This is a genomic window from Pseudomonas onubensis, from assembly GCF_965653655.1.
GTDB lineage: Bacteria > Pseudomonadota > Gammaproteobacteria > Pseudomonadales > Pseudomonadaceae > Aquipseudomonas.
Genome location: NZ_CBFHAZ010000037.1, coordinates 1 through 52,044, shown reverse-complemented (window position 1 = coordinate 52,044; position 52,044 = coordinate 1). Strand labels below are relative to the sequence as shown.

The following is a 52,044-nucleotide window of genomic DNA, read 5'->3' as shown; positions in this document are numbered from 1 at the left end:
AATGCAGTGTGTCAGTCAATGCATCTTTAACTGATACACCGCATTCGCGAGCAAGCCCGCTCCCACATCTGATCTGCGTCGCCTGATAGACTCTCCCCACCTCCCCCGACCGCGAGCCGCGCCCATGCTCCACGTGTTATTCAGCGTCTACCTGAAAATGCTGGTGCTCTACAGCCCGTTCTTCGTGCTGTCCTGCTTTATCAGCCTGACCCGTGGTTACTCCAGCAAAGAGCGGCGGCGCCTGGCCTGGAAAGTCGCGTTGGCCACGCTGGTGTCGAGCGTGTTGCTCTACCTGTTCGGACGGGTGATTTTCAGCGTGTTCGGCATCACCGTAGATGCTTTCCGCATTGGCGCAGGGAGCGTGCTGTTTATCTCGGCCCTGGGCATGGCCCAGGGCAAGTCAGCGGTGCAGACCGACAATGTGCAGCAGGACGTCACCATCGTACCGTTGACCATCCCGCTCACGGTCGGCCCCGGCACCATCGGTGCGCTGTTGGTGATGGGCGTGAGCCAGCCCCACTGGGATGACAAGTTCATGGCGATCGTCAGCATTGCCCTGGCCAGCTTCACAGTCGGTGTGGTGCTGTATTTGTCCAACCGTATCGAACGCATACTGGGTGACCAGGGCTTGCAGATTGTCAGTCGGTTGATGGGTTTGTTCGTGTGTGCGTTGGCCGCGCAGATCATCTTTACCGGTGTGCGCGGTTATCTGGTGCCTTAAATCCGGTATTTCGCGATCGCCAGTTGCACCTTGTCACCGGCACTCTCGCGCATCAGTTGAAGGGTTTTTTCGTTGACCATCGAGGTATTCAGCACCAGGCAAGTCTGGCCGCTGAAAGCCTCGACCGAAGAGCTGTCCCATTCCAGAAATGGCAGGCCCAGCTGTTTGCTCACACCGTGGCTGCTGTAAGTCGCCAGCACCATCATCAGCTCTCCTGCCGTTTCAGCACAGGACGCCAAGCCAAAATCGCCGCCCTGGTGCACCGTGCTATTGCGTTTGAACAACTCAAACAACGCAGGTTGATGTTTCAAGGCATCCAGCGCATCGGCGGCCAGTTTCGGCAATGCCGCCAGCAACGGCCCGGCCAGCGAAGTCGCTGCCAGCGCCGCGATGATACTCAGTGCCGCCACCTGCACCGTCAGCCCCTTGTCGGAGCTTGAGACCCGTTCAAAGCGGCTGCGCACCGGCAACCAGCCCAGGCTGACCATCACCTTGATAAACTCGTCGTACCACGCCTCGCTCCCTCGTTGCACCTTCAACACATCACTCACATAACTGCTGGCCAACAGGTAGCTTTTACGAATGTATTCACGGTTCAACGCCGACATGCCCTCGATAAACGAGATCACGCCGTTGTTGACGACGGCTGCATTGCTATCATCTTCCGCGTCCAGGGGCGCCGAGCGCTTGGCGCCCGGCGCCCCTGGCAGCTTGTAGGCGGCAATCAACTTGCGCCTTTTCGCACTGATGATCCTTTTATGACGTCGCTCCATTTTCAGTTCTCCACAAGCACCCCACATGGGGCTTGTCTCCACACTAGTCCAGCGGCCAGCGCGCTTTCCAGGCTACAAACATCGCTTGACGCACCCGCCGAAAAAACACCACCCAGCAATAACGCGGCGTACCGGTAGACCTTCGCTCTTTCATCGACAAAAAAAGAAAAAGCCCCGAACAACGGCAGGTTTTCACCCAGCATTACTCGGAGCCTTCTTACCTGCCGCGGGCTGTTTTCAGGACGCGGGTTTCTCGCCATACCAGCGCGGCGTGTACACCCATTCGCCGCCACCGGCGCGGGGGAATACGCAGGTGGTGGACGAGCCGATCAGCACCATGGTGCGCATATCCACTTGCTCAGGCGTCAACTGCCCCAACGTGGTGACGCGCAAAGTCTGGCCAGGGCGGCCAATATCACGGCCCAGCACCACCGGTGTTTCGGCAGTGCGGTGCAACGCGACGATTTCCAGGGCGCGCCCCAATTGCCACGGCCGCGAACGCGAGATCGGGTTGTAGAACGCCAGCGCCAGGTCGGCCTGGGACGCAAGGTCCAGACGTTTTTCGATGATCGACCAGGGTTTGAGGTTGTCCGACAGCGACATCACGCAGAAGTCATGCCCCAACGGCGCACCTGCCTGGGCCGCAGTGGCCAGCGAGGCTGAGACGCCCGGCAGGATCTCCAGTTCGACCTGATGCCAGGCCGGGTCGCTGGATGCGTGCAACGCCTCGAGCACCGCCGCCGCCATGGCAAATACGCCAGGGTCGCCGGACGACACCACCACCACCGAACGGCCTTGAGCGGCCAATTCGAAGGCATGGCGAGCGCGTTGCATTTCTTCGCGGTTGTCAGTGCAGTGTTGCACTTGATCGTCGCGGAACGGCCCGGCCATGCGCACATAGGTTTCGTAGCCCAGCACATCGGTGCAACGCGCCAGCTCGGCCTTCACCGCCGGCACCATCAACTCGGCTGCGCCAGGGCCAAGGCCGATCACGGCCAGGCGGCCACGGGCACGGCCAACGTGCGACAGGTCCAGCGGTTGCTCTGCCACGGTGATCACGATGTCCGTGTCTTGCGCCACCGGCGCAAAACGCAACGGCACACCCAGCGCCAATGCGGCTTGCTGCAACGAGGCGTCGGCCATCTGTGTGTCGCTGGCCAGCAGGCAGGCCAGGGATTGCACGGCGATGCCCGCGTCATGCAAAGCCGCTCGCACCCGCTCAGCCAAATCCACCCCTGGCTTACAGGTGACACACACCGTCTTCGGATAAATCAGCAACTCATTGGCAGCCGGCACGCGCTCGGCACTGCCCACGTGAATCGCCAGACGTGCGTGCTGATCCTGCGGCAAATTCGCCTGGTCCAGCCACGGCGCCACGCCTTCGATGCGCACACTTTCGCCGCCCAGCAGGTCCGAGACAAACCGTTTGCCCAGCTCCAGGTCGGCCAACGCATAACCCGCTGGCGGGTTGAGCAGGCAAGTGCCAAAACGCAGCTCGCCGCTGGTGGTGATCGCCGCAGCGACACCCAGTGCCGCGCCAATCTCTCGCGCCATCACGTTCACACCGCCCAGGCCACCGAGCAACGGCACTACGGCGCTGCCGTCTTCAGCGACGGCGAGCACAGCCGGCTCTTCGCCTTTTTCCAGCAGCAGCGGCGCCAGCGTGCGGATCACAATGCCGGCAGCACATAAAGCAATCAGCGGCGTGCCTTGCTGGTACAGCTGGCGCAGGGTCGTGCCGAATTCACTGTAAGCCTGGTCCGCACCTTCAACCCGCCCGGCCAAGCCGTGGATCAGCGCGCCAGGGTAAACCTGCGCGATCTTGCGCGCCGTCGCCAGGCTGGCCTGGCCGAGAATGACAATCGCCGGGCGCATCAACCTTGCCACCTTTCACCTGGCACGATGATCAGCGAGAAGTACGGCGAAGACGCCGGGTCGACTTGATCCAGCGGCACTATTTTCTGATTAGCCATGGTCGCACGCTCAACGTAGAGCGCACGCTCGGCCAAGCCGAGTTCTTGCAGCACCTGACGCACTTTGGGGAAATTACGCCCCAGCTTCATGATCACCGCAGCGTCGGCATCCGCCAACCGACGTTTGAGGTCGTCGTGGGGCAGCACGCCGGAGAGCACCGACAAACTCTGATTGCGATACACCAACGGCGCGCCGAGCACCGAAGCGCCACCGAGCATTGAGCAGACACCGGGGATAACCTCGGCTTCATAGCGCTCGGCCAAACGGTCGTGCAGGTACATGTAGGAGCCGTAGAAGAACGGATCGCCTTCGCAGATCACCGCCACATCGCGGCCAGCGTCCAGGTGCGCGGCCACGTCGAGGCTGGCGTTATCGTAGAAGTCGCTGATGATCTGCTCGTAAGACATCGGTGCCGGCAGCACTTCGGTGGTCACCGGGTACACCAGCGGCATCAAGGTCTGCTGTGCCACCAAGTGGTCTTCGATAATGCCGAAAGCATTGCCTTTCTTGCCCTTGGCCACGAAATACGCCACCACCGGCGACTCGCGCAGCAGGCGCAGCGCCTTGAGGGTGATCAGTTCGGGGTCACCGGGGCCAACGCCCAGGCCAATCAAACGTCCGCGTGCCGGCATTATTCGACCTCCGTGGCCAAGGCGTTGACCGCCGCGGCAGCCATCGCACTGCCGCCCAAGCGGCCTTGCATGATCACAAACGGCACGCCACGGCTGTCGGCCGCCAGCATCGCCTTGGATTCGGCGGCACCAACAAAGCCCACCGGGAAGCCCAGGATCAATGCCGGTTTCGGCGCGCCGGCGTCGAGCATTTCCAACAGGTAGAACAGCGCCGTCGGTGCGTTGCCGATCACCACCACGCTGCCTTCCAGGTGCGGACGCCACAGTTCCAGCGCAGCGGCTGAACGGGTGTTGCCCAGCTCCCGCGCCAGCTCCGGCACGCTGTCATCGCGCAAGGTGCAGATCACCTGGTTATTGGCCGGCAGGCGCGCGCGGGTCACGCCTTCGGAGACCATGCGCGCATCACACAAAATCGGCGCGCCGGCCGCCAGAGCATCGCGCCCGGCCTTGCCTGCGCCTTCGGAGAACTGCAGGCCGTCAATGGCATCGACCATGCCGCAGGCATGAATCACCCGCACCGCGAGTTTTTCCAGGTCGGCAGGAATGCGCTCCAACCTGGCTTCCGCGCGAATAATGGCAAAGGAGTTGCGATAGATCTCCTGACCGTCGCGGATGTAATCAATCATCGGTGTTGCTCCGTGTGCGGCCGCGTAACAGGGCGCCCGCCGCTTCAATGGAAAGAGTGCGTGCGTGCAGCCGGCCGAAACCGGGTTGGGCTGCCTCGCGAAAATAGACGTCGTAGTGGCCGGGGCTTACCGCCAGCAGGGTGACCGGCGCGGTGTGTGCGGCAGCGCAGGAGCGTGGGCAGCCGGACAGGTGTACGTCGTGGCCGGGTTGCAGCGCCGCCAGTTGCAGGGCATCGGCCTTGGTGTCGGCCAGGCCTTTGCCACAGCCGCTTGAGCCGGTGCAGGCGATCATGCGTGCCAGGGGTTGGTCGACTGAGCAGAGAAAGCCCGATCGCTCCAAGCCTGCAGTCACGGCGCCGTGGTTTTCAAGGTTGGGCAGCAGTACGCCCTGCCACGGCGTGAAACGCAACGTGCCGTCGCCAAACTCACTGGCCAGTTGCGCGGCGCCTTTAAGCATGTTCGAGTCCAGACGCCCCAGCGGCGCAACGGCGGCGACGTAGAACAGGTTTTTTTGCCGCTGTGGATAAGTGCCCAGATGCAACAGAGCCCTACCGACCGGGCGCTTGAACCCATCCACCGGCAATAACGGCAGGCTCAGGTGGGCCAGTAAGTTATCCACAGCCAAATGACGCATGCGGGTTTGCGTCGGTGTCGCCAGGTCGAGAAACGCTTCCAGCACGGCCACGACCAAGGCACGGCCTTGCTCCAGCGGCACAGCGCCCAAGGGTGCATCCAGCCCCGGACAACCGGCCAGACCAAAAGCCAAGAGTGTCTCGCTCGACTGTTCAAACGCCGACAGCCACAGATCATGGTGATGCTCGAGCATCGCCAAGGCTTCACCGCCGTCGAGTTGCACGGCGAATTTGGCCGACAATTCATGAAACCGTGGATGATTTTGCAGGGTGGCGAGGACCTGATCCGCCAGTGGGCGGGTGTCGAACAGCATCTGCGGGTCGATACCGGCGCTGGGGCTGAGCATCAGGTTGCGCACGTCGTCGCCGGCGGCGTTGCTGGGTCCAAGCCCTGCGGCCAGCAGCAGGGCGATCAATGCATCCTGCTCGGCGCCTATGCCGCGAATCTGTAGGTTGGCGCGGTTGGTGGCTTCGATCACCCCACCCGCATAGGTCTGCGCCGCGTCCGCCACGGCAACTGCCTGGGCGGCAGTGATAGAACCGCCGGCCAGTTTTATCCGGCAAATCCCGCCATCCAGCGCCTGGACGATACGCAGCAACCCCGGACAAGCCGAGGGGCGCAAGGTATTCAGAGCAGGCGTTGGGTTCACGGGGCTACCGGTTGACGGGTAAAGGCGCGGTATTATGCCTGCTTTGTCCGGCGGCATGAAAAGCCTGCCCGTCGGATGTCGTTCAAGGAATTCATATGTCGCCCTGGCTGACGGTTGTAGGCATCGGTGAAGACGGCTTCAAGGGGCTGGGCAGAAACGCCCGGCACGCCCTGTTGCGCGCCACTCGGATTATAGGCGGCCAACGCCAGTTGGACCTGCTGCCCGTGTGTATTCGTGGCGAACGCGAGTTGTGGCCAAGCCCGTTTTCCCTGGAACCGGTGCTGGCGCGACGTGGCGAGCCGGTGTGCGTGCTGGCCAGCGGCGACCCGATGTTCTATGGCGTAGGCGCCAGTCTGGCGCGCCAGGTGGCGGCTGAAGAACTGCTGATTTTACCGGCGCCGTCCTCCGTGTCATTGGCGGCGGCGCGCTTGGGCTGGCCATTGCAGGAGGTGGTGACGTTATCCGTGGTGGCGCGGCCATTGGCGGCGATTAATGCGCACCTGGCCACTGGCGTGCGGTTGCTGGTGTTGAGTAATGATGGGCGCAGCCCTGCCGCGATCGCCGCGCTGTTAGCCGAGTCCGGTTTCGGGCTCAGCCGGTTGAGCGTGTTTGAACACTTGGGCGGCGCAGATGAACAGCGCATCGACGGGCTGGCTGCTGATTGGCAACACGCTTCGGTTGCGGATCTGAATCTCGTCGCCATCGACTGCCTGACCGACGCCAACACCCCGTGCCTGTCACGCCTCGCCGGGCTGCCGGATTCGGCCTTCAAACATGACGGCCAACTGACCAAGCGCGATGTACGCGCCATGACCCTCGCCCGCCTCGCGCCAATGCCGGGCGAATTGCTCTGGGACGTGGGCGCGGGCAGCGGCTCCATCGGCATCGAGTGGATGCGCGCGCACCCGAGTTGTCGCGCACTGGCGATTGAAGCCGACGCAGGCCGCCAAAGCCTGATCGAACATAACCGCGATGCCCTCGGCGTGCCCGGCCTGCAACTGGTGCGCGGCAAGGCGCCTGAGGCGTTGCTCGGCCTCGAAGTACCGGACGCGATCTTTATCGGCGGTGGCGTCACCCGCGACGGCGTGCTCGACACTTGCTGGCAGCACCTGCGCCCTGGTGGGCGTTTGGTCGCCAATGCGGTGACCCTGCAAAGCGAAATGACCTTGATGGCGTGGCGCGCCCAACACGGCGGCGAGCTGACGCGCATCCATGTGGCCCAGGCCCAGCCGCTGGGTGAGTTCGACACCTGGCGCCAGGCGCTGCCGATTACCTTGCTGGAAGTGATCAAGCCGCTATGAAACGCATCCTGTTATTGGGCGGCGTGACCGAAGCATTGGCCATCGCCCGCACGTTGGGGCCTGAGCATATCTATAGCTTGGCTGGCGTGGGCCGCGTGCCTACAGACCTCACCTGCCAGGTACGCGTCGGCGGTTATGGTGGTTTTGAAGGTTTGGCGCAGTTTGTTCGCGATGAGCAGATTAGCCTGATCCTCGATGCGACCCACCCATATGCTGCGCAGATCAGCCAAAACGCTGCCCAGGCGGCGCGGTTGTGCGGCATTCCCTGCTGGGCGTTGCGGCGTCCGGCGTGGCAGCCGCAGGCGGGAGACGACTGGCGCGAGGTGGGAGATTGGGCGCAGTTGATTGAAGCACTCAAACCCTTCAAGCGCCCGCTGTTCACCTTGGGGCGCGAGCCATTGCAGCACCTGGAGGAAATCCCCGCCGATCAATTCTGGACGCTGCGCGCACTGGATGTGTATCCGGGCAATAAGCGCTGTGAAGTCATCGGCGCGCGTGGGCCGTTTCTGATTGAGGACGAGCGCGCGTTGTTTGAGCGGCGCGGGATTGATGTGTTGATCAGCAAGAACAGCGGCAGTGCGGCGACCGAACCGAAGCTGGAAGTGGCACGCGAGCGTGGGGTGCCGGTATTGGTGTTGAAGCGGCCGGTGTTGGCGGGGGTGGATAGAGAGCTTTTGACGCCCGCAGAAACAATCGATTCATTGGCAGATTTCATTCGATAGATCAGGATCATTCGCAGCCTCTGGCAATTCTATTTGTTACCTCAAGGGACGGCGATGAACCAACAACACGAAGTGCTACACTCCAAGAATAATTCAAGCCAGACTCAATTATATTCAGGAGCTGACATGATAGAAGTTAAAGAGGCCGTACAAGTCGCCAAGGCTGCAGCAAACGACTTCCTCGGGCAAGAAACGGAATTGCAAGACCTCATGCTTGAGGAAGTCGAGCTAAATTCGAGCGGTAAAACATGGGCAATCACGTTGGGTTTTAATGTTCCAGCCCCTGATAAGTATGAAAGGTTAGGCGCGTCCTTAGCCGGACGAATGCAGACAAGGAAATACAAAACATTCATCATTGACGCGGAGACAGGTGAGTTTCGCTCCATGAAGATCCGCGAAGTATGATAGATGCCTATATCAAGCAGTACCGAAGAAAGGGAATCATAGTCGACACAAACTTGCTACTCCTGGCACTGATAGGTGGAACGCCCAGCGTTGTAGAGTTCAAGAGAACCCGGGGCTATACCAATGAAGACTACCGCCTTTTGCTCACAATGATTGATCAGTTCGAAAAACTTGTTTCCACGCCTCACATTCTCGCAGAAGTCAGCAACCTGACAAATGGATTGTACGGGAGAAAGTTGCACGATGTTTACGCGACATTAAAAAGTTCACTTTCAACAATTATTGAAATTCACACCCCAGCCTTGGACATAAGTCGCGATTATGAGCTGTCGCCATACGGCCTTACTGACGTCGGAATTATCGCACTCGCTAAAGATAACTATCTAGTTTTGACTGATGACCTTAGAGTCGCCGGCTTTGCTCACCAACAGTGCGTCGATGTTGTGAATTTCAACCATATACGGGAAGCAAGTTGGGAGTTCTAAACCAATAGACGATCAGTCCCACGCACGAGCGCAGGAACGATCGGTCATAGGACTGTTAACTACTCGCGACTGTCGGCCGTCTTGCACCTTCCTGCACCCTGTCAGCCAGCAATCGCGCCAGCTCAATCAACTGCGCAACGCCCAGCAACTCCTCTCGCTTCGGGCCATCCAGGTCAAACGCAAGGTCGCAACTCAGCGCATTGGCCGAGGCGAGTGTTTCGCTGAGGTTGACCAGCAGGTCTTCGGTGCTGATTCCGTCGGCTACGGTGAATAGGCAAATGGGGGGATTGGGGGTGGGCTTAATCATTGTGAAGCTCCGGAGAAGTAAAAAGGAGCTGCCACTGATCGCCGCGACGCGATGGGGGTGGCAGCTGTACGCAGGTTCGCGGACCGATTCTCCAGAACAACCGGCATACCCGAAGGTATCCCGCGCACAGCCGCCATAGCGCCGCACAGTAGACGATAAAAAAGCGTCAACTGAAAGGAGACGATGACGCTTTTGCGTCTGGAGAAATCCGGGCCGCGACGCCCGACCGCTGCGTGTGCAGCGGTGTACGCAGACTAGAGATCTACCTTCCTAGGGACAACCTTAAATCCCTGTCGGACGTTTCCGTAGACGACCACTACACTTAGGTTATGTAGAGGCTCAACTAGAAGCGGCCTACATGAGCAGGGCATTGCTCGTGCAACCAGCAAGCTCAACACCAAGCCATAGCCAAACACACACCAAACTGTGGGAGCTGGCTTGCCTGCGATAGCATCGCCTCGGTACTGCAGGAAAACCGAGTTGTCTGCATCGCAGGCAAGCCAGCTCCCACAGGGCTCAGCGTCACGCTGGAGATCGCGAACCGTCGGTAAAATTGGCAATCTGCGGTTCCCGGCTATGATGAAGGCAACCACTGCGACACCAAACCACACCGCCACTTTTTACTTATGCCCCCCGATCAGGCTAAATACCCACCTGATCGCTTAACCCTACGGATTGTCCGCCATGGCCCGTCAACGCTTTGCAATTGTGTGGATCGCCTGCTTTGCAGTGCTGTTCAACGCCTTTGCCATGCCGCTGGCCAGCGCGATGCAACAGTCGCAAGACCCCGTGCAACAATTGCTGTGGGGCAGTTTCTGCTCCTCCAATGGCGCCAGTCTCAAGACCATTGCCTTGGGCACGTTGGACATTCCATCGCCGCCCCAGGAAGATCATTCCGCCATGCAGCATTGCTGGTGTTGCTCGGGCTCACCGCCGCTGGTGGCGTTGCCGGGGCATGTGCCGCAGTTGTATGTCACGCGTTTTGATCCGGTGCCGGGCCTTTCACCGCCGGCACTGCAAGCCCCTACCCCGCGCCAGCAATGGCCGAGTCTTAACCCCCGCGCCTCTCCAACGGTTTGATTCGTTCGCAAGTGAACTGCGTTTAGAACCGTTCTGGAGAACTGCCATGCTTAAATCTTCCCTGCTGCTGGCTGCATTGTTGCTGCCGGTGTTCAGTGCTGCCAATGCCGATGACTACAAGGCCGGCGACTTGTTGGTGAGCGATCCCTGGTCCCAGGAATTGCCGCCGAATGCGCCGACTGTCGCCGCCTATTTTGTGATTCATAACCAAGGCGACAGCGCGGATCGCCTGGTTAGCGTCGATACGCCTGTGGCTGCCGAAGCCCAGCTGCATGAGCATGTGATGCAGGGTGACTTGATGAAGATGCAACAAGTGCCCAGCGTTGCCGTACCGGCCAAGGGTGATCTGACCTTCGCACCAATGGCCTACCACGTAATGCTGCTGGGCCTGAAAGACCGCAGCCAACTGCGCGACGGCCAACACTTCCCACTCACCCTGAACTTCGAAAAAGCCGGCCCGGTGCAGGTTGAAGTCTCGGTACAAAAAGCGCCGCCGATGGCCGGCCACGAGCATATGCACGCCCAATAGGCCAACGTAAATGGGCGCCCGTAGCGCCAGGTTGTCGCCACACCGCCGCAGGCCCATGAGCCTGGCGCGCGGCAGTTGGATCAGCCTGTTCGCCATGCTGATGATCTTTATCGGTCCGCTGATCTCCCAAGCGATGCCGATGGACCATCACGCCGGTATGTCGATGGAAATGTCCATGGACATGCCCATGCAGGCCAGCCATGGCGAACACCAGCAAGCCCCCAGCGAACACCACGCCCTTTGGGCAAAGTGCGGTTATTGCGACCTGCTCTTCAGTTGCCCGGCCCTGCCCGGCAGCGTGTCCTATGTCAGCCTCGGCACACCGCCACCGGCTAATGCCCTGACGCCCGACACTCGCCTTGGCCACGCCCGGCAGAGCATCTTCCCCGGCGCCCGCAGCCGCGCGCCGCCCATCGCTTCGTAAGCACTTCACAGCATCACTTCACACCGGCCGACTTCAGACAGACAGCCACAGGCTGCTGGCCGTGTTGTTTACGATTGATTGATGGAATTTGTCATGTCCAGGTTTTCTGCTGACTCCCGATTGGGATGTACCCCCGTTTTCGCTGTTATGTGCGGCGCACTGCTAGTGCCACTGGCCCACGCCGATGAGCATGAGTTGAGCCCCACGGTGATCACTGCGATCGCCCCCAGCTCACCGCTGACCGTTGTCACCAACCCTAAAGACCCACGCCAACCGGTGCCGGCCAGCGACGGCGGCGACTACCTCAAGACCATCCCCGGCTTCGCGCTGGTGCGCAACGGCGGCACCAATGGCGACCCGGTGCTGCGTGGCATGTTCGGTTCGCGCCTGAATATCCTCACCAATGGCGGCATGATGCTCGGCGCCTGCCCTGGGCGGATGGACGCGCCCACCTCGTATATCTCGCCGGAAACCTACGACAAGCTCACCGTGATCAAAGGCCCGCAGACCGTGCTATGGGGGCCTGGCGCGTCCGCCGGCACCATTCTGTTCGAGCGCGAGCCCGAGCAGTTCGGTGAACTAGGTACACGGGTCAATGCCAGTGTGCTGGCCGGCTCCAACGGGCGTTTCGACAAGGTGGTCGATGCCGCCGCCGGAGGGCCTTTGGGCTATGTGCGGGTGATCGGCAACCAGGCCCACGCCGATGACTACAAAGACGGCAACAACCACACCGTCGCTTCGCGCTACGACAAGTGGAATGGCGATGTCGCCGTCGGTTTTACCCCCGACGCCGACACCCTGCTGGAACTCACCGCCGGCCGTGGCGATGGCGAAGCGCGCTACGCCGGGCGCGGCATGGACGGCTCGCAGTTTCTGCGCGAAAGCCTGGGGCTGCGCTTTGAAAAATCCAATATCGGTGAGGTACTGGATAAGGTCGAAGCGCAGGTCTACTACAACTACGCCGACCATGTGATGGACAACTACAGCCTGCGCACGCCGTCCGGCACCGGCATGATGGCCGGGCCGATGGCTTCCAACGTCGACCGCCGCACCCTCGGCGCACGCATCAAGGCAACCTGGCGCTGGGCCGATGTGCAACTGATCAGCGGCCTGGACGCGCAGACCAATGAGCATCGCCAGCGCAGCAGCATGGGCATCGACACCTACAAGGATCTGCCACGGGAAAAGGACGCGAATTTCCACAACTACGGCGTGTTCAGCGAACTGACCTGGTACGCCGCCGAGCGTGATCGGCTGATCACCGGCGCACGCCTGGACCGCGCCTCGGCCAAGGATTTTCGTCAGACCACTGTTTCAGGAATGATGTCGCGCCCCAACCCGACCGCCAACGACACGCGCGCCGACACTTTGCCATCGGGCTTTGTGCGCTATGAGCACGACCTGGCCGACACACCCACCACCGTCTACGCAGGGCTCGGCCATTCGGAGCGTTTCCCGGATTACTGGGAGCTGTTTTCGCCCAACACCGGCGCGGTCGGTTCAGTGAATGCCTTCGACGGCGTGAGGCCGGAGAAAACTACCCAACTCGACTTCGGCGCGCAGTACAAAACCGCCGACCTGGAAGCCTGGGCCTCGGGTTATATCGGCCGGGTGCAGGACTTCATTCTCTTCGACTACAAGCCTGGGATGATGGGCACCACCTCCCAGGCGCGTAACGTTGACGCGCGCATCATGGGCGGTGAACTGGGCGCGGCGTACAAGCTGACTCAGCACTGGAAAGCCGACGCCAGCCTCGCCTACGCCTGGGGCAAGAACACCAGCGACGGCAAGGCACTGCCGCAAATGCCACCGCTGGACGCGCGTTTGGGCCTCACCTACAGCCAGGACGACTGGAGCGCCGGCGCCTTGTGGCGTGTGGTCGCGGCGCAAAATCGCATCGACCAGAACAAGGGCAACGTGGTCGGCAAGGACTTCGACAAAAGCAGCGGTTTTGGCGTGTTCTCGCTGAACGCGGCGTACCGCATCAATAAAAACTTCAAGGTCAGCACGGGCGTCGACAACCTGTTCGGCAAAGCCTATGCCGAGCATCTGAACCTGGCCGGTAACGCAGGCTTCGGTTACCCGGCCAGCGACCCGCAAGCCATCAAGGAGCCGGGGCGCACACTCTGGACCAAGGTGGACATGAGTTTCTAAGAGCATCGCGGGCAAGCCAGCTCCCACAGGGGAATGCATTCCAAATGTGGGAGCTGGCTTGTCGGGCCGCCGCATCGCTGCGATAGCGCCCTGACAGACAAAAAATACCTAAAGCCTTGCGGAGCCTAATGATGACCACCCCAAAAATTTCCTTCTACAACCTGGCCTGGCGCTGGCACTTCTACGCCGGCCTCTTCGTCGCCCCGTTCATGGTGCTGCTGGCCCTCACCGGCATCATCTACCTGTTCAAACCCCAGCTCGACCCGCTGATGTACGGCAACCTGCTCAAGGTGCAAAGCGCCGAGCACGCCCTCAGCGCCGACGAACAACTGCAACGCGCCCAGGCAGCTTTTCCCCAAGGCAAAATCAGCAAATACCTGCCACCCGCCGACGCCACCAGCAGCGCGCAATTCGTGATGCACAACGATGGCCGTGAAGTGACGGTATTCGTTGACCCGTATCGCGGCACTGTGCTCGGTGAACAGGACGCCAAATACAACCTGCAAGCCATCGCCCGCGCACTGCATGGCGAACTGATGATCGGCACCGTCGGCGACCGTCTGGTGGAACTCGCCGCCGGTTGGGGCGTGATGCTGGTGGTGTCTGGCGTGTACCTGTGGTGGCCACGCGGCAAGTCTTCGGCGGGCGTGTTGTGGCCACGGCTCAACAGCCGTGGCCGAGTGTTCTGGCGCGATATGCACGCGGTCGCCGGTTTCTGGGGCGCGGCATTTTTGCTGGTGATGCTGCTCAGCGGCATGACCTGGACCGGCTTCTGGGGCAAACAATACGCCGAGCTGTGGAATAAGTTTCCCGCAGCAATGTGGAACAACGTGCCGCAGTCCGACCAGCAAGCGCGCAGCCTCAATACGGCCAGCCAGCAGACCGTGCCGTGGGCCATGGAAAACACGCCGATGCCGATGTCCGGCGACCACGCCGAGCATATGAATCACGGCGCCATGCATTCGGGTCCTGCCGCGCCGACTGTGCGCCTGCAACAAGTGGTCGACCTGGCCAACGCGCGCAAAGTCGAACCCGGCTACAGCATCACGTTCCCCACCACCGCCGAAGGCGTGTTTACCGTCGCAGTGTTCGCCAACGACCCGCGCAATGACGCGACCCTGCATGTGGACCAGTACACCGGCAAAGTGCTGGCCGAGGTGCGCTGGGAGCACTACAACCTCGTCGCACGCGCCACCGAAACCGGCGTGATGCTGCATGAAGGCAAAATGTTCGGCTGGGTCAATCAGCTGATCGTATTGGTGATCTGCCTGATGATTTTGCTTAGCGCGGTGAGTGGTGTGGTGATCTGGTGGAAGCGTCGCCCACAAGGAGCGCTGGGGGTGCCGCCGTTGCGCCATGACCTGCCGAAGTGGAAAACCGCGCTGGTGATCATGTTCGCACTGGCGATTATTTTTCCATTGGTGGGTGCATCGCTGATCCTGGTGTGGGCGTTGGATCGCCTGGTGCTGGCGCGCCTTTTCAATCAACGTGAATCTGCCTCAGGTTCTGCATGAAGCAGGCGAGATGCCCACGGCAGAGGCCTTCTGTAGCCTTGCGCGACTTTTGTCGCGCAGCCAATAAGTGTTAACTTATAACACTTTCTGCGTTATCGTTGCTCGCCGCGCCCTGCGGCGAGCACACCCTTTCAAGAAGCGATTGATCGACCGATGAACAAGTTCCTAGCGTGCGGCGTATGCCTGCTCGCCCTGCACAACAATGTCCAGGCGCTGACCCTGCCCGCCAGCCCCGTGACCGCGCCCGCCGTGGATGACGAACGTGTCGACCTGAACTCGCCGACCACTGCTGGTTCGCGCCTGAACCTCACGGCCTTGCAAACGCCTGGCAGCGTCGAGAGCCAGACCGGCGAAAAAATCCGCGAACGCGGCGACGCCAGCGTGCAGGACGCTATCTCCCGCGCCACTGGCATCAGCCGCACCGGCTCGCCGGGCGACGGCGGCACGTCGTTGCAGGCCCGTGGGTTTACCGGGCAGAGTTCGGTGCTGCAACTGTACGACGGGCAGCGCATGTTCGATGGCGCAGGCACGTCCACCTTCCCGGTGGATACCTGGTCGGTTGAGCGCGTGGATGTGCTGCGCGGCCCGGCTTCAGTCATGTACGGCCAGGGCGCCATCGGTGCGGTGATCAATACCATTGCGAAAAAACCGTTCAGCGGCGAGATCGAAAACCACATGCGCCTGGGCTACGGCTCCGATGACCGCCAACAGCAAGCCCTGGACAGCGGTGGCTCGCTGACCGACACACTGAGCTACCGCCTGAACGTCAACCGCCTGCGCAGCAACGGCTTTATCGCGCGCGGCGACTCCGCCAGCGACTTCGTCAGCGGCGCCCTGCGCTGGCAGCCGGCCGACAACCTGAGCTTCACCCTGGCCCACGACTACGGTGACCAGAGCCCGCAGAACTACTACGGCACGCCGCTGATCAACGGCCAGTTGCACAAAGGCCTGCGCGACAAGAACTACAACGTCAGCAACGACAAACAGCACTACAACGACCAGTGGACGCGCCTGACCAGCGAGTGGCAGATCAACGACAACGTCACCGCCACCAACGAGCTGTCGTACCTGAAAAACCAGCGCCGCTGGCAGAACGCCGAAAGCTACAACTATGTGAATGGCGGCCTGGTGCGCCAGGACTACCTGGGCATCAAGCACAACCAGGAACAGGTCGGTGACCGCCAGACCTTCACTTTCAAACACACGCTGTTGGGCCTCGACAGCCAAACGGTGACGGGCGTCGAGTACAACCGCATTCGCTTCCGCCTGGCCAGCAACGCGCCGTTTAACGACGTGCCGGGCGGCGGCCAGCCGGTGGATATTCAGCACCCGGTGCCGCAGCCGTTTGAAAGCAGCAGCCCATTCATCCCTCAAGCGGTCACCACCACCAAACAGCTCGCGGCCTTCGCCGAAAACCGCCTGCAATTGACCGACAAACTCTCGCTGATCACTGGCGCGCGCCGCGACTACCTGCACATCGACAGCCATGACCTGACAACCGCGAACCAGGACGCCGACAGGACCCTGACCGGCAACAACTGGAAAGCCGGCCTGGTTTACGCGATCACACCGAGCACCTCGGTTTACGGCCAGTACGCCACCAGCACCGACGGTGTCGGCAGCCTGATCAGCCTGAGCCCGAGCCAGCAGCAGTTTGGGTTGTCCACCGCCAAACAGGCCGAAATCGGCTTCAAGCAGGCGTTCTGGGACGCGCGTGGTGAATGGACCCTGGCGGCCTATCACATCGTCAAAAAGAAACTGCTGGTGAGCATCCCCGGCACCACCCTCAAGGAGCAAGTCGGCCAGCAATCCTCCAACGGCCTGGAAGCCAGCCTCGACCTGCAACTGCCCAACGCCTGGCAGTTGCAAGCCAACGCGGCGATTGTGCGGGCGCAGTACGACGACTTCTCCGAAGTGGTTAACGGCCAGGCCGTTTCCCGCGACGGCAACCGCCCGGTGGACGTGCCTAACCGTACCGCCAACCTGTGGTTGAGCAAGGCGGTGACCGATGACATTCGCGCCGGTGCCGGTGTGCGCTACGTCAGCGCCCGTTATGCCGACACCGCCAACAGCAGCGAAGTGCCGAGCTACACCGTGGCCGACGCGACCGTGTCGTGGAAAGCCATGCGCAATACCACCCTGGGCCTTGAGCTGAACAACCTGTTCAACCGCACCTACGCCGTCAGCCAGTACAACAACGGCCAACAGTGGATACTCGGGGAGCCGCGCTCGTTCTTCGTCACGGCGGACTACACCTTCTAACCGAAACAGCACGGACTAATGTGGGAGCGGGCTTGCTCGCGAATGCGGTGTGTCAGGCAATGGAAATTTCACTGATCCACCGTATTCGCGAGCAAGCCCGCTCCCACATTTTCGATTTGCGTTGACCTTGAGAATATTGATGGCCTCACTCACCCTCACCGACCTTGGCTGGACCCCACCCGGCCACGACCACTGCAATCACCGCTTCCAGTTGCGTGATGCCAGCGTGCAGGTCGGTGCGGGAGAGTTTGTCGGGTTAATCGGGCCCAACGGCAGCGGCAAGACCAGCCTGCTGCGCTGCGCTTATCGCTTCAGCAAACCTGAACGCGGTGACGTGCTGCTCGAACACCAGAATGTGTGGAAGCAAAGCGCCAAATGGTGCGCACAACGCATCGCGGTGGTGCTGCAGGAATTCCCCGACACCTTCGGCCTGCGCGTGGACGAAGTGGTCGCCATGGGCCGCACGCCCCACAAGGGCTTGTTCGATGGCGACACACTGCACGACCAGCACCTCATCCGGCAGGCGCTGGAATCGGTCGGCATGCACGGCTTCGACGACCACGCGTTCGCCACGCTCTCGGGCGGTGAAAAACAACGGGTGATCCTTGCCCGCGCCTTGGCCCAGCAGCCGCAATTGTTGGTCCTCGACGAACCCACCAACCACCTCGACCCACGCTACCAGCTGGAGCTGCTGAGGCTGGTCAAGCGCTTGAACATCGGCACCCTGGCCAGCATCCATGACCTGAACCTGGCCGCGGCTTTCTGTGATCGTTTGTACGTGATCAACCATGGACGCATTGTCGCCAGCGGCACACCCCATGAAGTACTGACGGCCGAACTGCTGCGTGACGTCTTCGGCGTCGAAGCCCTGATCGACACTCACCCTTTGTCCGGCTACCCCCGACTCACCTGGATAACCCAACCATGATCCTGCGCTCCCTGTTGTTTCTCGCGTTGTTGTCCGGCACTGCCCAAGCGTTTGCCGAAGCGACCCATTACCCGGTGACCGTCAAAAGCTGCAACCGCGACGTGACCTTTCAGGAAGCGCCGAAACATGCCGTCAGCCACGACATCAACATGACCCAGATGATGCTCGCCCTGGGCCTCAAGGATCACATGGCCGGCTACAGCGGCGTCACCGGTTGGAAGTCGGTCACGCCGCAACTGGCCGAAATCCTCGACGGCCTGCCGGAACTGGCGAGCAAGTACCCGTCGGTGGAAACCCTGCTCAACGCCAATGTGGACTTCTTCTTCGCCGGCTGGGATTACGGCATGCGCGTAGGCGGCGACCTGACGCCGCAAACCTTGCAGCCACTGGGCATCAACGTCTACGAACTGACCGAGTCCTGCGCCTTCGTCATGAAGCGCCCGGCCGCCACTCTGGACGACACCTACAACGACCTGCGCAACCTGGGCAAGATCTTCAACGTGCAAGACCGCGCCACCGCCTTGATCGCGCAGATGCAGGCACAAGTGGCCGAGGTGCAACAGCACCTGCCCGCCGACAAACCCAGGGTGTTCCTCTATGACAGCGGCGAAGACCGCGCCATGACCTCCGGCCGCCTGGGCATGCCGCAAGCACTGATCACCGCCGCTGGCGGGCGCAATATCCTCGATGACATTAACGCCAGCTGGACCCGCGTCAATTGGGAAACCGTGGTGGAGCGCAACCCGCAGGTGATCGTGATCGTCGACTACAGCGAAATCACCGCCATACAGAAAGAGCAATTTCTGCTGGATAACCCGGCGTTGCAGTCGGTGGACGCGATCAAGAACCAGCGTTTTATCGTGATCCCGTATGTGCAGGCCACACCGGGCATCGACAACGTGCTGGCGGTGGAAACCCTGGCCAAAGGGTTCCACGGCGAATGATCACGCGCCGTTATGCCCTGCTGCTGAGTGCCCTTGGCGCGTTGTTGCTGGTCTCATGCGTAATCTCGCTGGGGTTCGGCTCGGCGCAGGTGCCGGTGGAGGTGGTGTGGCGGATTTTGCTCAACAAGGCTTTCGGCCTCGGTGACGCTGACTGGAGCACCGGCCAGGAACATATCGTGTGGCTGATTCGCGTGCCACGCATGCTGCTCGGCGCGCTGGTCGGCGCCGGGCTGGCGTTGATCGGCGCGGTGTTGCAGGCCGTCACGCGTAACCCGTTGGCTGACCCACACCTTCTGGGCGTGACCTCCGGCGCCACCCTGGGTGCGGTGATTGTGGTGTTGCATGTGGGGGAAGTCGTCGGCCTGCTCACCCTGCCCATCGCCGCGTTTATCGGTGCACTGTTGAGCATGCTGGTGGTGCTGGCCGTGGCCAGCCGTCACGGCCGCCTGGAGAGTGATCGCCTGCTGCTGTGCGGCGTGGCCGTGTCATTTGTGATGATGGCGGTGGCCAACCTGCTGCTGTTTATGGGCGACCATCGCGCCGCCTCGGCGGTGATGTTCTGGATGCTCGGCGGCCTGGGGTTGGCGCGCTGGGAGTTGCTGGCGATTCCGGCCGTGACCGTGGCGCTGGGGCTGCTGTTGCTGCTGGGCATGGCACGCCCGCTGAATGCGCTGATGGCAGGCGAGCAGACCGCCGTGACCCTGGGCCTCAACGCGCGCACTGTGCGCCTGAAAGTGTTTTTGGTGGCCTCGCTGATGACCGGTGTGCTGGTATCCATCAGCGGCTCCATCGGTTTTGTCGGGCTGATGGTGCCGCACATTGCACGGCGCCTGGTGGGCGCTGAGCATCGCCGACTGCTGCCGGTGTGCACACTGCTGGGCAGCCTGTTTCTGGTCTGGGTCGATGTGGCCGCCCGTACCCTGATCGCCCCCGAAGACCTGCCGATTGGCGTGGCGACGGCGGCGATTGGTGGGTTGTTTTTTATCGGCTTGATGCGCCGGCGCTGACGTCAGAGTTCATCGCGGTCATACCAGAACGTCGGCTCCTCCCGCACCACGTCCCAATCTTCATCCAGCACGCCTTCGCGCGTCCAGAAAGTGTCGGCAACCAGCACCGATAGCCCGCCCCGCGCCCTCAGTTGACTGACCAGCACACTGGGGTCAGGTGCATCGCCAGGGCTGAGCAAGCTGGTTTCAGCCGGATTGAACACCGGCATGTACTTGAGCAACGCCCCGCCGCGGCAGGACAGGTAGCAACTCTGGGCATGAGGCGCGTTGCTTTTGATCACCTGCAGATAGTCGTGCAAGTCGTCTTTGGAGACGAAATGGTTCAGCAGCTCCTGATCTTTCTGAGCATGGCTGGAGGTCGAAGCAATCGCCTTGTAGAACGCGTGTACGGCGGCAATTTTGTAGGTTTTCAGCACATTGCTTTCGGGCACATCGAACCCGGCATTGTCGAGCCAGAACAACAGCTGCAAGGTACTTGCAGTGCCGGTGCCCTGATCTTGCACCGGGTCAATCGCGACAAAGCCGGAAGTTTCGCCGGGGACCAGGACCGCGCCCAGGTATTGCGTGTCCTTGAAAGGAGCGACCAGCCCCTGAGCGTAGCGCGCCGCATCATCGGGATAGAAAAACAGCGGCCCGCAGAACGAGTGAAAATACGGGTCATCGGCAAACGCATGGGGCGCCTTTTTCGGCGACCATTGCGCGCTGAGCCGCTCTTTCCTGCCCCAGATGGCACTGGTCACCCTGATCTGCAGTTCCCCCGCACCCGCCAGGCGACGTACATAGTCACGCACCTTGAGCGAACCTTCGAGCAACTGCGCACGGTCCAGGTGTGCGTTGTTCGTCCATGGGTACAGGGGCGCGGTCTTGGCAAATACATACCTGAGCAGCGCTCCGTCGGCACACAGAAGGTACAGCGGCACCGCACTGCCGTTGCGGGCCTGGGTGATGAAGTTCAGCCCTTTGCCGATGTGCTGGGGCGCGAAAAAGCTTTGCGCCATTTCATCGCTCGTCAGCGCGATTGCCTCAGTGGAGGCGCAGAGGTACAAGCCCTCGAGCACATACCCTTGGGGCAACTGGCCGTCGACAAAAACCTGTTTGAAATCTGCGAAGTTCTCTCTCACCAGTGCCAGGGTCGTCATGTACAGCGGCTTGTTCACTGACTTGAGTACGTAACCGAAGGCCAAGTCGGCTTGCGGCTTCGACAGGCGCTGGGCGTAGCGCACAGCATCGAACGCCCGTGTAAAGATCGGGCTGCACGGTGGGTCGAGGAAGACCTGGCGGATATCCCCGGGGTTGGGAATAAACTGATTGGCAACAAAATCCTGCGTGATTTGCCTCGGCGGCCCCCATAACTTGCTGCTCTCTATCACCCGCAGCTCACCCGCCTTCGCGACCTGCGTGATGAACGCCTGCGGCGTGAGTGCCCCGCTGCGAATTTGCTGCTCGATGAGGTTGTCGCCGTAGTCGCCCTTGACCGGATTAAGCGCCGCCAGGCTACTTTTCAAAGACAGCTCCTCAGTGGAGTTCGACAGTTGGTAGCTCAGGATAGAACCCTCGAACCCGAACACATATTCACGCTTGAGATGCACATCACGACTCAACAGGCGCGCGAGTACCGCGCTCGGAATCATGCTTTTGTAAAGGGCCTTATCAGCGGAGGCCAGCAACAGCGGTACTTCGCGGTCCACCAGCGACCGATAGAGCGCCACGATGGTGCTGCCGCCCGGATAAAGCCCCTGCTCTACAGCCCGGTCCGGATAAATCCAGTTCAGCGTCAGCCCTTGGGGCGGCAGCGGCAGAGGTTCCGTCGACACAAACAGCCCACTGACCAACCGTAGAATCACCCCGCCATACACGCGGCGATGACCATTGCCCACCAACGCCGCCGCATGCCGGGCCGCATCATCGGGGTTGGCAAACGCGGGGCTCAGACGCCGTGGCCTCAAGGTGGCGTAGCCGACCCAGGCGGAGCCGACCACGCCTTTTTTATCCCAGCACTGGCTGGTGCTTATCACCGAAAGCGCGCCTTTGAGTGCCCACTCTCGAACGAAACCGGCGGGTTGCTTCTGACCGGAGTTCAGCGCGGTCTGCGCCTGAGTCAGCAGGTTATCGGCATCGCCACCGGCTTTTACGTCAATTGGCAAAGGCACGTAGCGCAACAGCGCGCCATCCTGGGTTGAGAAGTAAACCGGCAGGTTCTTTACGTCGCCTCGATTGGCTTCATACAGAGCAAGGTACAACACGTCCGGCGTGACGAAGAACAAGGTCAGCCAGGCATTCGATGTATTCAGCCCCGTCGGCGACCATTGCTGTGAGCGGAACAGCCCGTGCAGAAGGAACCCTTCGGGGAGCTGGTAGCCGCCTTCGGCCATGCGCTTGAACACACTGTTGAGAGAGAAGAGCTTGCTCTGGGAGGTGACACCCACCACCTGCGTGGCGACGTATTGTTCTTTGTCGCGGTGCTTGAGGATGAACGCGAAACAGGACGACTCATTGAGATTGCGCCCATGCACACGCCCATGCAGGTTGCGGGCGGCCTCATCGGCCGTGGCAAACACGGCGCCGTAGGTGACGTAGTCGAGCGGGCCGGATCGGGGGGCGTACGTGAAGTTGGGCGTCCAGTCGTTATAGACCACCGAGCGCGGCCCCCAGAAGGGGTTACCCTCGACCACCCTGAAATCCCCCGCCTCGGCCAGTCGCCATGCCCAGTCAGCGGGCTTGATCTGGCCTTTGTCCAGGCGCCGCTGGAGGCTGTTGTCGCCGGCCTGGGGAGAAACGTTGGCCAGCAGCAGGGCTTCTGCCGGAGACGTGTTTGGGGTGTATTCCAATAAACAGTTCGACGCCGCGGACAGCCATGCCACACGCCCGGCCGGGATGATCGAATACAGCTCATCACAGCTGAACACCTGCTGGTTGAGCAGCGCTTCGTCTCGCGTCCAGCCACGCTGCGTGACCGCCTCCGGGTCGGCCATGGACAGCTCCGTATGGGAGCCGTAACGCCCAAGCAACAGATAAGGTTCCGGCGGGATCAACGGCCCGTGGTTACCCAAGGGGAAAAACAGCGTAAAGGCAAAGGGGTTGGCCGCGCTTTCCATCGGTTCGGTGGCCACAAAACGACCGTCCTCGCCCTTGAGCACATAGCCGCCATAGTGGCGATCGCGCCGGTCGCCAATTTGCTCATGGGCATACACCGCTGCATCGCGCGCCGTCAGAAACGAGCGGCTCAAGGAGGCCTTGTAGAAAGGCGTCAGCAGGTCGGAACGGTTATCCAGCATGCCCACCTTGCGCCACAGACTACCGGGCTGAACCACCGACAAATCGGTCGCCGCAATCGCCCGGCGCACATAATCGCGTGGCCGCAGGGTGCCGGCCACCATGGCCGCTCGTGCGCCGTTATCGTTCAGTTCGCCCGCACTGTTTTCCCTGACCAGCTCGGTGGTGGTCGTGGCGTCGGGCACCTTGAGTTTGAGCAGCGACAAGTCCGAGGCCTGCATATACAACGACAACCCACGAGCGGAATCCTGGATCGCCACGCTCGCCCGTGCCTGGCGGGTGGCGGCGACTATCTGCGCCGGGGTAAAGAACGCGCTGGCCAGCCAGGTCTCGCGGGCGGTAATTTCATCGGCCTCGTACCAACTGCTGAAATAGATCGCCTCCAGCCGATACTGGGAAGGCAATCGCGGCTTGCCGTCGGAGCGTTTTGGAAACACGCCACCGGGCGAAAACACGGGTTCACGTTTGGGCACTGCCAAGGTGGCCACATAGGCATCGTCACGGGTGTGCTTGAGTACGAACCCAAACCTGCCAGCCTGGCCCTGGCCGTGGCCGTCAGACAGCAACAGCGCACGCGCCACGGCATGTTCAGGGCGCGGGAACACCTGGGTAAAAAAGGGCTGATGCTCCATGGCGGTCGCGGCCGCCCTGACACGCCACGCCTTGGATATACGCCCGCGAACACCACCCCACACCGGGTTGGCGACCAGCACCGTGAGTTCACCGGCTTCGGCCAACAGGCGAATGGGGTGCTCGAAATCAGTGCTGGTTTCGCCCGGCCCGCCACGCAGAAACAGGTCCAGTTTTTTTTCGATGGCCGAGCCACTGCTGACATATTTGAGCAGCACGTTGTCCGGCCCGGACAGGTAGTGGACCTTGGCAAAGGTTCTTCTTTCGAAGCTGAAGAGTTGATCGGCGCCGGAATAGAAGTTGTTGAACACCTGCACCTGGTCGTCGGTGAAGTGGGGCAGGTGAGCCTTGATACCTTCGGCATCGGCGGGATGGGAGTGATAGAAAGCCTCGGCCATGTAGTCATCGGGGGCGATGAACTTGCCCTCGCTGTCTTTGGCCAGCATGTGCCCATGATCGAACTGCACGCGCTGCCCCATGACCGGATGCGTGGCGTAAAAACGATTGTCGCGCTTGAGAATGACACCGCCATATTCGACGTTACGGCGCTGGCCGATCATCTCGTGCGCCCAGCGGGCCGCATCGTCGGCGGTGAGGAAAGCCGGGCTATACGTGGGCACGGGAATCTGCGCGAACAGGCGCCAGTCGCTGCCAAGCCTTGCAGTCACAGGCCACACTTGGGTGCCCTTGCCGGCCTTGCTGGTCTTGAGCACATCCAATTGGCCTGCGTTGATCAGCCTTCGCACCCAGTCACTGGGTTTAAGCTTGCCGGCAATCAAGTCCGAATCAATGGCGTTATCCACAATCGCCCCATCGGGCTCGACCCGATAAAGCTGGGCTTCAGCATCCGAAAACGAGCAGGTATAACGCAGCAGGGCGCCATCTTCGGTGCCATGCAATACCGACCATCCGCCTTGCTTGAGCAGCTCCGGCGCCAGCCGCCCCTGGTACAGCTGGCGGGCCAGTTCCGGCGGCGAAAAGAAATTACGGTACAACCACGGCTGCCGTGTCTTGGTCAGCGCTGCATGACCGCCTTTGCCCAGGTAAACCGCCAGCAGATGAAAGTGTTCAGGCAGGCGATGCTTGCCGTCCGGCCCGGTGGGAAACAACTGCTGGGCCGACAGCAAAAGGGCAGTCGGCTCGGTCACGGCATACAGGTGCTTATCGTCATGCTTGAGCACAAACACCTGTTGAGCCGCCGTGGGTTCAGCGGCCAGACGCTTCTGGGCATAGCTGATCGCATCGTCAAGGCTTGCCTGCACAGGCCCGCATGCCGGCAGCTCCTGGGTTTTGGCCACAAAGGGTTGATAGGGCGTCCAGTTGTCGGGGACCTCGCCCGTTGACCCGCCCCACACCATATTGGACACCAGAATCGACAGCCGGCTGACGCTGGCGACTTTCTTGAACAGGTTTTCCACCACGCCGTCATAGCCCTCGGGCCTGCCGAAGGGTTGTTTGGTCTCCAGCCACACACCGAAACGGCGCTCGGCCTCCGTTCGGGTGGCGACCTGCTTGAACAGCGAGCCTTCGGGGCCGGATAAATACGCCGCAGTGAAAAACGCCGGTTCCAGGATATTGGCCGCCAAGTCCGCTTCTGAATAAAAGCTGTTGAGTGCCTTGATCTGCTGATCCGAAAGTTCGGGATTGTTGTCCTTGTACTGAGAAAACAGATCCGGGTGCGAGTGATACTCCGCCACACAGCGATAACCGTCGGGATGCAAGTACTGCTTGTTGCTGTCTCGATTCAATACGGCAGTAAGGTCGAAAAAATTCTCGCCGCCTTCGATGGGGTCAGTCGCATAAAAAAGCTCATCGGCCAGGCTTTGCACAATCACCCCGCCGTACTCCTGATCATGCATGCCAGCCATCTGCCCGTGGGCATAACGCGCCGCATCATCCATGCTCACAAACCCCGGCCCTACCGGGGGTAACTCAACCTGTGGCGCTGGGTCCTGCCCAAACCAGCCACGTTTGATTCGCTCCATTTCATCACCTTTCAATACACGTACCGCAGCGCCAGGGATTGGCGACTACGCACTTATATTCAGCAGTGATGGGCAGTACGAGGTGTCAAATAGGCACCCCAACGGCAACAGCCGCACTCCACGCCCTCTTTTGAGGCTTCCCGCGCACCGGCACGTCGTTGCGGCGCCACACTGGTGCGCGATGCGGGTGCCAGGCCCATGATCCGGCCCTCAAACCAAGGGGGCACGGCGCAGGCACAGCCTTTGCAAAGCACTGCGTATCTGCCCCACAAAACTATGGTTTACGGAGATCGCACCATGAAGCGTCGTAGCTTGATCAAGGCTTTCACCTTGTCGGCATCCATTGCCGCGATGGGTTTGACCTGGACCGTCCAGGCCGCCGAGACCATCAAAGTCGGCATCCTGCACTCGCTGTCCGGGACCATGGCCATCTCCGAAACCTCGCTTAAAGACATGGCGTTGATGACCATCGACGAGATCAACGCCAAGGGCGGCGTGAACGGCAAGATGTTGGAGCCGGTGGTGGTGGACCCGGCGTCGAACTGGCCGCTGTTCGCCGAGAAAGGCCGGCAGTTGCTGACCCAGGACAAAGTTGCCGTGGTGTTCGGCTGCTGGACCTCGGTGTCGCGCAAATCGGTATTGCCGGTGTTCGAGGAACTCAACGGGCTGCTGTTCTACCCGGTGCAGTACGAAGGCGAAGAGATGTCGCCCAACGTGTTCTATACCGGTGCAGCGCCTAACCAACAGGCGATCCCGGCAGTGGAGTACCTGATGAGCGAAGAAGGTGGCGGCGCCAAGCGCTTCTTCCTGCTCGGCACCGACTACGTGTACCCGCGCACCACCAACAAGATTCTGCGTTCGTTCCTGCACTCCAAAGGCGTAGCCGATAAAGATATCGAAGAGGTCTACACCCCGTTCGGCCACAGCGATTACCAGACTATCGTTGCCAACATCAAAAAGTTCTCAGCCGGCGGCAAGACCGCAGTGATCTCCACCGTGAATGGCGACTCCAACGTACCGTTCTACAAAGAGCTGGCCAACCAGGGCTTGAAAGCCACCGACGTGCCAGTGGTGGCGTTCTCCGTGGGTGAAGAAGAACTGCGCGGCATCGACACCAAGCCGCTGGTGGGCAACCTCGCGGCCTGGAACTACTTCCAGTCGGTGGAGAACCCGGTGAACAAGAAATTCGTGGCGGACTGGAAGGCTTACGCCAAAGCCCACAACCTGCCGGGTGCGGACAAAGCCGTGACCAATGACCCGATGGAAGCCACCTACGTGGGCATCCATATGTGGGCACAGGCGGTTGAGAAGGCCAAGTCCACCGATGTCGACAAAGTGCGCGAAGCCATGGCCGGCCAGACCTTCGCCGCGCCGTCGGGCTTCACCCTGACCATGGATGCGACCAACCACCACCTGCACAAGCCGGTGATGATCGGCGAGATCCAGGCCGACGGGCAGTTCTCGGTGGTGTGGCAGACCGAAAAACCGATCCGCGCCCAGCCGTGGAGCCCGTACATTCCGGGTAACGACAAGAAGCCGGACTATGCCGTGAAGAGCAACTAAAGCCCCATGCGGTCAAACATGTGGGAGCGGGCTTGCTCGCGAATGCGGTGGATCAGTCACAAATACATTAACTGACACACCGTATTCGCGAGCAAGCCCGCTCCCACACTGTCCGCGAATGATCAGGACACTTTGTTATGCCCACTGCCCTCCATCGCTACTTTCTGGCCTTGCTGCTGTGGCTGCCCTTTGCCGCACACGCCAGCGACGCCGAAGACTTCATCAACGCCAACCCGATGCAACAAGCCAAGCTGCTCCAGGACTGGGCCGCCCAGCCCGACCCGGCGCGCATCGAGCTGGTGGACGCGTTGCAACAAGGCCAACTTAACGTCAACGGCGAAACCAAGACCGTGCGCCTGAACAACCGTCTGCGCGGCCTGATCGACAACGTACAAGCCAGCCAGCAACTGCTTGCCGCCGACCCCAAAGTGCGCCTCGCCGCGGCGCAAACCCTGCAGAAAAGCGCACAACCTGCGCAGCTCAAATTCCTCGACCAGCAAGTAGCCGCCGAGACCAACGAGGCCGTGCACACCGCACTGAGCCTGGCCCTGGCCAACCTGCAACTGGTCGACCCCGACCCGCTCATTCGTCTCGCCGCCGTGCGCCTGTTGGGCGGCACCGGCGATCCGCTGGCGCGCACACGCCTTGAGGCGCTGCTGGCGCCCGGCGTCGAAACCGATGCCGCCGTGCACACCGCCGCCGAGACCAGCCTGGCCCAGGTCAAACGCAAATTGATGTTTGGCGAGATTCTCGGCCAGGCCTTCAGCGGCATGTCTTTGGGATCGATCCTGCTGCTCGCGGCCTTGGGCCTGGCGATCACCTTCGGCCTGCTCGGCGTGATCAACATGGCCCACGGCGAGATGCTGATGCTCGGCGCTTACTCCACTTATGTGGTGCAACTGATGATGCAGCGCTACGTGCCGGCGGCCATCGAGTTCTATCCGCTGGTTGCGCTGCCGGTGGCGTTTTTTGTCACGGCGGCCATCGGCATGGCACTGGAGCGCACGGTGATTCGCCACCTCTACGGGCGGCCGCTGGAAACCCTGCTGGCCACCTGGGGCATCAGCTTGATGCTGATCCAGCTGGTGCGCCTGGTGTTCGGTGCGCAGAACGTTGAAGTGGCCAACCCCGAATGGTTGTCCGGCGGCATTCAAGTGCTGCCCAACCTGGTGCTGCCATACAACCGCATCGTGATCATCGCCTTCGCGCTGTGCGTGGTGGTACTGACCTGGCTGCTGCTGAACAAGACGCGCCTGGGCCTCAACGTGCGCGCCGTCACCCAGAACCGCAACATGGCCGCGTGCTGCGGCGTGCCCACCGGGCGTGTGGACATGCTCGCCTTTGGCCTTGGCTCCGGCATCGCAGGTCTTGGTGGTGTAGCGCTGAGCCAGATCGGCAACGTCGGCCCGGACCTGGGCCAGAGCTACATCATCGACTCGTTCCTGGTGGTGGTGCTCGGCGGCGTCGGCCAGTTGGCCGGCAGCGTGATGGCGGCTTTCGGGCTGGGCATCGCCAATAAAATCCTCGAGCCGCAGATCGGCGCCGTACTCGGCAAGATCCTGATCCTCGCGCTGATCATTCTGTTTATCCAGAAACGCCCGCAAGGACTCTTCGCACTGAAAGGACGGGTGATCGATTGATGAACCAGCCATTGATGCTTACAGCCGCGCAAAAGGTCGGCCCAAAAGTCACGATAGCGGTGGGCGCGGTCATTTTGATCCTGCTGCTGGCGCTGCCGTTATGCTCGCTGTTGTCGCCGGAAAATCCGTTTTATGTCTCGGCCTACACCCTGACGCTGGTGGGCAAGATCCTCTGCTACGCCATCGTCGCTCTCGCGCTGGATCTGGTGTGGGGTTACGCAGGGATGTTGTCCCTCGGCCATGGATTGTTCTTTGCCCTCGGCGGTTACGCGATGGGCATGTACCTGATGCGCCAGGCCTCCGGCGATGAATTGCCGGCGTTCATGACCTTTTTGTCGTGGACCGAATTGCCGTGGTATTGGGTCGGCACCGAGCACTTCCTCTGGGCCATGTGCCTGGTGGTGCTGGCACCAGGTTTACTGGCGCTGGTATTCGGGTTCTTCGCCTTTCGTTCACGGATCAAGGGCGTGTATTTCTCGATCATGACCCAGGCGCTGACCTTTGCCGGGATGCTGCTGTTTTTCCGCAACGAAACCGGGTTTGGCGGCAACAACGGCTTCACTAACTTTCGCAGCATTCTGGGCTTTGGCATCACTGAGCCGGGCACGCGGGCGGTGCTGTTTGTCGCCACCGTACTGTTGCTGGTCGCCAGCTTGTACACCGGCTGGCGCCTTGCACAGAGCAAGTTCGGCCGCGTGCTCACAGCGTTGCGTGACGCCGAGAACCGCTTGATGTTCTGCGGCTACGACCCGCGTGGCTTCAAGCTGTTTGTGTGGGTGTTGAGTGCGGTGCTGTGTGGTTTGGCCGGCGCGTTATATGTACCGCAAGTGGGCATCATCAATCCCAGCGAAATGTCGCCGACCAACTCCATCGAAGCCGCCGTGTGGGTAGCCCTGGGCGGGCGCGGCACCTTGATCGGGCCGTTGCTGGGCGCGGGGGTGGTCAATGGCATGAAGAGCTGGTTCACCGTAGCCTTCCCGGAATACTGGCTGTTCTTCCTTGGGGCGCTGTTCATCATCGTCACGCTGTACCTGCCCAAGGGCATCATCGGCCTGCTGAAGAAATGAGGAACGTCATGCTGGAACCTATTTTCGATGCGGGCAGCGGCCGCGATGCCATCGGTATCGGCCAGGCCGCCGGCAAGGGCCTGAACACCCGCCACGGCACCATCCTGACCCTGGAAGACATCAGCGTCAGCTTCGATGGCTTCAAGGCGCTCAATGACTTGAACCTGTACATCGGCGTCGGCGAACTGCGCTGCATCATCGGCCCCAACGGCGCGGGTAAAACCACGCTGATGGACGTGATCACCGGCAAGACCCGCCCCAGCCATGGCAAGGCCTGGTTCGGCGAAACCCTGGACTTGACCAGCATGAGCGAAGTGCAGATCGCCCAGGCCGGCATTGGCCGCAAGTTCCAGAAGCCCACGGTATTCGAAGCCCTGAGCGTGTTCGAAAACCTGGAGCTGGCGCAAAAGACTGACAAGTCGGTATGGGCCAGCCTGCGCGCACGCTTGAGCGGTGAGCAGAAAGACCGCATCGAGGAAGTGCTCGATACCATCCGCCTGACCGCCTCGGCACAGCGCCCGGCGGGGTTGTTGTCCCACGGGCAGAAGCAGTTCCTGGAAATCGGCATGCTGCTGATGCAAGACCCGCAACTGCTGCTATTGGACGAACCGGTGGCGGGCATGACCGACGCCGAAACCGAGTTCACCGCCGAACTGTTCAAGCGCCTGGCGGGCAAGCATTCGCTGATGGTGGTGGAACACGACATGGGGTTTGTCGGCGCGATTGCCGATCACGTGACTGTGTTGCACCAGGGCAGCGTGCTGGCCGAAGGGTCGCTTGCGCAGGTGCAGGAAAACGAGCGTGTTATCGAGGTTTACCTCGGTCGCTAAACCGGACACGGGCTGCTTTATGTGGGAGCGGGCGTGCTCGCGAATGCGGTGGATCAGTCACAAATGCATTAACTGACACACCGTATTCGCGAGCAAGCCCGCTCCCACAGGGGATTTGAGGAGTATTCGAGAATGCTGCAAGTCGACAAGCTGCACCAGTACTACGGCGGTAGCCACATCCTGCGCGGGCTCTCATTCGACGTGAAGATTGGCGAAGTCACCTGTCTGCTTGGCCGTAACGGCGTGGGCAAGACCACCTTGCTCAAATGCCTGATGGGTCTGTTACCGGCCAAAGAAGGTGCGGTGAACTGGGAAGGCAAGGCCATCACCGGGTTCAAACCGCACCAGCGCGTACACGCCGGTATCGCCTATGTGCCCCAGGGCCGGGAGATTTTCGGACGGCTGACGGTGGAAGAAAACCTGCTGATGGGCCTCTCGCGCTTCCCTGGCTCTGAAGCCAAGGAAGTCCCGGCGTTTATCTATGAACTGTTCCCGGTGCTGCTGCAGATGAAGCACCGGCGCGGCGGCGATTTGTCCGGTGGCCAACAGCAGCAATTGGCGATAGGCCGCGCGCTGGCCAGCCGCCCGCGCCTGTTGATTCTCGATGAGCCCACCGAGGGCATCCAGCCGTCGGTAATCAAGGAGATTGGTGCGGTGATCAAGAAGCTCGCGGCACGCGGCGATATGGCGATCCTTTTGGTCGAGCAGTTCTACGACTTTGCCGCCGAGCTGGCCGACCAATACCTGGTGATGTCACGCGGTGAAATCGTGCAGCAGGGCCGCGGTGAAAATATGGACAGCGAGGGTGTGCGCGGGCTGGTTACGATTTAATCTGTAGCGTCCTGACGATAAGCCTGAACATATGAACCTGCCCGTTACCCCTGCCCTGTTCACCCCCCGCTGGCATGCCGAGCTGGAGCTTGGCTATGCGCGTTTCGGCGACACCACGCGCCCGGTAATGCGCCGCCACCTCGGCCCGCTGCGGGTGCAAAAACACCTGTACGCCGAAGGCCCCGAGGTGTGCCAGCACATCATCGTGCACCCGCCGGGCGGGATTGCCGGCGGCGACCGCCTGGACATCAGCGCCCACGTCGGCGCAGGCGCCTGGGCGCAATTGACCAGCCCCGGTGCGGCCAAGTGGTATCGCGCCAGCGGCCCGGCCTATCAAACACTCGACCTCAGCGTAGAAGCCGGTGCGACTCTGGAATGGCTGCCGCAGGAAACCATCGTGTTCAGCGCCGCCCAGGCCGAACTCAGCACGCGCATTGATCTACAAGGCGATGCCCGGCTGTTTTACTGGGACGTGATCGCCCTGGGCCGCCCGGCCAGTGGCGAGCGTTTCGACCTGGGCCACTTTCAATCGCGCCTGGATATTCGCCGCGACGGCCAGTTGCTCTGGCACGAGCGCCAGCGCATTGTAGGCGCCGACGGTTTGCTCGACTCGCCCATCGGGCTGGACGGGCAACCGGTGTTTGCGACGTTGCTGCTGACCGGCGATATAGACCCTGAATTGCTTGAACAATGCCGCTCACTGCCCCACGCGGTGCGCGGCGATTTGACCCAGTTGCCTGGGCTGCTGGTGGCGCGTTGTTTGGCCAGTGAAGCACTGCTGGCGCGAGGATGGTTGGTTGATCTATGGCGATTGCTGCGCCCGGCGGTACTGGGCCGGGAAGCGGTATCACCGAGAATCTGGAGCACATGAAGATCAAAATGTGGGAGCGGGCTTGCTCGCGAAGGCGGCTTGTCAGTCAATGCATCTTTAACTGATCCACCGCATTCGCGAGCAAGCCCGCTCCCACAGGGGATCTGCAGTGTTTTTACGAATGTATTTCACGACGGACTGAACCATGGATTTGACCCCACGGGAAAAAGACAAGCTGTTGATCTTCACCGCCGGCCTGGTGGCCGAGCGCCGCTTGGCGCGTGGCGTGAAGCTTAACTATCCGGAAACCATCGCCTATATCTCCGCAGCGCTGATGGAAGGCGCCCGCGATGGCCGCACCGTGGCCGAGCTGATGCACTTGGGCACCACCTTGCTCAGCCGCGAGCAAGTGATGGAAGGCATCCCGGAAATGATCCCGGATATCCAGGTGGAAGCCACCTTCCCCGATGGCACCAAGCTGGTGACTGTCCACCAGCCAATCGCGTGAGGCCCGGCCATGATTCGTGATGCTACCGAGCAAGACCTGCCGGCGATCCGCGACATCTACAACGATGCGGTGCTCAACACCACGGCAATCTGGAACGAGCAACCGGTGGACCTGGCCAACCGCCAGGCCTGGTTCAGTGCACGCCAGGTGCAGCAGTACCCGATTCTGGTGGCGGTGGAAAACGATGAAGTCACCGGCTACGCCTCGTTCGGCGACTGGCGCCCGTTCGAAGGTTTTCGCTACAGCGTTGAGCACTCGGTTTACGTGCGCAATGACCAACGCGGCAAAGGCCTCGGCCCGCGCCTGATGCAAGCTTTGATCGAGCGCGCCAAAACCTGTGGCAAGCATGTGATGGTCGCGGCCATTGAAAGCGGCAACCAGGCGTCTATCCGCCTGCATGAGCGCCTGGGTTTCATCAGCACCGGGCACATGCCGCAAGTGGGCATCAAGTTCGGCCGCTGGCTGGACCTGACCTTTATGCAACTGACATTGAACCCGGGCGCCGAACCGCCCAAGGAGTGAGATCGATGAGCGCTACGCAACTGCGTCGAGTCAATGCTGAAAGTTTTGCCCATTACCGCCTGGGTTTGATTGAGCTGTTGCTGGACGCGGTGAAGCACGGCGCTTCAGTCGGTTTTATGGCCGACTTCGATGACGCCCAGGCCCGCACCTATTTGAGCGGCGTGCAGGCGAGTATCGAAGAAGGCAGCCTGCTGCTGTGGGTGGTGGTGCGCGACGAACAAGTCATTGCCAGCGTGCAACTGGCGCTGTGCCTGAAAACCAACGGCCTGAACCGCGCCGAAGTGCAAAAGCTGCTGGTACACAGCAGCGCGCGGCGTCATGGCCTGGGCCAACAGTTGATGAACACCCTGGAACTCGCCGCACGCCAGCACAAGCGCGGCCTGCTGTACCTGGACACCGAGGCCGGCTCCGGTGCCGAAGCCTTCTACCAGTCGCTGCGCTACACCAAGATCGGTGAGCTGCCCAACTACTGCCAAAGCCCGGACGGGCGCTACACCCCGACCGCCATCTACTTCAAGACCCTGGGGCAACCTGCATGATTCCTGGTGAATATCAGATCCAGCCTGGCGACATCGAACTCAACGTCGGCCGGCGCACCGTCACCCTCAGCGTGGCCAACAGCGGCGACCGGCCGATCCAGGTGGGCTCGCATTACCATTTTTTTGAAACCAATGACGCGCTGACCTTTGACCGCGCTGCCAGCCGTGGCATGCGCCTGAATATTCCGGCGGGCACGGCAGTGCGGTTTGAGCCGGGGCAGAGCCGCGAAATCGAATTGGTGGATTTGAGTGGCAGGCGGCGGGTGTTCGGGTTTGCCGGACGGATCATGGGCGACCTCGACTGATCGTTCCCACGCTCCGCGTGGGAACGCCGCCTGGGACGCTCCGCGTCCCGCCCTTAAAGTCGTGACGCAGAGCGTCACCGGATGCAGTCCCACGCAGAGCGTGGGAACGATCAAGGAATACGCACATGAAGATTTCCAGACAAGCCTACGCCGACATGTACGGCCCCACCGTCGGTGACAAGGTCCGCCTGGCCGACACCGACCTGTTCGTCGAAGTCGAACAGGACTTCACCGTCTACGGCGAAGAAGTCAAATTCGGCGGTGGCAAGGTGATCCGCGACGGCCAGGGCCAAAGCCAATTGCTCGCCCATGAAGTGGTCGACACCTTGATCACCAACGCGCTGATCATCGACCACTGGGGCATCGTCAAGGCCGACGTCGGCCTTAAAAACGGCCGCATTCACGCGATCGGCAAGGCCGGCAACCCGGATATCCAGCCCGGCGTAACCATGGCCATCGGCGCCAGCACCGAAGTGATCGCCGGTGAAGGCATGATCCTCACCGCCGGCGGCATCGACAGCCACGTGCATTTCATTTGCCCGCAGCAGATCGAAGAGGCGCTGACCAGCGGCGTCACCACCATGATCGGCGGTGGCACCGGCCCGGCCACCGGCACCAACGCCACCACCTGCACCTCCGGCCCGTGGCACTTGGCGCGCATGCTGCAGGCCAGCGACTCGTTCCCGATGAACATCGGGTTTACCGGCAAGGGCAACGCCAGTTTGCCCGACCCCTTGATCGAGCAGGTCAAGGCCGGCGCCATCGGTTTGAAGCTGCATGAAGACTGGGGCACCACACCCGCCAGCATCGACAACTGCCTGAACGTGGCCGACCAATACGACGTGCAGGTGGCGATTCACAGCGACACCCTTAACGAATCCGGTTTCGTCGAAACCACCCTGGCCGCGCTCAAAGGCCGCACCATCCACACCTACCACACCGAAGGCGCCGGTGGCGGCCACGCGCCGGATATCATCAAGGCGTGCGGCTTTGCCAACGTACTGCCCAGCTCCACCAACCCAACGCGGCCGTTCACACGCAACACCATCGACGAGCACTTGGACATGTTGATGGTCTGCCACCACCTGGACCCGAGCATCGCCGAAGACGTGGCCTTCGCCGAAAGCCGCATCCGCCGCGAGACCATTGCCGCCGAAGATATCCTGCACGACTTGGGCGCGTTCTCGATGATCAGCTCCGACAGCCAAGCCATGGGCCGCGTCGGCGAGGTGATCACGCGTACCTGGCAGACCGCCGACAAAATGAAAAAACAACGCGGCCCGTTGCCCGGCGACGGCCCCGGCAACGACAACTTCCGCGCCAAACGCTACATCGCCAAGTACACCATCAACCCGGCAATCACCCATGGCGTCAGCCATATCGTCGGCTCGATTGAAGTGGGCAAGTGGGCCGATCTGGTGCTGTGGCGCCCGGCGTTCTTCGGCATCAAACCGACCTTGATCCTCAAGGGCGGCGCCATTGCATCCAGCCTGATGGGGGATGCCAACGCGTCGATCCCCACACCGCAGCCGGTGCACTACCGCCCCATGTTCGCCAGCTTCGGCAGCTCATTGCACGCCACCAGCCTGACGTTTATCAGCCAGGCGGCCCAGGACGCCGGGTTGCCCGAGGCCCTGGGTTTGAAAAAGCAGATTGCAGTGGTCAAAGGCTGCCGCGACGTGCAGAAAACCGACCTGATCCACAACGACTACCTGCCCCACATCGACGTCGACCCACAGACCTACCAGGTCAAGGCCGACGGCGAGTTGCTGTGGTGCGAGCCGGCCGACGTGTTGCCGATGGCCCAGCGCTATTTTCTGTTTTAACGAGTGGCCCAGCCTGCACGCTCGATGGCTTGCCGGGTCAGCGACGTGAACAGGGCTTTTTCGTCAGCGGCAAGCAGTTCCAGGCCCGCGTGATACTCGGCGTCACTCATCGTGGGTGTCGGGCCGGAGGCTGCATCCGTCAACGCTTCGTCCCTGGCCCGCAGGGTGCTGAACGCCTGCGGGTCGGATTGACGTAAAAAGTCTTTCCAAAAAGGCTGGTCCAGAAGCCGTGATGTGATCAACGCCCCGGCCTCCTGCGCCAGCACCTGCGTATAAGCCGCCTCGATCATCTGGGGTGTCACATCGGGCTCGATAAACCGCATGTTCCTCGACTGCCAAGGCAACTCCAGGCGCTCGGCCAAACGGGTGGGGTAGATAAAATGGATCTCTACCTCGTCAATTGTCCTTATGGGGTTTCCCTGGGCATCGCGCTGAGGAACCAAGGCACCCTGCGCATCGTAGCGGGGGAACCGGCGCCCTTGAGCATAAAGCGCACTGATCCGATCCTTGGCGATCTTGCCCAGTGCATCCAGGCGCGATTTGCCGCGGGCCAACGTCAACAGTTGGCGCTCTATCGCGGCCGGCGTGCCCAGCCCATGGGCCTGCCAAACCAGCACTTCCAGGCCCATGGCATTGAATAACTGCGCGCCGGCGTCCACACAGGAGGTGGGCGCTGCGGCCATTTCGAACAGCCTCTTGCGTAGTGCGCTGTCAGACGCGGCCGCCTCGACCATTTGCCAAACCTTGCCTGTCAGCTGCGCCCTCACCGCCTCATCCGGCGCCAGCGCATCGGCGGAATCCGCCAATTTGAGCAGTTCGTTAAAAAACGGCTCGGCGCCCGGCTCGTATTCCAGGCTGTTCCATACACCCTGCTTGGCCAGCCACTCATCATCACTCAAGCCAGCGCGCCAATGAATGTTGTCCTGGATACCGCGCGGTGGCGCAACCCTATCAAGGTCCATGCCCACTGAGGCTCGATGGGCCCTGTACAGTTGTAAATTCTGCTCACTGATAAACTCGGGCGTCTGGCTGATTTGTGTGCGCGCCACGGTATGCGCTTGAGCTGAACCGGGTGCGACGGCCGGAACCTGCTGCAGCGGGTTATGGCTCAGGTCGAGGAAGAACGTGGTATCTCGCGGCTGCTCGAACACCCCTGTCGGCCAGGCAGTAAGCCCGGTATCGGCCAGCCTGAGGATATTGAGGTACGGCATCTGACTGATATCGGGGGACATCTCCAGCGGGTTGCCCTCCAGCGCCAGGTAATTGAGGTGCGTCAACCCACGCAAGGCGCTCACCGCTGCGGGTTCCAGTTCGATCAGGTTATCGGACAGGTCCAGCTCGTTCAGGCGTGTCATCCGGGCAATCGGTTCAGGCAGGCTGACCAGGCGGTTATTGCTCAGGTCCAGCCGCCGCAGGCGCGGGAAGTGCAGCAAAAAATTGTCGATGCCCAGTGCACTCAGGCCCGTACCCGACAAATCAATGTTGGAGACATGATCGAAGTTGGCGGTCAGCGGCGGCAATTGCGCCAACTGATCGTGCAGGTCCTCACCGGCAAAATCGAGGAACTGCCCCTGGGACTCACCGGTCACCGTCAGGTCCGGCTCGCCTGTACGCTGCCAGGCTTGCTTGAGTGCTCTGACAATCGACAACCGTGCATGGCGGCGTGCGGTGAACTCGGGGGTGGTGCGTTCCGCTGGCGTTGCCTCGTCGACCTGCGCCCGCTGCCAGTCTTGCAGGGTGTCATTCAAGTGGGTGTATTCACGCTTCAGGCCGCGAAGCACCCTGCCGGCAAGCGTGCCATGGGCATCGATGAACGCGCTGACCTCTTGAGGTAAAAAGGTCGGATACAGTTCACGGATTCGCGGTTCAAGCGCCTGGCGCCAAATCGTGGGCTGGCCATGGTCGCTCAAGGGATAACCGATTCGTTCACCGGACAGGCGCATCGGCGTCTTGAAGAACGGCCGCTTGCCCGGCTGCATTTTGAGCACCTGACGCAATTGTTCCCGGGGCAGTGCATGCTCGATGATCCTGGTTTTCAATGCCGCGCCTTGCTTGATATGCGGCAGCCCCAAAGCCTGCCGGTGGCGGTCGGTCAAGGCGTGCTGGAGCGAGGCGTAGAGGTCGTCGATGCCGTGCAGGTGTTCATCACGCACATTGCGCGCCTGGTAGCGCCCGTCGCCCATCCGCACCAGTACCTTGCGCTCCGCCGCGTCCGGTGGGCCGAAGCTGGCTCGCAACTCACCTTCGAGCCGGCCTTCGCGCACTTCCAGGCGCAGGTTGTCGGTCCAGCCCGGCAGACGTGACACGCTATTGAGTACCAGGGCTTCGGTGTCCAGGCTGGCGACGGCGTCCAGGTGCAAGCCTTCATAGGCGAGGGTCAGGCGCATCTGTTGTTGGGCCAGTCGGGCTTTTTGTGCAATGCGCAGCGGAATGCGACTGGCGTTGAGCATGACGTCTCGCTCGGCCGGCGTAGCGTCGGCCAGCAGTTCGCGCGCCATGATCGTGGGCAAACGCTTGAAGTCACGCTGCAGCAACATGATCGCGGCGTCCGACGGCGGCTGCTGTTCCACGTAGATACTGCTCATCAGCCGCGACCTGGCAGCGATGGCGTGCTGTTCCAGCTGTGACTGCAAGGCCTCGGTGCGCGCCTCGGGCGTGCGGGCGGTGTAACGGCCCACCAGCTCATCCAGCTGGGTTTCGTTCAACGACTCAATAACGCGTTTGGGCAATTGGCCGTTCATCAAATCGGTGCGGTTGATGCGCACGGTATCCGAGGCGACCGCCTGGCTGTTGCCGTACTTGATCGACGGCCCACTCAACTCATCGCCCGCAAACGCTTCTATCGCCTTGTTGGCCGGCCACCCCGGCAGCTCGACCAGCAAGGAGGCGGCATAGCTGCACAACTCGCTGCTGAGTGAACCGGCACGGATGCCTTCGGCCACTCTCACCGCGTCGCCATACGCCCGGAACTGGCGCAAGGTGTCGAGCAGAATAGCGGGCACCGGCTCACCCTCCACGTGCACCCGGCGTAATACGTCCTCACTCACATCCGCCGTGCGTCGAACCTGTTCCAGCTCGACATCGCTGAAACCTTCCGTTACCGGGCCCAAGCGCCGCATCAGCGTTGCACCTTCCCATGTCAGCGGGCGCTCCAGTTCGTGGTTCCACAGGCCACTGCCGTTGCTTGTCAGCTTGGGTTGATAGGCATCCGGGCGCGTGGGATGGGTGATGCGATATTCCTCGGTCACCGGATCTTGCTGCACGGCGTAGCGCTTGCCATTCACCGGCAAGATGGTTTTACCGTTCACGTTGTGCAGGCCCAGTTCGTCGGGCGACACGCCCTCGGGTATCGACGGGGTATGTTCGTAGCTGGTCAGTTCAGGCTTCCACAACCGTTGTTTGCCGCTCGGCACCGTCACCGGCCGAAGGTTGTCGACCACACTTGAAACCCTGACCTGGGGCAGCACTTTGGCCCCCGTGCCGATGAACGCAGCGTTCAAGGCCACGCTGGAAAAATGCGCCCACATCGACTTGATGTCGCCCTGCTCAAAGGACTCAAAGCCTTCGAAGACTTCAGAGGCCATCTGCGCCGCGCCTACGGCAAGCATGATCGGCCCAAGCCCGGGCACCATGAATGCCGCGAGGTTAAACACACTGAGCACCGCGTCCAGGTAGCTATCCAGCCGTGCCATGCGCGTCTCCCGGTCTTCGTCCGCGGTGGGTACCGCGACGGCACGGGCATCGGCAAAAATTTTGCGCACGTGCGCGTCGCGCATTTGCTCCCACAGGTCGCCGTCAATCGCCACATCGGCCAGCGGCAGCTTCACCGGGCGCGACTGGAGCGGATAGTCGGCTGCGCCGTTACCCCCGCCGGCAGGTTGATACAGGGTGTCAAAACGTTGAAAGAACGCCCCCTGCTCACGCTGCGGCACGAAGCGGCTGAAAAAACGTCGGTAGTCCCCACTGTGCAACCGGGCCCTCAGTGCCACCATGAAGTCGGCACTTGAAGCATATTCGGTCAGCGGCTGCTCAGGGTCATGGGGGATATACGCCACCAGGCGTTCGACGCGTTCGGCGCTGCTGCGTTCGGGGCCAATCAACAGAGGACCGACCAGCATACTGCCAAACAGGTTGAGCGCCGTCACCGTCACGGGTCGACCGTCCAGCGTGGCGCTGCGCGGGTCGGTCAGCAACTGTTGCAGCATGCGATAGGCGTCTGCACTGATACCGCCGGCAGTCTCGTCGCCGCCACCGCTGGTGAACTGGGCGGCGGCCACTTCACTGCACAGCACCAGTTGCTGGCGATACAACTCTTGCAGTTGCTGTTCAAGGGCCTCGCGCTTGACCTTATCCTCAGGCTGCACGATGGTTTTGAGATGGTCCTGATACTGCTTGCCCAGGTCCAGTGTGCGGCAGAGGCCGGCAAATTCATGCGGGGCAATGGCTACGGCCTGAGCGTTGAGGGCACTGAAGGTCGGCAGGATTTCGCCGTCATACGCGCCAAAGCGGGTAATCACCTCGCAATCGGCGCAGGCGCCAGGCTGCTCCTCTTCAAGGCTGAAGTTGGCCAAGGCCGCTTCCAGCACAGACATCCCCCGGTAGCGGTAACTCAGGGCCGGATCCTTCTGCTGATCGAAGACGAAAGCCCCATAAAAATCGTCGCGACCCTTGAATGCATATTTGCGCGCGAAGAACACCTGGCGCACATCCAGCTCCAGGTTGAACCGTTGCTTGATGGCGTCCTTGAGCGGCTGCTCGGCAAAGTCGAGTACATCCTGCACGCGCCCCAGTTCAGCCTCGATCCGGTTCAGGGTCTGGCGGTATTGAGTGTGCCTGTCTGCCAGCACGGCCTTGGATTGGGCCGAAGCATTCAAGTACCAGCCGGGCAGTTCCAGTTCATGGTCGGCGAGTTCTTGTTGGCGTTGTGGCGTGCCCTGGTTGAACCAGTCCGGCACGCGGTCTTTGAGGAAGTCGTAATGAACACCACGAAGGTCCGCATTCAACGAACCTTCAGTGGTAGAGGGAGAGACGGTATTGTCAGGCACGGCAAGGGTCCTTTTGCTGAAAAAATCCAGCCTATCGAACGCCACGCCGTTAAAAGATTACATAGTTAAGCCGCTCAAAAATGCTCGCGCGGATCGAACGCGGCTTTCTGCGCCAGGGCCTGCCACAACGCCTTGACCTCATCGTCCGCCGCCTTGGGCATTACGACCTTGAGCTGAATAAACAAGTAACCACGCTGCCCGGCCTTGTTCAGCAAGCCGTGGCCCTTGGCGCGCATGCGTTGGCCGTTCTGGCTGCCGGCCGGCACCTTGAGGTTGATCTTGCCGGTAAGGGTCGGCACCGCAATTTCGGCACCCAAAGCCAGCTCCCACGGCGCCAATGGCAGGTTGATGATCAGGTCTTCGCCATCGGCTTCGAACTTGGCATGCGGTGCAAACTTGATGATCAGGTACAGGTCGCCATTCGCGCCGCCGCCAATACCCGGTGCGCCCTGGCCCTTAAGGCGGATGCGCTCGCCATCGGCCACACCGGCCGGGATCTTCACGTTCAGGCTTTTAACGGTATTGCTCACGTGCCGACCGGAGGCATCGTACTGCGGCACCTGGAAGCTGATCTGCTTGGACTCGGTGGACAGCGTCTCTTCAAGGGACACCGACAACTGCATCTCCACATCCTGGCCTTTGCGCCCGGCAGGACGCCGCTGGCCGCCGCCGAACGCATCGCCGCGCGCGCCGAAGATCGAGCTGAAAAAGTCCGAAAAGTCGCCCGCGTCCTGGCCACCGCCAAAACCGCCACGGCTCTGCCAGCCCGGCGGCCCCTGGAACGGCTGGCCATGCTGGCCATATTTGCGCAGCTCGTCGTACTCGGCGCGTTTGTCAGCACTTTTGAGTGCTTCATAGGCTTCGGACGCGTCCTTGAACTTGGCTTCGGCGTCCTTCTCTTTACTGACATCCGGGTGGTACTTGCGCGCCAGCTTGCGATAAGCGGCCTTGATCTCCTTGTCGTCGGCCGTGGGCTCGACGCCAAGAATCTTGTAATAATCTTTGAAATCCATTGGGATTCACCATCCTTTATCAAGATTGGCGGCACACACAGCGACATTATTCGCGCGGCCACCTGAGGTATGCCCACAAGATTGGGGCATACCTCAAGCCTTTCAAGATGGCGGGGCGATTTTCACCTACGCCCGTGATTCAGGAAAACAGCCTTTGGACTACGCTGTCGGTGTAGCCATAGTCCATGCGCAACTCGGCGCCGGCTGGAATGTCGTCAGTGGCAAACACCGCACTCAGGACAAAATCCTTGCGCGTGGTTTTTACCTCGGGGCCCATCCCCAGCAACATATCGGCTTCGACGGGAAACCCGACGAGCTCGGCGTTATAACCCGCTGCAGCCTGGCGTAGCGGTTTGCCTTCGGCGTCATACTCCAGCAGGGTGTTTATCCTGGAGGTGATGTTATCGCCCGACAGATGAATGGCCTCTGAACCCACGATTTTCCCACCGCTCATGACCGGGCGCTTGCCGATGGAAAGGGTGTAGGTCTGCCCGGACGGCCCGAACAACCCCTCGGGCAACACTGTGCCGCCGTATACACCGACTATTTCGCCTTTGGCGATACGCCGGTTGGCAACCACCATCGACTGGCCGATCAGCGCCTGCTCCTGAGGCGCTTTCATGTCCTCGGCGGTGAACACGCGCACGCTCAATTTTTCTTCATAACGTGCGGCGACTGCCTCGTAACCTTCAAACTGGATATACGGCTTAAGGGGTGCCGAGGTGTATTGAGTGCCATTATCCAGAGTGACGCTGCGCATCATCTTGCGAATGCGGATCGGCCGTCCCTGATAATCCCTGAGCGGGTATTTGCCATTGTTGGCGCGGTGATAACTGCCAGGCCTGTTGGGGCGCCGGGTGAAATGCACGCTTTCGCGCATCATGCTCAGCTCGGTCGCCGTGTAGGGTGCCACCGGCATCGATTCCAGGGCGTCTTCGAATGCCTCGTCCGGGCCTTGGGCCTGCATGCCTGCGGCCAGGCCTCTACGCTTCCACCCCCCGGCGCGGTCAGGCCTGGCGATGATGCCGCTGCTGACCAACGCCAGTGGGTTGTCCTGGGCCTGCACCCACAACACGTAATGTTCGCCATCCCCTGCATCGGGCATGCTCGCGACAAAGTACTGTTTGCCCTTGAAGTCGATGGCTTGCGCCTGTGTCAGCGACAACCCCGGCGCAGCGCTATCGGCCGATTCCACCAGCACTTGCAGTGCATCCTCGGGCACCAACGCCTGCGCCACTTCCTCGCGGCTCAGGGTCTGGATCAATTGTGCTTCCTCGATTGCAAACTGCGCGTGAAGCTCGGCGGCCTTCACGCCAAAGGCCGCCTCGGACAACGTGCCGGTGTCGAAATCGTTTTGCAGCCTCGCCATTTGCGCCTGATGGGGTTCGTTCTGGGTGTCGAACCGCGAGCGGTATTTATGAGTGATGAAATCTTTCCAGAACTCCCTGGCCAACATGGCCTGCAGCGCTTGCGGCGAATTGTCCAATCGGGTCACTTGCCGGTAGGCGTCGTCCAGCATCGCCTCGGTGATATCGACCAAGTGGGTGTAATGAGTCTCATGGGGTTGCCCCGGCAATTCCAGCCGGTCCTTGAGGCCGTCGCGATACGCCAGGCGGATCTCGACTTCCTCCACGCCCTCGAGCGCAAGTTCCTTCTGGTCCGGCGTCAAGTCTTCACGTTCATTGATCGCGGTCCGGCGCCGGTCAATTTCCTTCAGCGCGATCTTTTCCACTTCATCCAGGCGGAACAAGCCTCTGCAAAGCGTGACCAAGGCCCGGCCCTGGGTTGCGTCCAATGCCAGCTTTTTAGCCTTGTACACCAACGCCAAAACCTCCAGATGACCAAAGCTCAAGGCTGCCCGATCGCAGCACGCCGCCCGGCCTGCCCACTCGAACATGTCCTTGCGCAACTGCTCCGACTCGACGCTGTTTTCAGTGATGCTGTCGATGACCTCCCACACGCGCCGCTGCAAGTCAGCGTGCCCGGCATCCATGTGCTGCAGGTCTCTGAGCACTTCGAAGAAGCCGTCCGAACCCGCATCCCAACGCAACGTAGTCCATTGTTCGGTGCGCTGTGCGACCTGCTCCGGGGACAGCGCGGACAGCCAACGCTGCAGCGGCGCGGTATCGATGGGCGCAAGCGCCTGGACACCTCTACTCAAGGCGCTGGAAACCAGCAAATCGGGTTGCTCGGCCGTCGCCAGGCCAATCTCGCGCAGCCGGTTGCCGTAGGCCATCACCCGGCGTCGAGTCTGGGCCGACAAGGGGTTGCCGGCCATGTTGATCACGCGGGTGAAACTCGCGGTCTGCGCCAGTTGCGCGTCCGTGGGCGTCAGCAGCGAGTCGGGGAGTATTCGGATCCGGTTGCCTTGCAGGTCTAAGCGGGTCAGCCCAGGCATTTGCCTGGCGGCGGCAGGTATCTCAAACAAGAGGTTGTGCGACAGGTCCAACTCGCGCGCACCCGGGAAACGCGCAAGAAAGCCCTGGGGCGATGAACTCAAGTGCAGGTCGCTCAACTTGAGTGAACCGACGTGGCTGAAGTCGGTATCCAGATCCGGCAAGCTCGGCAGGTACAGGCCACTGAGGTTCAGCTCCCAGCCGAGAGGTGTGCCGTCGTCGCCCAGCACCGGAGAGGTTTCGCGCCGCCAGCACTGCAACATACGCCGACGCGCCACCTGGCGCGCATGCAAGGCTGTCGCGTCACTCGCGCGCCGTCCCACATGCAGGTAGGGCTGATGCTCACCGCCCCCGGTAAGCATCCACGCGTCCAGTTGCTGTTGGAATCGATCAAATTCCACCTTGAGCCGGGCCACCTCGGCCTCGGCGCCGTCACCCAGGTCCCAGATGAGTTCTCGAAGGGCTTGATCGTTTCTGTTGGGGTAGATTTCCATAAACGCTTGGAGCAATGGATTGCCGCTGTCAAAAACATCGTACAAATGACCCCGTATCAAGTCCGGCCGCGTCTGTGCGAGGTTTTTCCAGTATGCATCGAACACTTTCCAGTAGTCCGCGGGGAACGGATTACCTTTGAGACGGGTGACAAGATTGATCCGGGTGATCGCCTCCAAGTGTTCGGGCGGCGGCGTCAGGTTTTCCTGCGGCACCTGCTGCAACTGGTTGAAGCTCAAATCGACAGACTCCAGTTGCCTCTGCGTCCTTAACCCTGTGGGCCACTGATTGATCTTCGACTCGCTCAAGTTCAGCGTCCGCAACTGGCTCAGACCACTGAAGTCGGGCAACACCCCCAACGGGTTTTTCGACAGATTAAGGTGCTCCAGGGCGCGCAGTTCACTCAACACTCCGGCAGTGCGCGGGTTCAGGCGCAACCCGTTAGCGGGCAGGCTCAACCAGGTGAGGTTTTTCATGTCGGCAATCGGCGGGGGAAGCTCGGTGAGATGGCTGAGCAATTCCAACTTGTGCAACTGGGTGAAGTTTTCAAGGAACGTTTGGATATCACCCGACCAATTGGGGGCATAGCAATTGAGTCCCCTGACATGGCTGAAGTCCCCACGGATCGGCGGCAGTCCCTCCTCCGCTACGATGGTCAACGTGGTGCCCGTTTCACGTCGCCAGCAACGCAGCATGTAGTCGGCGAAACGCGAGCGCGAATCGCCCGGTGCTCGCTCCGAACGCTGCCAGACCTTCAAGGTCTTTTTCAGGTTCTGGTACTCAAGCTCCCGGCGCGCCAGAGCGCCCCGCACGTCTTCACCCAACGATTGGATAAACGCTGTGACCTGTTCCGGGCTGAACGAGGGAAACAACTTCTCGACCCGCTCGGTGGGTGAACGCAGCGCATTGCGTGCACTTTTCAACACCTGGCGATAGCCAGGTGCGCCGCCCATCAGACGCACCATCGGGTCATAGTCCGGCTTGCGTATCGGGTTTTCCTCCAGCGCCGTGCGCAGCGCTTCACGGGGCAACGGGCTGCGTTGAATCGCCTGTTTCAACGCCAGCGCACTGTTCACGCCCATGCGCTGACGCTCTGCGTGCGCCAGTAGCTCCCACATCGCCGTGTACAAATCCCCGGACGGGGCGCCCTGAAGCTGGCCGTTTTCCAGCACTACCAGGGTTCGTCTGGATGGGAAGTCAGGCGAGCCAATGGCATCGAGCACGGTGCCCTGAAGCGAATACCGGCGCAGCTCCACCCGCGAACCGCGGTGCCAGCCGGGCAACGTTTCCAAGGTGCGCAGAGCCAGTCGATGGCTGTCGAGATGGGTCTGGGCATCCAGTTGCAGCCCCTCGTAGGCCCGCGCAACACGGGTCTCCTGGGCGCACCACTTGGCGCGCACCAGCAGGTGTTCAGGCAGGACCGCCGTGCGGCGAAACGCCTGCCTTTCATCAAGAGTCGCGTCTTTGAGCAATTGCTCGGCCGCCGCTGACGGCAACGGCGCAAACGTGTCCACGAGGTGCTGCACATCGGCATCACGTGTCGCGGTCTGCGCTCGGTAGCGCTCTTCCAGCAACGGCCCTTTAAGGCTGTCGACGGCCTCGCCAATGTACTGACGCAATTTGCCGGCGCGAACCTCCAACGACTCTTCGGGGCGGCCCGGAAACTCCTTGAGCTGCGGGTCGACACCTTGCAGCGTGTACAACACCTCTCGCAACAAATGCCCCTGCGCCCACGCGCTTTGCGTCAACACCACCACACGCTTGCTCAATGACGCAGAGCTGTTGGGTGTTTCCCAAAGCACCGCGCCGTCGGGCCCGATGATTTTAAGCGGGGTGTCCTCGGGCAACAGGCCTCGGCGCTGAAGCATTTCAAATTGCAACGCAGGTTCTGCTTGCCTGTGCACCAGCGGGTCGTTGCTGTTGATCTGCTCGACAAAGGTGCTCAGTTGCTGATGGAGCTCGAAGCGCTTGAGGGTATCGTCGAACAACAGCGGCAAAGGTGCATGCTCGACCGCCACCTGGCGCAACGCGGCGGACTCCACCCCACTGATACGCAGCGGCTCGGCATGCTCGGTAATCCCCAGGCGCCGGTGCAAAGTGGGTTCGTCCCAGGACTGGGGATCTTCAAGCTCGTGGGTCCAGACGCCGTTGTGGTTATGCTCCAGCTCCGGGGCGTAGGCGTCGGGCCGGGTCGGATGCTGGATGCGGTATTGGCCGGTGTCCGCCTCCTGCTTGACGCGGTAATGCTTGCCCTCGATCGCAACGATTTCCTTGCCGTCATGGGCGTACAGGCCCAGCGCGTTGGCCTTGGCTCCTGACGCCAGCGTAATCGGGGCTTCGTAACCGCCCAGGTCCGCTCTCCACAACACCTGCTTGCCCGTCGGCATTGTCACCGGCTTGAAGTTATCCAGCGCGCTTTGCCATTTGATCTCGGGCAGGACCTTGGCGCCGGTCGCGATAAACGCAACGTTCAACGCCACGGAGGCAAAATGGCCCCACATTTCCTTGAGTTCGCCGCGCCCGTAGGCCTCTATGCCCTCGAACACCTCATCGCACATCTGTGATGCGCCGACGGCAAGCATGATCGGCCCGAGCCCCGGCACCACGAAGGCCGCCAGGTTGAACACGCTGACCGCCGCATCGAAGTAACTTTCCAGCCGCTCCAGCCGCGCCTTGCGGTCTTCGTCCTCGGTCGGCACCGCCACCGCCCTGGCATCGGCAAAAATCTTGCGGGTGTGAGCGTGAATCGATTGCTCCCACAGGTTACCGGTTATTGCCATTTCACGGATGGGCAGGCGCTTGGGCTGAGGTTGCAGTGGGTAGTCACCCTCATTGGTCGCACCATTGGCGGGGCGATACAGCTTATTGAACTGGTTGAAAAAACCACCTTGGTCACGCTGCGGCACGAAGCGACTGAAAAAACGCCGGTAGGACGCGCTTTGCAAGCGTGTGCGGATATCCACCATGAAGTCGGCGCTGGACGCATACTCCTTGATGGGCTGCTGGGGATCATTGGGGATGTACACCACCAGGCGCTCGGTCCTGTCGGAATTTTGCCGATCAGGGCCGATCAACAGGGGCCCCACCAACATGCTGTCGAACAGATTCATTGCCGAGAACGTGACCGGCCTGCCATCCAGCGTCAGACCGGCGCCCTGGCCCAGCGCCAGTTGCTTGAGCATCGCGTACACATCAGCACGGATGCGCCCTTGCGGCCCGAGCCAGGCAATTTCCACGCACAGCGCAAATTGTTGCTGGTGATAGGCTTGCAGCTGCTGCTCCAGCGCCTCACGCTCGCCGGCGCCCTCGGGCTGCAACACCGCTTTGAGATGGTTCTGATAAAGCGTCCCCAGGTCCAGGGTACGACAGAGCGTGGCGAATGCATGGGGCTCAATCGCCACGGCCTGAGCCTTGACGGCGGCGTATGTCGAGAGTATCTCGGCGTTGTCGTTATTCCAGGTGGTGATGATCTGGCAATCGGCGCAGGGTGAAGGCTGCTCTTCTGCGGCCTCGAAGTTGGCCAGGGCGGCCTCAAGCAGAGACATCCCTCGATACTCATATGTCAGGCTCGGATCGTTTTGCGTGTCGAACACAAACGCCCCATAAAAATCGTCGCGACGCCCTTTGGAGCCGTATTTGCGCGCGAAGTAAACATGCCGCACGTCCAGTTCCAGGTTGAACCGGGCTTTGATCGCGTCTTTGAGCGGCTGCTCGCCAAAGTCCAGAACGTCTTGAATTTGGCCAAGCCGGCCTTCTACCTGGTTAAGGGTTTCGCGAAAACGCCCATGAGCTTGCGCCAAGTCGGCCTTGGACTGCGGCGAGGCCGCCTGGTACCAGGCGGGCATCTCCATTTCAAGCTTGCCGAGTTCTTCCTGGCGTTGCGTGGAGCCCTGCATGAACCAGTCAGGCACGCGTTCTTTCAGGAAGTCGTAATGTGCGCCGCGAAGGTCAACATTGAAGCTAGCCTCGGAGGTCGAGGGGGTATCGGTAGGCATAACGGTTCATCCACGAGTAATGTAAACCGCAGCCTAACGATTGGCTCCAGATTCAAAGGGTAGGTATGTAGGGTTTTAGCCGGGATTACGGATAACCGGCCTACGCATCTGCGCGTGAGTGGCATACACTGCGCGGCCGTTTTTTAACCGGAACCTGGAAGACATGAACAACACATCCCCAGCCCGTGCCTGCGGCATCGACTTCGGCACGTCCAACTCCACCGTCGGCTGGATCCGCCCCGGCGAGGAGACGCTTATTGCGCTGGAGGACGACAAGATCACCCTGCCGTCGGTGGTGTTCTTCAACTTCGAGGAGCGCCGCCCGGTGTACGGCCGCCTGGCGCTGCACGAATACCTGGAAAACTACGAAGGCCGGCTGATGCGCTCGCTCAAGAGCCTGCTGGGTTCCAAGCTGATCAAACACGACACCAGCGTATTGGGCACGGCCATGCCGTTCACCGACCTGCTGGCGCTGTTTATCGGCCAGCTCAAGAGCCGCGCCGAAGCCAATGCCGGCCGCGAGTTCGAAGAAGTGGTGCTGGGCCGCCCGGTGTTCTTCGTCGATGACGACCCGATGGCCGACCAGGAAGCCGAAAACACCCTGGTGGACGTGGCGCGCAAGATCGGCTTCAAGGACATCTCGTTCCAGTACGAACCGATCGCGGCCGCGTTCGACTATGAGTCCACCATCGAGAAAGAAGAGCTGGTACTGATCGTCGACATCGGCGGCGGTACTTCAGACTTCTCGTTGGTGCGCCTGTCGCCGGACCGCCGTCACGACGACAACCGCCAGAGCGACATCCTCGCCACCGGCGGCGTGCACATCGGCGGTACCGACTTCGACAAACAGCTCAGCCTGCAAGGCATGATGCCGCTGTTCGGCTACGGCAGCCGCATGAAAAGCGGCGCCTACATGCCCACCAGCCACCACATGAACCTGGCCACCTGGCACACCATCAACTCTGTGTACTCGCAAAAATCCCAGCTGGCCCTGGGCAGCATGCGCTACGACATCGAAGACACCGGCGGCATCGACCGCCTGTTCAAGCTGATCGAACAGCGCGCCGGGCACTGGCTGGCCATGGAAGTGGAAGAAACCAAGATCCAGCTGACCCACGAAGACAGCCGCCACGTGGCCCTGGACCGCATCGAAAAAGGCCTGAGCGTAGACCTGAGCCGGGCATTGTTCGAGTCGTCCATCGACGCCTTGCTGGAACGTGTGCGCAACAGCGTCACGCAATTGCTCAATGATGCTTCGGTGAGCGTGGCCCAGGTGGACACGGTGTTTTTTACCGGCGGCTCCAGCGGCATTCCGGCACTGCGTCACAGCATCTCGGCGATGCTGCCGAATGCGCGGCATGTGGAAGGCAATATCTTCGGCAGTATCGGCAGTGGCCTGGCGATTGAGGCGAGCAAGCGCTACGGCAGCTGAGATTTAGCTTAAATCTGCTGTGCGCCCTTCGCGAGCAAGCCCGCTCCCACACTTGGAATGCATTTCAAATGTGGGAGCGGGCTTGCTCGCGAAGAGGCCAGCTCAGGCACCTACAATGCTTAAACCATCCCCGCCAGCTTCAGTTCACTCTTCAGATACGCATAATAAATCGGCCCCGCCACCACACCCGGCAAGCCGAACGCGGCTTCAAACACCAGCATCGCCAGCAGCAATTCCCAGGATTTGGCACTGATCTGCCCGCCGACAATGCGCGCGTTGAGGAAGTACTCAACCTTGTGGATCACAATCAGATACCCCAACGCTGCCACCGCCACCCAGATCGACAGCGACAGCGCGACGATGGTGATCAGGGTGTTGGAGATCAGGTTGCCGATCACCGGCAGCAAGCCGACCAGGAAGGTCAGCACGATCAGGGTTTTGGTCAGGGGCAGGTGGATACCGCAGAGCGGCAACACGACCGCGAGAAAAATCGCAGTGAAGGCCGTATTGAGCGCGGCAATCTTGATCTGGGCGAAGACGATATTGCGAAACGCTTGGACCAACAGGTGCAGGCGGTCGAACAGCGCGGCCGCCAGGGGTTTGCGTTTGGTCAGGTCGGGTACACGCTGCAGGGCGATGATGGCGCCGAGCACCATGCCGATCAGCAAGGTGACGAACATGTGGGCGGCGTCTTTGCCCACCAGTTGCAGCTCGCTCAGGTGCTTGCTCAGCCAATCGCCGATGGCCACGCGAAACTCGGCGGCGCTGGCGGGCAAGTAGGCGTCAACGAACGGCGGCAGTTGCCCGCGCGCGCGGTCGACCACGCCCATGAATTTGTCCAGGGAAGCCCCGGGGTTTTCCGCTTCGTGGAGCAGGAAGCTGATGGCGCCGGCGAAGATCAGGGTCAGCACGCTGACGATCAAGGTGCCCAGCAAGGCCACCGCCAGCCAACGCGCACGCCGGCCTTCGATCAGTCGCTGCAACTGCGGGGTAAGCATGTTGACCAGTTCATAAACCAACAGGCCGGCCAGCAGGCTCGGCAGCAGCTTGAGCGGCAGAACCAGCAAGAGCCCGCCGAAAATGATGATGCAACTGACCAGCAACAACACGTGACGCTGAGAAAACGTTGGCATACAGCCTCAAAACGAACGGCGTTAAAGGATGGGCAGTCTGCCAGCCTTGAAGGAATCAAGCGAGAGGTCTGAATTGTGAACACCGGCAGTGTGGGAGCGGGCTTGCTCGCGAAAGCGGTGGATCAGTCAGTACATCTG

Annotated in this window: 37 protein-coding genes; 26 read left to right on the top strand and 11 right to left on the bottom strand. The window is 61.3% G+C overall.

Annotation, left to right across the window (positions count from 1 at the left end; all coding sequences use genetic code 11):
• The first annotated feature begins 124 nt into the window (after positions 1-124).
• Positions 125-721: a MarC family protein gene (locus ACTD9P_RS14610; protein ID WP_017136752.1), complete on the top strand. Its 597-nt coding sequence runs from the start codon at positions 125-127 to the stop codon at positions 719-721.
• On the opposite strand, the gene ACTD9P_RS14605 is transcribed toward ACTD9P_RS14610, so the two are convergent.
• From ACTD9P_RS14605 to cobG, 5 genes are all read right to left on the bottom strand, one after another.
• The gene (locus ACTD9P_RS14605; RefSeq protein WP_438868206.1) at positions 718-1,494 is read right to left on the bottom strand and encodes a hypothetical protein; all 777 of its coding nucleotides are present in this window, start codon (positions 1,492-1,494) and stop codon (positions 718-720) included. The genes ACTD9P_RS14610 and ACTD9P_RS14605 overlap by 4 nt on opposite strands.
• 237 nt (positions 1,495-1,731) lie before the next feature.
• Complete coding sequence (gene cobJ, locus ACTD9P_RS14600; RefSeq protein ID WP_438868205.1) at positions 1,732-3,369, bottom strand: precorrin-3B C(17)-methyltransferase; 1,638 nt, start codon at positions 3,367-3,369, stop codon at positions 1,732-1,734.
• On the bottom strand, positions 3,369-4,100 hold the full coding sequence (locus tag ACTD9P_RS14595; RefSeq protein WP_065930618.1) for a precorrin-2 C(20)-methyltransferase: 732 nt from the start codon (positions 4,098-4,100) through the stop codon (positions 3,369-3,371). The genes cobJ and ACTD9P_RS14595 overlap by 1 nt, the downstream gene beginning before the upstream one ends.
• Positions 4,100-4,726, bottom strand: coding sequence for a precorrin-8X methylmutase (locus tag ACTD9P_RS14590; RefSeq protein WP_236372278.1), 627 nt, complete (start codon positions 4,724-4,726; stop codon positions 4,100-4,102). The genes ACTD9P_RS14595 and ACTD9P_RS14590 overlap by 1 nt, the downstream gene beginning before the upstream one ends.
• Entirely contained in the window at positions 4,719-6,065 is a 1,347-nt protein-coding gene (cobG, locus tag ACTD9P_RS14585; RefSeq protein ID WP_438868204.1) for a precorrin-3B synthase, read from the bottom strand. Before cobG ends, ACTD9P_RS14590 begins: the two co-directional genes overlap by 8 nt.
• A gap of 38 nt (positions 6,066-6,103) precedes the next feature.
• Between cobG and cbiE the strand changes: the two genes are divergently transcribed.
• The 4 genes from cbiE (at position 6,104) to ACTD9P_RS14565 (ending at position 8,921) form a co-directional block, all read left to right on the top strand.
• Positions 6,104-7,309, top strand: a complete 1,206-nt coding sequence (cbiE, locus tag ACTD9P_RS14580; RefSeq protein WP_438868203.1) for a precorrin-6y C5,15-methyltransferase (decarboxylating) subunit CbiE — start codon at positions 6,104-6,106, stop codon at positions 7,307-7,309.
• Positions 7,306-8,031, top strand: a complete 726-nt coding sequence (locus ACTD9P_RS14575) for a cobalt-precorrin-6A reductase (protein WP_438868202.1) — start codon at positions 7,306-7,308, stop codon at positions 8,029-8,031. Before cbiE ends, ACTD9P_RS14575 begins: the two co-directional genes overlap by 4 nt.
• A 126-nt stretch (positions 8,032-8,157) precedes the next feature.
• Positions 8,158-8,436 (top strand): hypothetical protein, encoded by a 279-nt coding sequence (locus ACTD9P_RS14570; protein ID WP_069786883.1) that lies wholly within the window; start codon positions 8,158-8,160, stop codon positions 8,434-8,436.
• Complete coding sequence (locus tag ACTD9P_RS14565) at positions 8,433-8,921, top strand: PIN domain-containing protein (protein WP_065930624.1); 489 nt, start codon at positions 8,433-8,435, stop codon at positions 8,919-8,921. The genes ACTD9P_RS14570 and ACTD9P_RS14565 overlap by 4 nt, the downstream gene beginning before the upstream one ends.
• Before the next feature lie 55 nt (positions 8,922-8,976).
• On the opposite strand, the gene ACTD9P_RS14560 is transcribed toward ACTD9P_RS14565, so the two are convergent.
• A complete protein-coding gene (locus ACTD9P_RS14560; RefSeq protein WP_069786881.1) occupies positions 8,977-9,228 on the bottom strand; it encodes a DUF6124 family protein in 252 nt (83 codons plus the stop codon).
• A gap of 684 nt (positions 9,229-9,912) precedes the next feature.
• On the opposite strand from ACTD9P_RS14560, the gene ACTD9P_RS14555 reads away from it, so the two are divergent.
• The 9 genes from ACTD9P_RS14555 to ACTD9P_RS14515 all read left to right on the top strand — a co-directional run bounded on the left by ACTD9P_RS14555 (position 9,913) and on the right by ACTD9P_RS14515 (position 20,070).
• On the top strand, positions 9,913-10,308 hold the full coding sequence (locus tag ACTD9P_RS14555) for a DUF2946 domain-containing protein (protein WP_438868201.1): 396 nt from the start codon (positions 9,913-9,915) through the stop codon (positions 10,306-10,308).
• Positions 10,309-10,354: 46 nt separating this feature from the next.
• Positions 10,355-10,837 carry a copper chaperone PCu(A)C gene (locus tag ACTD9P_RS14550; protein WP_438868200.1) on the top strand — a complete coding sequence of 161 codons (483 nt, stop codon included), beginning with the start codon at positions 10,355-10,357 and terminating at the stop codon, positions 10,835-10,837.
• Between the two features lie 10 nt (positions 10,838-10,847).
• Entirely contained in the window at positions 10,848-11,261 is a 414-nt protein-coding gene (locus ACTD9P_RS14545) for a DUF2946 domain-containing protein (protein ID WP_438868199.1), read from the top strand.
• Between the two features lie 93 nt (positions 11,262-11,354).
• Positions 11,355-13,415, top strand: coding sequence for a TonB-dependent copper receptor (locus ACTD9P_RS14540; protein WP_438868198.1), 2,061 nt, complete (start codon positions 11,355-11,357; stop codon positions 13,413-13,415).
• Between the two features lie 131 nt (positions 13,416-13,546).
• The gene (locus ACTD9P_RS14535) at positions 13,547-14,929 is read left to right on the top strand and encodes a PepSY-associated TM helix domain-containing protein (protein ID WP_438868197.1); all 1,383 of its coding nucleotides are present in this window, start codon (positions 13,547-13,549) and stop codon (positions 14,927-14,929) included.
• A 153-nt stretch (positions 14,930-15,082) separates the two neighbouring features.
• Positions 15,083-17,191 (top strand): TonB-dependent receptor, encoded by a 2,109-nt coding sequence (locus ACTD9P_RS14530; RefSeq protein ID WP_438868196.1) that lies wholly within the window; start codon positions 15,083-15,085, stop codon positions 17,189-17,191.
• Between the two features lie 139 nt (positions 17,192-17,330).
• Positions 17,331-18,119 carry an ABC transporter ATP-binding protein gene (locus ACTD9P_RS14525; RefSeq protein WP_438868195.1) on the top strand — a complete coding sequence of 263 codons (789 nt, stop codon included), beginning with the start codon at positions 17,331-17,333 and terminating at the stop codon, positions 18,117-18,119.
• Entirely contained in the window at positions 18,116-19,063 is a 948-nt protein-coding gene (locus ACTD9P_RS14520; protein WP_438868194.1) for an ABC transporter substrate-binding protein, read from the top strand. Before ACTD9P_RS14525 ends, ACTD9P_RS14520 begins: the two co-directional genes overlap by 4 nt.
• Positions 19,060-20,070 carry a FecCD family ABC transporter permease gene (locus tag ACTD9P_RS14515; RefSeq protein ID WP_438868193.1) on the top strand — a complete coding sequence of 337 codons (1,011 nt, stop codon included), beginning with the start codon at positions 19,060-19,062 and terminating at the stop codon, positions 20,068-20,070. Before ACTD9P_RS14520 ends, ACTD9P_RS14515 begins: the two co-directional genes overlap by 4 nt.
• A 2-nt stretch (positions 20,071-20,072) precedes the next feature.
• On the opposite strand, the gene ACTD9P_RS14510 is transcribed toward ACTD9P_RS14515, so the two are convergent.
• Positions 20,073-25,958, bottom strand: coding sequence for a DUF4329 domain-containing protein (locus tag ACTD9P_RS14510; RefSeq protein ID WP_438868192.1), 5,886 nt, complete (start codon positions 25,956-25,958; stop codon positions 20,073-20,075).
• Positions 25,959-26,255: 297 nt separating this feature from the next.
• Here ACTD9P_RS14510 and urtA point away from each other — a divergent pair, with 297 nt between their 5' ends.
• The 11 genes from urtA to ureC all read left to right on the top strand — a co-directional run bounded on the left by urtA (position 26,256) and on the right by ureC (position 36,400).
• Complete coding sequence (gene urtA / locus ACTD9P_RS14505) at positions 26,256-27,521, top strand: urea ABC transporter substrate-binding protein (protein WP_200431979.1); 1,266 nt, start codon at positions 26,256-26,258, stop codon at positions 27,519-27,521.
• A gap of 137 nt (positions 27,522-27,658) precedes the next feature.
• Positions 27,659-29,161: an urea ABC transporter permease subunit UrtB gene (gene urtB, locus ACTD9P_RS14500; RefSeq protein WP_438868191.1), complete on the top strand. Its 1,503-nt coding sequence runs from the start codon at positions 27,659-27,661 to the stop codon at positions 29,159-29,161.
• Complete coding sequence (urtC, locus tag ACTD9P_RS14495; RefSeq protein ID WP_438868190.1) at positions 29,161-30,228, top strand: urea ABC transporter permease subunit UrtC; 1,068 nt, start codon at positions 29,161-29,163, stop codon at positions 30,226-30,228. Before urtB ends, urtC begins: the two co-directional genes overlap by 1 nt.
• A complete protein-coding gene (gene urtD / locus ACTD9P_RS14490) occupies positions 30,225-31,058 on the top strand; it encodes an urea ABC transporter ATP-binding protein UrtD (RefSeq protein WP_178112708.1) in 834 nt (277 codons plus the stop codon). The genes urtC and urtD overlap by 4 nt, the downstream gene beginning before the upstream one ends.
• Positions 31,059-31,190: 132 nt before the next feature.
• On the top strand, positions 31,191-31,889 hold the full coding sequence (urtE, locus tag ACTD9P_RS14485; RefSeq protein WP_438868189.1) for an urea ABC transporter ATP-binding subunit UrtE: 699 nt from the start codon (positions 31,191-31,193) through the stop codon (positions 31,887-31,889).
• A 31-nt stretch (positions 31,890-31,920) separates the two neighbouring features.
• Positions 31,921-32,760, top strand: coding sequence for an urease accessory protein UreD (locus ACTD9P_RS14480; RefSeq protein WP_438868188.1), 840 nt, complete (start codon positions 31,921-31,923; stop codon positions 32,758-32,760).
• 145 nt (positions 32,761-32,905) lie between these two features.
• Entirely contained in the window at positions 32,906-33,208 is a 303-nt protein-coding gene (gene ureA / locus ACTD9P_RS14475; protein ID WP_438868187.1) for an urease subunit gamma, read from the top strand.
• Between the two features lie 9 nt (positions 33,209-33,217).
• Complete coding sequence (locus ACTD9P_RS14470) at positions 33,218-33,730, top strand: GNAT family N-acetyltransferase (RefSeq protein ID WP_438868186.1); 513 nt, start codon at positions 33,218-33,220, stop codon at positions 33,728-33,730.
• Positions 33,731-33,735: 5 nt separating this feature from the next.
• Positions 33,736-34,269, top strand: a complete 534-nt coding sequence (locus tag ACTD9P_RS14465; RefSeq protein ID WP_138817069.1) for a GNAT family N-acetyltransferase — start codon at positions 33,736-33,738, stop codon at positions 34,267-34,269.
• Positions 34,266-34,574, top strand: a complete 309-nt coding sequence (locus ACTD9P_RS14460) for an urease subunit beta (protein ID WP_438868185.1) — start codon at positions 34,266-34,268, stop codon at positions 34,572-34,574. The genes ACTD9P_RS14465 and ACTD9P_RS14460 overlap by 4 nt, the downstream gene beginning before the upstream one ends.
• A gap of 125 nt (positions 34,575-34,699) precedes the next feature.
• Positions 34,700-36,400 carry an urease subunit alpha gene (ureC, locus tag ACTD9P_RS14455; protein ID WP_438868184.1) on the top strand — a complete coding sequence of 567 codons (1,701 nt, stop codon included), beginning with the start codon at positions 34,700-34,702 and terminating at the stop codon, positions 36,398-36,400.
• On the opposite strand, the gene ACTD9P_RS14450 is transcribed toward ureC, so the two are convergent.
• The 3 genes from ACTD9P_RS14450 to ACTD9P_RS14440 form a co-directional block, all read right to left on the bottom strand.
• Positions 36,397-41,445 (bottom strand): NEL-type E3 ubiquitin ligase domain-containing protein, encoded by a 5,049-nt coding sequence (locus ACTD9P_RS14450; RefSeq protein ID WP_438868183.1) that lies wholly within the window; start codon positions 41,443-41,445, stop codon positions 36,397-36,399. The genes ureC and ACTD9P_RS14450 overlap by 4 nt on opposite strands.
• Positions 41,446-41,519: 74 nt before the next feature.
• Positions 41,520-42,458 (bottom strand): DnaJ C-terminal domain-containing protein, encoded by a 939-nt coding sequence (locus ACTD9P_RS14445; protein ID WP_438868182.1) that lies wholly within the window; start codon positions 42,456-42,458, stop codon positions 41,520-41,522.
• Positions 42,459-42,597: 139 nt separating this feature from the next.
• Complete coding sequence (locus ACTD9P_RS14440; protein WP_438868181.1) at positions 42,598-49,341, bottom strand: NEL-type E3 ubiquitin ligase domain-containing protein; 6,744 nt, start codon at positions 49,339-49,341, stop codon at positions 42,598-42,600.
• A 163-nt stretch (positions 49,342-49,504) separates the two neighbouring features.
• Here ACTD9P_RS14440 and ACTD9P_RS14435 point away from each other — a divergent pair, with 163 nt between their 5' ends.
• Positions 49,505-50,773, top strand: coding sequence for an Hsp70 family protein (locus ACTD9P_RS14435; protein ID WP_438868180.1), 1,269 nt, complete (start codon positions 49,505-49,507; stop codon positions 50,771-50,773).
• A 119-nt stretch (positions 50,774-50,892) separates the two neighbouring features.
• Here ACTD9P_RS14435 and ACTD9P_RS14430 read toward each other — a convergent pair whose 3' ends face one another.
• Entirely contained in the window at positions 50,893-51,906 is a 1,014-nt protein-coding gene (locus ACTD9P_RS14430) for an AI-2E family transporter (RefSeq protein WP_056860493.1), read from the bottom strand.
• Positions 51,907-52,044: the final 138 nt, after the last annotated feature.

Excerpts from the sequence above, each read along its gene's own strand:
- ACTD9P_RS14515 (WP_438868193.1), top strand. The coding sequence starts at position 19,060 with ATGATCACGCGCCGTTATGCCCTGCTGCTGAGTGCCCTTGGCGCGTTG.
- ACTD9P_RS14605 (WP_438868206.1), bottom strand. The coding sequence starts at position 1,494 with ATGGAGCGACGTCATAAAAGGATCATCAGTGCGAAAAGGCGCAAGTTG.
- ureC (WP_438868184.1), top strand. The coding sequence starts at position 34,700 with ATGAAGATTTCCAGACAAGCCTACGCCGACATGTACGGCCCCACCGTC.
- ureA (WP_438868187.1), top strand. The coding sequence starts at position 32,906 with ATGGATTTGACCCCACGGGAAAAAGACAAGCTGTTGATCTTCACCGCC.
- ACTD9P_RS14610 (WP_017136752.1), top strand. The coding sequence starts at position 125 with ATGCTCCACGTGTTATTCAGCGTCTACCTGAAAATGCTGGTGCTCTAC.
- ACTD9P_RS14595 (WP_065930618.1), bottom strand. The coding sequence starts at position 4,100 with ATGCCGGCACGCGGACGTTTGATTGGCCTGGGCGTTGGCCCCGGTGAC.
- ACTD9P_RS14520 (WP_438868194.1), top strand. The coding sequence starts at position 18,116 with ATGATCCTGCGCTCCCTGTTGTTTCTCGCGTTGTTGTCCGGCACTGCC.
- ACTD9P_RS14555 (WP_438868201.1), top strand. The coding sequence starts at position 9,913 with ATGGCCCGTCAACGCTTTGCAATTGTGTGGATCGCCTGCTTTGCAGTG.
- ACTD9P_RS14445 (WP_438868182.1), bottom strand. The coding sequence starts at position 42,458 with ATGGATTTCAAAGATTATTACAAGATTCTTGGCGTCGAGCCCACGGCC.
- urtE (WP_438868189.1), top strand. The coding sequence starts at position 31,191 with ATGCTGCAAGTCGACAAGCTGCACCAGTACTACGGCGGTAGCCACATC.
- ACTD9P_RS14545 (WP_438868199.1), top strand. The coding sequence starts at position 10,848 with ATGGGCGCCCGTAGCGCCAGGTTGTCGCCACACCGCCGCAGGCCCATG.
- ACTD9P_RS14510 (WP_438868192.1), bottom strand. The coding sequence starts at position 25,958 with ATGGAGCGAATCAAACGTGGCTGGTTTGGGCAGGACCCAGCGCCACAG.
- ACTD9P_RS14530 (WP_438868196.1), top strand. The coding sequence starts at position 15,083 with ATGAACAAGTTCCTAGCGTGCGGCGTATGCCTGCTCGCCCTGCACAAC.
- ACTD9P_RS14430 (WP_056860493.1), bottom strand. The coding sequence starts at position 51,906 with ATGCCAACGTTTTCTCAGCGTCACGTGTTGTTGCTGGTCAGTTGCATC.
- cobJ (WP_438868205.1), bottom strand. The coding sequence starts at position 3,369 with ATGCGCCCGGCGATTGTCATTCTCGGCCAGGCCAGCCTGGCGACGGCG.
- ACTD9P_RS14565 (WP_065930624.1), top strand. The coding sequence starts at position 8,433 with ATGATAGATGCCTATATCAAGCAGTACCGAAGAAAGGGAATCATAGTC.
- ACTD9P_RS14590 (WP_236372278.1), bottom strand. The coding sequence starts at position 4,726 with ATGATTGATTACATCCGCGACGGTCAGGAGATCTATCGCAACTCCTTT.
- urtD (WP_178112708.1), top strand. The coding sequence starts at position 30,225 with ATGAGGAACGTCATGCTGGAACCTATTTTCGATGCGGGCAGCGGCCGC.
- ACTD9P_RS14440 (WP_438868181.1), bottom strand. The coding sequence starts at position 49,341 with ATGCCTACCGATACCCCCTCGACCTCCGAGGCTAGCTTCAATGTTGAC.
- ACTD9P_RS14480 (WP_438868188.1), top strand. The coding sequence starts at position 31,921 with ATGAACCTGCCCGTTACCCCTGCCCTGTTCACCCCCCGCTGGCATGCC.
- ACTD9P_RS14525 (WP_438868195.1), top strand. The coding sequence starts at position 17,331 with ATGGCCTCACTCACCCTCACCGACCTTGGCTGGACCCCACCCGGCCAC.
- urtA (WP_200431979.1), top strand. The coding sequence starts at position 26,256 with ATGAAGCGTCGTAGCTTGATCAAGGCTTTCACCTTGTCGGCATCCATT.
- cbiE (WP_438868203.1), top strand. The coding sequence starts at position 6,104 with ATGTCGCCCTGGCTGACGGTTGTAGGCATCGGTGAAGACGGCTTCAAG.
- urtC (WP_438868190.1), top strand. The coding sequence starts at position 29,161 with ATGAACCAGCCATTGATGCTTACAGCCGCGCAAAAGGTCGGCCCAAAA.
- ACTD9P_RS14535 (WP_438868197.1), top strand. The coding sequence starts at position 13,547 with ATGACCACCCCAAAAATTTCCTTCTACAACCTGGCCTGGCGCTGGCAC.
- ACTD9P_RS14560 (WP_069786881.1), bottom strand. The coding sequence starts at position 9,228 with ATGATTAAGCCCACCCCCAATCCCCCCATTTGCCTATTCACCGTAGCC.
- cobG (WP_438868204.1), bottom strand. The coding sequence starts at position 6,065 with ATGCCGCCGGACAAAGCAGGCATAATACCGCGCCTTTACCCGTCAACC.
- ACTD9P_RS14540 (WP_438868198.1), top strand. The coding sequence starts at position 11,355 with ATGTCCAGGTTTTCTGCTGACTCCCGATTGGGATGTACCCCCGTTTTC.
- ACTD9P_RS14465 (WP_138817069.1), top strand. The coding sequence starts at position 33,736 with ATGAGCGCTACGCAACTGCGTCGAGTCAATGCTGAAAGTTTTGCCCAT.
- ACTD9P_RS14570 (WP_069786883.1), top strand. The coding sequence starts at position 8,158 with ATGATAGAAGTTAAAGAGGCCGTACAAGTCGCCAAGGCTGCAGCAAAC.
- urtB (WP_438868191.1), top strand. The coding sequence starts at position 27,659 with ATGCCCACTGCCCTCCATCGCTACTTTCTGGCCTTGCTGCTGTGGCTG.
- ACTD9P_RS14575 (WP_438868202.1), top strand. The coding sequence starts at position 7,306 with ATGAAACGCATCCTGTTATTGGGCGGCGTGACCGAAGCATTGGCCATC.
- ACTD9P_RS14460 (WP_438868185.1), top strand. The coding sequence starts at position 34,266 with ATGATTCCTGGTGAATATCAGATCCAGCCTGGCGACATCGAACTCAAC.
- ACTD9P_RS14550 (WP_438868200.1), top strand. The coding sequence starts at position 10,355 with ATGCTTAAATCTTCCCTGCTGCTGGCTGCATTGTTGCTGCCGGTGTTC.
- ACTD9P_RS14435 (WP_438868180.1), top strand. The coding sequence starts at position 49,505 with ATGAACAACACATCCCCAGCCCGTGCCTGCGGCATCGACTTCGGCACG.
- ACTD9P_RS14470 (WP_438868186.1), top strand. The coding sequence starts at position 33,218 with ATGATTCGTGATGCTACCGAGCAAGACCTGCCGGCGATCCGCGACATC.